Here is a 56,893-nt window from a genome sequence, read left to right on the forward strand (position 1 = left end):
CGCCCGCGCCTGCATGTCCCGCGCCAGTCCCGTCAATGCTACATTGCTCGCCATGCTGAAATCGCTCCTCAAAAGGCTTCCGGTGCGATGCCGGAAACCATTCTCATCCTGCCAATCGAATATTGAACATTTGTATTTTAGTCAACACCTATGTGCATTATAAGGATGATCCCGTAACAACGGCGTCGACCCATGGAACACAGACCCGGAAGAGAGATGGAAATGCCGCAAAACAGGTTTGATCTGATCGTTTTTGATTGTGACGGCGTGCTGGTGGACAGCGAGCCGCTGGCGGAACTGGCCTATCACAATGTTTACGCCAGCCATGGAATGGACCTGCCCGCAGGCACCATCGCCCAGTGCGTCGGCATGAAGCAGGCCGATATCATCCGGCGAATCGGCGAGCTGACCGGCTTTCACCTGTCCGATGCGGGTGAAGCCGGGCTGTGGCCGGAGACGAAACAGGTCTTCAGCCAGTTCCTGCAGCCGACGGCCGGAATAGCCGCCCTGCTCGCGGGATTGGAAACGCCCCGCTGCGTTGCCTCGTCATCGTCGCTGGAGCGCATTCACTTCAGCCTGAAAACCACGGACCTTGCCGGATATTTCGGCGAAGCGATCTACAGCTCGTCCATGGTCAAGCGCGGCAAGCCCGCGCCGGACCTGTTCCTGCACGCGGCCAAGGAGATGGGCCACGAACCATCGGCCTGCGTTGTCATCGAGGATTCGCCCTATGGTGTCGAAGGCGCCGTGGCGGCTGGTATGACGGCCATCGGCTATACCGGGGGCGGCCACACCTACACGGCCCACGCCCAGACCCTGCTTGACAAGGGCGCGAGCGCCGTCTTCGCCGACTGGAAGGATATTTCCTACTGGATGCGCGCCGCCAACGATTGACCGGCCGCTTGTACGCGCAAACAAAAAGGGTGCCTTGCGGCACCCTTTTCATTTTTTTGGCTCGTCGCCGGATTTAGTTCTTCAGTTCGAACGTCACATTGACCGTGACATTGTAGCTGTTCTCGCCCGCCGCCACCGGAACCGAATCGGATGCTTCGGCCGCCATCATCTTGGCACGCGGTGCACCGCCATAGGGGCGCGGCTGGAACGTCTGTTCGCTGATCTCGATGACCTTGCCGACTTCCACGCCGGCCGCAGCTGTCAGGGTCTTCGCCTTGGCAATGGCATTGGCCACGGCCTTCTTGCGCGCTTCCTCGACGATTGTCTCCGGCTTGTCATTGGTGAATGTCAGGTTGCCGCCCTGGTTGACGCCCAATGTGACGGACTGGTCGAGAATCTCACCGACCTTCTTCAGGTCACGCACCCGCACGGACAGCGAATTGGAGACGGCATAGCCGACGATCTTCGGTGCCTGCGGCGGCTGGCCCTGCTTGTTTTCCGGATAGACATAGCGCGGATCGATATTGAAACCCGATGTCTGCAGGTCGCGCTCGGCGATTCCAGCCTTCTTCATCGCGTCGAGAACCTTGGCCATGGTCTCGTTGTTGGCGGTCAAAGCTTCCCGAGCGGTCGGCTTTTCCTGCAGCACGACGAGTGAAACGATAGCCATGTCAGGCGCAGCAGTGGCTTCGCCTTCCCCGCTTACCGTAATGCGCGGGCGCGGTGCTTCCTCTGCCATGGCAGCGAACGGAACGGCCATCATTGCGGTTGCGGCAAAAGCCACGGCTAGAAATTTTGGTGTCATGGATGATCTCCCCAAGATGAAGTGACACAGCTGCGTCGCAGCCGATTATGGGCGCAATAGGGCGAAAGGTACAACTTTCGCCCTGCGCATACATTACATGTGCAGATGAAATCAGCGGATGACCGGGCAACCCGGTGCACGGGCGAAGACAACGGCCGAGCGATGACCATAGCGCCAGCCGGTGACACGGACCACGTTGCGGTTGACGACGGCGCGCGGGTTGCGGATACCCATGCGGCTTGCCTTGTTCAGGGCCTGGTTGACGCTGCAGGCGCGGACGGGACGATAGCCGCCATGATAGCGGTGGCCATAGCGGTGATCGGCCTTGACGATATTGGACACCGGACCGGCGGCATCAGCCATGGACGATGCGACAGGCGCTGCCGAGGCGGCACTCACGCCAAACACGGAACCGAGCCCGAGAGCAGCGGTCACGGCGAGCATCTTGATGGACATGCGGGACATGGGCGTTTCTCCTTTGTTGGTTGTTATTCCGGACCGGGACGTCCGGAAGGTGACCGTTTGTTCCACTATTCACCTGAACAAAGCTTCAACGCGCCGTTCATCTCCCGTTCAGTAGAATTAATTTTCCAAAGAAGGCGATTCCGCCATCATCATATGGTCGAAATAATCTTCGTCCGTCTTCAGATCGTGATCATAGGCGGTAACCTTGCCGCGCACCGAAATGCCGGCCTCGTGCACGGTTTCCATGCTGCCCGAAACCAGCGGATGCCACCAGTACAGATCTTTTCCCTCGTCGATCAGCCGGTAGCCGCAGGTATCGGGCAGCCAGTCGACCTCGCGCACGATTTCCGGGGTCAGGAAGACGCAATCGGGAACTTTCTTCTTGCGGTGCACATAATCCGAGCACTGGCAGGTCCCCGCGTCGAGCAGGGTGCAGGCCACGGTGGTGAAATAGATTTCTTCGGTATCTTCATCCTCGAGCTTGTGCAGGCAGCAGCGGCCGCAGCCGTCACACAGGCTCTCCCATTCCGAGCGGTTCAGCTCGTCGAGCGTCTTGGTTTTCCAGAATGGTTCCTTGGGCATGCGCTGCAATACATCGGCCGCGGCGCCGCGTCCAGAGTTTTGCATGAACGCAAGATGAACAGTGCCTTCACACGGGATACAGGCGCGCCCGTGCAATCTTGCTGTAATCGGATTCGGGCAGGATCACATATGTACCGGTGAAAGGCCCAAGGAATCTGGTGAGAAGGCCGCGATGGACAATCGGCTGCCACAAAGCTGGCACAACCTGCGGTCACAAACATTTGACATGGTTCCTTGAGAGGGAACGCAAGACAGGGATGACAATGAAACGTACAGCGCTCTTTTTTGCTTCGACAGCAATCCTGTTCTCCTCGCCCTCGGCGATGGCCGAACAGTCGCCTCTCCCTCGCCCCTACATCTCCTCCAACACCAATGAAGCACCGCTGCTGATGGCCCAGGCCGAAGCGGATCCGGCTGCCGAACAAGCGAAGAAGCAGCAGGAAGAAGCACAAAAGGCAGCCGAGCACGAAGCCGCCGCCCGTGCCGAAGAAGCAAAGCAGCGCGCGGAAAAGGACGCTGCCGCTGCGGCCCATGCCCAGCAGCAGGCGGAAGAACTGGCCAAGAAACGGGCCGAGGAAGCCGCCCATGCCGCCGAAGCGCAGGCAGCCGAACGCGCCCAGGAGGCCAAGCGCGCCGCCCAGGAAGAAGCGCAGAAGGCGGCCGAGCAGCAGAAGGCGATAGAAGCGCAGGCCAAGCAGAAAGCGGCTGAAGAGGCGCAGGCCGCCAAGGCTGCCGAAAAAGCCGCCGCCCAGGAAGCCGAACAGGCCAAGCGCGCCGCTCAGGCCGAAGCACAGAAAGCAGCCGAGCAGCAGAAGGCCCAGGAAGCAGAGGCCAAGCAGAAGGCCGCTGAAGAGGCGCAGGCTGCCAAGGCCGCCGCTGCGCAAGAGGCTGAACAGGCCAAGAAGGCAGCCGACAAGGCGGCCAAGGAAGCCCCGGCCGCCGAACAGCCCGCCGAAAAACCGGCACAGCCCAAGCCGCAGAAGCCTGCACCGGAACAACCCGCCGTTGAAAAACCTGCGCCGGTCACCGAACCTGCAGCGGGTGAAAAGCCGGCCAAGCCGGTCGAAGGCCAGAAGCCTGCGGCCGAACAGCCCGCGCCCGCAAAACCAACTGCTGAAAAGCCTGCGCCGGTCACCGAACCCGCAGCGGGCGAAAAACCGGCCAAGCCGGTCGAAGGCCAGAAGCCTGCGGCCGAACAGCCCGCGTCCGCAAAACCAACTGCTGAAAAGCCTGCGCCGGTCACCGAACCCGCAGCGGGCGAAAAGCCGGCCAAGCCGGTCGAAGGCCAGAAGCCTGCGGCCGAACAGCCTGCGCCCGCAAAACCAACTGCTGAAAAGCCTGCGCCGGTCACCGAACCCGCAGCGGGCGAAAAACCAGCCGTTGAAAAACCCGCAACCCCTGTCGAAGCCGGAAAGCCCGCACCGAAGGAACCCTCGCCCTTGCCGGAAAATGCCGCGCCGGTGCTCGACAGCCAGAAACCGGCACCGCCGGTCAAGGGCACGGGCGGCCAGACCGCCGACAAGCCGGCTGGAGAAAAGCCGGTTGTCCAGCAGCCCGCTGTTCAGGTTCCGGCCACCCCGCCCGCACCGCCGCCCAAGAACGACGCGGACGTGCAGAAGGCACTTGTCCCGGTCAAGATCGAGCCCATCCGCACCGAGGAAGGCACCCGTATCAAGCAGGCGCCGCGCGAGGAGCGCCCGGCCGACGTGCAGGTGATCAAGCAGATCGACAACCGCACCATCGTTGAAGTCAACAACAACATCTTCGTGGAAAGCTCCGACCGTCCGCGCATGTCGCGCGATGCGCAGGACGTCTATTATGAGAACCTGCCGCGCAACCGCACCCGCGAAACCATCGTGCGCGACAATGGCGTTCAGGTCGTCACGATCCGCAACCGCTATGGCGATGTGATCCAGCGCTCGCGCGTCATGCCCGACGGGCGTGAGGTTCTGCTGAGCTACACGCCGGACTACGACCGTGAAGAGCGCTATGAATGGCGCGATCCCGGCCTTGATCTGCCGCCGCTCGTGCTTGATATCCCGATCGCCGACTATATCCTCGATGCCGACCAGGTGCCGGAAACGGAAGTCTATGACTTCTTCTCCCGCCCGCCGGTGGAGCGCGTCGAACGCATCTACTCGGTCGACGAGGTCAAGCGCTCGGCCCGTATCCGCGACAAGGTCCGCCGCATCGATCTGGACACCATCACCTTCAAGTTCGGTTCGGCCGATATCACCGAAGACCAGATCCCGCATCTCGACAGCGTTGCCAAGGCCATGGCCGAGATCCTGAAGAAGAACCCGGCGGAAACCTTCCTGATCGAAGGCCACACGGATGCCGTCGGGTCCGATCAGGCCAATCTCGTGCTGTCGGACAAGCGGGCTGAATCGGTCGCCCAGGCGCTGACCAATGTCTTCGGCATCCCGCCGGAAAACATGGCGACGCAGGGCTATGGCGAACGCTATCTGAAGATCAAGACCGACGGTCCCGAGCAGCAGAACCGCCGCGTTGCCATCCGCCGCATCACCCCGCTGGTGCAGCCGCTGGCCAGCAAATAGCCTGATCCGCAGGCTGTCATGCAAAAACCCGGACTTCGGTCCGGGTTTTTTGTGATTGCCGGCGGTTTTGTCTTGAGTTCGTCACCGGCATCGCTATCTCATGCACAACATCAACCGGACCCTGCCTATGAAACGTATCGAAATATTCATCGAAAACATCATCCTTGCGTCGCGCTGGCTGCTTGTCGTCTTCTATCTCGGCCTTGCGGTGGCTCTGGCCATCTATGCCTTCTCCTTTGCCGGAAAGCTCTTGGACTTCGTCATGAAGGTGACGAGCCTCGACGAAACCGACACAATCCTCAAAATGCTGGGGCTGATCGATGCCGCGCTGGTCGCCAGCCTCGTGGTGATGGTCATCATCTCCGGCTACGAAAATTTTGTCAGCCGCTTTGACCAGGCCGATGACGTGCATTGGCTGGGAACCATCGACGCCGGTTCGCTCAAGATCAAGGTGGCATCGACCATCGTCGCCATCTCGTCGATCCATCTCCTGCAGGTGTTCCTCAACCTGACCAAATACACGACGGAACAGCTGACGTGGTTCACGGTGATCCACCTCGCTTTCGTCTTCTCCGCGCTGTTCCTCGCCTATATCGACAAGATCATGGCCAAGGACAAGGGCGGGAAAAAATCCAACGAGCCTTCGCTCTGACCATCAAAAGCCCGGATTTTTCCGGGCTTTTTCTTGTCTGCCCTCGCCTTTCCGCCGGCGGCTGGTCCCGCAAAGCAAAACGGGATGGGTTTTCACCCATCCCGTTTTCATTTCCAGCGATTGCCCGTAGCTTAGCTGTCGAGGAAGCTGCGCAGCTTGCGCGAGCGGCTCGGATGCTTGAGCTTGCGCAGCGCCTTGGCTTCGATCTGGCGGATACGCTCGCGCGTCACCGAGAACTGCTGGCCGACTTCCTCAAGCGTATGGTCGGTGTTCATGCCGATGCCGAAGCGCATGCGCAGGACACGTTCCTCGCGCGGCGTCAGCGAAGCGAGAACACGGGTTGTCGTGTCGCGCAGATTGGCCTGGATGGCCGCATCGATCGGCAGGAGCGCATTCTTGTCCTCGATGAAATCGCCGAGGTGTGAATCTTCTTCGTCACCCACCGGTGTTTCCAGCGAAATCGGTTCCTTGGCGATCTTCAGCACCTTGCGCACTTTTTCCAGCGGCATGGCCAGCTTTTCCGCCAGTTCTTCCGGCGTCGGTTCGCGGCCGATTTCATGCAGCATCTGGCGCGATGTCCGGACGATCTTGTTGATCGTCTCGATCATGTGCACCGGAATACGGATGGTGCGGGCCTGATCGGCGATCGAACGGGTGATCGCCTGACGAATCCACCAGGTCGCATAGGTCGAGAACTTGTAGCCGCGGCGGTACTCGAACTTGTCGACCGCCTTCATCAGGCCGATATTGCCTTCCTGAATGAGATCGAGGAACTGCAGGCCGCGATTGGTGTACTTCTTGGCGATGGAAATCACGAGACGCAGGTTTGCCTCGACCATTTCCTTCTTGGCGAGAGCCGCTTCGCGCTCGCCCTTCTGCACCTGGTTGACGATGCGGCGGAATTCCGAAATCGAGATCGCAGTTTCCTGCGCCATGTTCTGGATTTCCGTGCGCAGGTTCTTGATCGTGTCTTTTTCGTTCTTGGTGAACTCTTTCCAGCCACGGGTGGTCAGGTTGGAAACGGCCTTCAGCCAGTTCGGGTCAAGTTCGTTGCCCTGATATTCCTTCAGGAAGTCCTCGCGGCGCACGCCATAGGATTCGGCAAGACGCAGCAGACGGCCTTCGTTCTGCACCAGACGCTTGTTGATGTCGTAGAGCTGGGCAACCAGCGCTTCGATGCGGTTCTGGTTCAGCGACAGCGACTTCACCGCCTTGATCAGCTGATCCTTCAATTCCTTGTAGCGGCGCTCCTGGCTTGGCGACAGCGAACCGGAAGCAGCGAGGCGGTTTTCCACCTGCTGGTCCTGCAGCTTGCGCAGCTTCTTGTAGGTGTCGGCGATGACGTCGAGCGTTTCCATGACCTGCGGACGCAGCTCGGCTTCCATCGCGGCAAGCGACAGATTGGCTTCATCATCCTCGTCATCATCGTCTTCAACGGGCGTATCGCCGCCGACATTGGTGATGTCGTCATCGTCGCGGCGGCTGCGCGAGCGGTCATTGCCGGCAGCCGGCTTTTCTTCCTCGACGCGCTCGATCACCGGAGCCTGCTTGGCCTCGGGACCGGCATAGGTGGTTTCGAGATCGATGATTTCGCGCAGCAGAATCTGCGAGTCGTTCAAGGCATCGCGCCAGATGATGATGGCCTGGAAGGTCAGCGGGCTTTCGCACAGCCCGGATATCATCGTCTCGCGCCCGGCCTCGATGCGCTTGGCGATGGCGATTTCGCCTTCGCGCGACAGAAGCTCGACAGTGCCCATCTCGCGCAGATACATGCGCACGGGGTCATCGGTGCGGTCGGTCGGCTCTTTCTTGGTCGTGGTCGGTGCAACGGCGGTGCCGGTTGCGTCGGCAAGCTCGCGGGCATCGCTCTCGTCGTCGCTGTTGTCAGCTTCTTCGGCGTCCGCATCCTGCTCGTCGTCTTCGACAACGTTGATGCCCATGTCACTGAGCATGGCCATCGTGTCTTCGATCTGTTCGGAAGTGACCTCTTCGGACGGCAGAACGGCATTGAGCTCGTCCATCGTCACATAGCCGCGCTTCTTGGCGAGCTTGATCATCTTCTTGACAGCGTCATCGGAAAGGTCGAGAAGCGGTCCGTCCGGCGCGCCTTCGCGCTCGACTTCTACTTCTTCGTTTTCCTTTGCTTTCGTTGCCATATTCTATGTCTCCAAGCGACGTTTCGCTTTGTTCATGCATGGGAACCAACGAGTGCGGTGGCGCACCGGTTCCCCTACAGCGTCAAGGTAATAAATGATCGACTAGCCGAAATCCCGTTAATGCCGGATTAACCTTGTTATTCCGATGGCGAGCACATTGTATATTTGCCGTATTTGCCGGTTTTTCAGCCAAACCTACAAACATCAACCCAATATTTTCAATTCCGCGCAATCTGATTCCGTCATTATTGACCCACGTCAACCCCGACTCAACTGATTCGCGGCAAAAAAGCGAATCAATTTCGTCAAAAACCCTTTCCGGACCGTCCGGACGGGATTCCAAAGCCCTCGATCAGTGCTTCCGTCGCCTGGGCGTTGCGGATGTCGTTCTGAATATCGAGCAGCCGGTTGAGGTTTTCGTCGGTCGTTTCCGTCGCCAACGCGGTTTCAGCTACTTTCAGCTCTTTATGTAGTGTGCTTGCGCGCTGATGCAAGTGAACGGCCTGCCGCAATGCTTCCAGCGCATCCTCTTCCGCCGCTTCCGCCGTGGCGGTCCACATGCGGGCGCGCCGCACGAGCGCCTCGAGCGCCTCGATCAGCGTGCCATGTCCGGCATCCGCCATGGCCTTGCGCATTTCCAGCCCGTCCACCACGTGGTGCTCGGCCAGGGCATTGAGCATGGCGGAATGGAAGCGCTTGAGGTCCGGGTGGCTGAATTCCAGCCGCACCACCGTTTCGAAATCCTCTTCGATCAGCCGGGGATGGTTGAACAGGGTCATCAATATGGCGGTCTCGCGCAGCGGCGGCGCCGCCGACGTGGTCTTTACCAGTACCGAGCGGGCAAGACTGTCGGAAACGGCGAGCCGCCCCGAAGCCGCGCCCCTGCCCCTCTGGCCATAGCCATTCTGGCCGCCATAACCATTCTGGCCATTGCCGCGCTGGTCGCCATCGCGCCGGTTGTTGCCGCCGCGCTGGTTCGAGCCGAAGAACTGCTGGATGCGGTCGCGCACATCCTGGGCATAGTGGCGGCGCACATTCTCGTCGGCAATCAGCGCCGTCATCTGCTTGAGCCGGGATTCCAGTTCGGCGCGCCGCTCCGGCGTGTCGAAAACGCCGCCGCTGGTCTCGCGCGCCCACAGCATGTCGGCGAGCGGCCGGGCATCGTCCAATACGGCCTGGAAGGCCTGCGGGCCCGATGCCTTGACGAGGTCATCGGGATCCTTGCCTTCCGGCAGCACGGCAAAGCGCAGCGACCGGCCCGGCTTCAGCGCCGGCATGGCCAGATCGATGGCGCGGTAGGCCGCCTTGATCCCGGCCTGATCGCCGTCGAAACACAGCACCGGCTCCGGCGACATGCGCCAGAGCAGATCGAGCTGGTCTTCCGTCAGCGCCGTGCCGAGCGGCGCAACCGCCTGACCGAAACCCGCCTGCGCCAGCGCAATGACGTCCATATAGCCTTCGACCGCAATCACGGCCTTGGCGGCCTGCCCCGCCTGCGGCTGCGCGGCCCGCCGGGCGCGCAGGGCGTTGAACAGCACCTTGCCCTTGTGAAACAGCTCGGTCTCGTTGGAATTGAGATATTTGGCCGGGGCATTGGGCGTCAGCGCCCGGCCGCCGAAAGCGATGACCCGCCCGCGCAGATCCTCGATCGGGAACATGATGCGGTCGCGGAAGCGGTCATAGGAGACCGGCTTGTCGTCGCCATAGACCACGAGGCCGCAGGCCTCGATCTGTTCGCGCGTTGCGCCCTTCAGCGCCAGATGCTCCTTCAGCGCATTGCGGCTTTCCGGCGAATAACCCAGCCGGTAGGCATGCTGCGTCGCCGCCGACAGGCCGCGGTCGCGCAGGTAGGCCCGCGCCTTGGCGCCCGCAGCCGACTGCAGCTGCTCCTCGAAGAATTTCGTCGCCATGTCCATGACGTCATAGAGCGTGGCGCGCTTGGCCTCGCGCATTTCCATTTCGGCATCGCGCGCCGGCATGGGAATACCCGCCATGTCAGCCACGCGCTGCACCGCTTCGGGAAAGCTCAGCCCCTCAAGCTCCGTGAGAAACTTGAAGTGGTCGCCCGTCACCCCGCAGCCGAAGCAGTGGTAGCGGCCCTTGCGGTCCTCGCAGTGGAAGCTTGGCGATTTCTCGCCATGAAACGGGCAGCACGCCCAGAAATCGCCCTTCGGCGCATTGGTTTTTTTCCGGTCGAAGGACACCCGCGTGCCGATCACACTGGAAATCGGTACACGCTCCCTGATCTCATCGAGAAAGGACGGCGGAAATCGCATGCTGTTCTTCGTTCACTCAATCCGGCGATTCCCGGGCCTGAGCCCCGAATGCCTCCATTTTTCACGGTTTCCACAGCTGTCTGCAGAACCGGTCCCATATTGCATCATATCGTGGGGCGGTGAAAGGTCTGCAAGCCGGTCATCCCCTGCTCATCCTATCTTTTTGATTTAATTACCGGATCGGATATTGAAAAGCCGGCTTATCATATAGGATGCAGGTAAAAGCTGTCATAAAACTGTTACACTTTGTCAAATGCGACATATTTTTTCTTAGCCGGAACATATTTTTTCCCCTTTTGGATTGATATGTTATCTTAATAATTGGCAACTAGAATTGGTCTGGTTGTATACCGCATTTTTCCACCTCGTTAGGATTGGCTCAAGTGAACGGTTCGACAGTTTTATTGCATCTTGCAGGTGCGGTGGCCCTTCTGCTGTGGGCGACACGCATGGTGCGCACCGGCGTCGAGCGCGCCTATGGCGAACGCATGCGCCAGAGCCTGCGCGGTGTGCTGCACAATCCCGTCCTTGCCGTCCTCTGGGGCACGATGCTGTCGATTGCGCTGCAAAGCTCGACCGCCGTCAGCCTGCTCGTCGGCTCCTTCGTCGGGTCCGGCATTGTCAGCGGCATTTCCGGGCTGATGGCGGTGCGCGGCGCCGAGGTCGGCTCGGCGCTCGTCGTCCTGATCCTGAGCTTTGATCTCACGCTGCTGGTGCCTTTGTGCCTGCTTGCCGGTACCGTCATCTTCATGTCGACCGAGCGCGGCGACTGGCGCCAGATCGGCCGCATTCTCGTCGGCATCGGCCTGCTCGTCCTGTCGCTCGAGATGACCGGCCAGGCCACCGAGCCGCTGCGCAACAGCGACCTTCTGCCTGTCATCGTCAGCTATCTGAGCACCGACCCGGTCACCGCCTTCATGCTGGCGGCGCTGATGACGTGGCTGTTCCATTCCAGCATCGCCGCCATTTTGCTGCTCGTCACGTTCGCATCGCGCGGCCTCATCGATCCGGAACTCGGCGTCGTCATGGTGTTCGGCGTCAATCTCGGCTCGTCCTTCATCGCGCCGCTGCTGACCCGCAACGCCGCGCCACAGGCGCGGATCGTGCCGATGGGCAACCTGTTGATGCGCGGCGCCGGTTCCCTCATCATCCTCATTGCCTATCTCACCTTCAAGCCGTCGGTGGCCTTCCTCGGTGCGGCGCCGGCTGACCAGATCATCCATGCGCATATCCTCTTCAACATCATCATCCTGCTCGCCGGCGTGCCGCTGTCCGGTCTTGTCCTGAAGGCCACCAAGGCCATTGTTGCGCTCAATGCCCCCGTCCCGCAGGCCCCGTCGCTGGAGCAGGCGGAACTCAGCGCGCTTGATGAAAGCGTGCTCGATGCGCCGAGCCTTGCCCTTGCCAATGCCACGCGCGAGACCGTGCGTGTCTGCGAAACCGTGGAAATCATGCTGCAGCGGATCATCGGGCTCTACGAGAATCCCGAGCAGGCGCGCATCGACGAATTGTCGGGCCTTGATGACAAGGTCGACCGCAAGCATGCCGCGATCAAGCTTTATCTCGCCAAGCTGACGACGCGCGCCCTGTCGCCGCAGGAGGTCAGCCGGGCCCAGGAACTGCTCGGCGCCTGCGTCAAGCTCGAACAGGTCGGCGATATCATCGTGCGCAACATGCTCGCGCTGGTGCAGAAGAAGATGGACCGCAAGCTGAAATTCACCGATGAGGGCTGGCTGGAACTCAGCAACTTCCACGCAAAGGTCCTGACCAATGCACGCATGGCGTTCAACGTGCTGGTGTCGCGCGACAGTGAGATGGCGCACCAGCTGGTGCTGGAAAAGGATCACCTGCGCGATCTGGAAAAGCAGAGCAGCCAGCGCCATTTCAGCCGCCTGCGCGAGGGAACACTGCGCAGCCTGGAGACCAGCTCGATCCACCTCGATACCATCCGCGACCTGAAGCAGATCAACTCGCTGCTCGCCGCCATGGCCTATCCGGTGCTGGAGGAACAGGGCCTGCTCAACACCACACGGCTGCGCGCGCTGAACAACTGAATTGTCGCTCCTTACCCCCCTCTGGGCTGCCGCCCTCCGGGGCGAGCCACGGGTCTCGCCCGTCCTTCGGACCCCCCACAAGGGGGGAGATCACATTGGCATGAACGGCTTTCCGTTGTCTTCAATGTTGAAGATTGGCTGAAACAGCAATGAAAGCTGATCTCCCCCCTTGTGGGGGAGATGTCCGGCAGGACAGAGGGGGGTGGGAACAGCCAAGCTGTTGTTTTATAAGAAATTCAACACCAACTTATCCACGTTCTCCCATCCTCGCTTATCCTTCTCCTCGTCCTTTCCGGCGGGAATGCTTCCGGAAACCTTCGAAAGTCGGGAAAGGATCGGCGCTTCGGCCATGCAGGGAGGAAAACCTGTTAGGCCGGGGAGGTTTGGCCCGGTGGTGATACACCGGGCAAAACTTGAAAAAGCGCCGGGGCGGGTGGTCCTTGGATCGCAAGCATCGCATACAGACTACCCCAAGACCCGCGTTCCAAGGACCGCCCGTCATTCTCCTCGTTCAATGGCCAGACGCAATTGCGGGCGTGGCAACGGGAAAACGCAGCAGGCCGTTCAGCAGATCCTTGATGCCTTCCACTGCCCGGCGCGATGTGGCTTCCGGTTCGGGTGAATTGGCGATCCACGACGCCGCATGCAGCAGGGCGCCATTGAGCAGGCGCGCCAGCGCCTCTGGATCGCCCGGCCGTATGATGCCGTCCTCGCTCAGGCGCTTCAGATTGGCCGACATGGAAAGGATGCACTTGTTCTGGTTGGGCCAAGTGGCGGGATCGCCGAGCACGGAGGGGCCATCGCGCAGCACGATGCGCTGGATTTCCGGCTCGAGCGCCATTTCCAGATAGGCGGTGCATTCGTCGACAAACCCCTGCCACTGGCTCTGCGACCGGCTGGAGACGGCAAGCAGGCGCGCATCCATTTCCGCGTCGATCTCGGCAATAACCGCTTCAAGCAGACCCTTCTTGTCGCCGAAATGGTGATACAGCGCACCGCGCGTCAGGCCGACAGCCGATGTGAAGTCATCCATGGACGCATCGGCATAGCCCGCCGTGCCAAAAGCCTGTCGCGCCGCCGCAACCAGCTTGGCTCGCGTTTGCGCAATCATTTCAGCCCGGGGTCTGTGCATTTTATGAATTCCCTTTACATACGCTGCGTATATTAATTGACATACGTCTCGTATGCAACTAATACATCGACATACGCTGCGTATGTTATTATACGCCCGCTGCACAAGGGAATGTTCACCATGACCAATCCATACCGGGATATCTTCAAGGCGCCGGGCAGTTTCGCCTTCTCCGCCTCCGGCCTGATCGCCCGCCTGCCCGTGTCGATGATCACGCTCGGCATCGTCACCATGCTGTCGCAGACCCATGGCACCTATTGGCTGGCCGGTGCCGTATCGGCCGCCTTTGCCCTGTCCAACGCCTTGATCGCCCCGCAAATCTCGCGCCTGATCGACCGCTACGGACAGCGCCGCGTCCTTCCGCCCGTCACGGTCATCACCGTGCTGGCACTGACGGCGCTGATGCTGTCGGCGCGCTATGGCGCATCGAGCTGGATGCTGTTTCTGTTCGCCATATCGGCTGGCTTCATGCCCAGCATATCCGCGATGGTGCGGGCGCGCTGGACGGCGATCTATCGCGACACACCAAAACTCCACACCGCCTTCGCGCTGGAATCGGTTGTCGATGAAATTGTCTACATGGTTGGGCCCATCGTTTCGATCGGGCTGAGCGTTGCACTCTTTCCGGAAGCCGGCCCGCTGGCGGCAACGCTGTTCCTGACCGTCGGCACGCTGCTGTTCATTGCCCAGCGTTCGACGGAACCGCCTGTTCATGCGCAGGACAAGAGCAAGGGAACATCGGTTATCCGCCTGCGCCCGCTGCAATGGATCGTGTTGACGCTGGTGGCCATCGGCGCCATTTTCGGCACCGCCGAGGTGACGGCCATCGCCTTTGCCGGGGAACAGGGCCAGAAGGCAGCCGCCAGCATCGTTCTGGCCAGCTACGCCGCCGGATCGCTGATCATCGGCCTTGTCTTCGGCACGCTCAAATTCAGGCGGCCGCTGGCAACGCAGTTCCTCTATGCCATCGCGCTGGCCATGCTGACGACTTTGCCGCTGCTGTTCGTGACCAGCATCCCGATGCTTGCGGTGATCCTGTTCCTGGCCGGTGCCGCCGTGTCGCCCACCATCATCATCTCCATGGGGCTGATCGAGCGTCTCGTGCCGGCGTCCAAACTCACCGAAGGCATCACATGGGCAATGACGGGCATCGGCATCGGAATGGCGCTGGGCTCGTCCCTGTCCGGACTGGTGATCGACGCCTATGGCGCCCGGTCCGGGTTCTGCGTCTCCATCGGCGCTGGCGTGGCCGCCCTGATGATCGCCGTGATGGTGTACCGCAACGCCCGCTCGCCGGCACCCGTACCAATGGAAACCGCCGTTTCAGCCCATTGCTGAAACGGCGGCTGCACGTCCCGCACCTGCTTGCGTAACCGGCAGCTTACTGCAGGATTTCCTTGACGATACCGCTGGCCTTGGTGAAATCCATCTGGCCGGCGTATTTTTCCTTCAGCGCATTCATGCACTTGCCCATGTCGCGCAGGCCGCCCGCGCCGATTTCCTCGATAACCTGCGAGCAGGCCTGGCGGATATCCTCGTCGCCCAGCTGCTTGGGCAGGAAGCCCCGGATGATCTCGATCTCGCTGCGCTCCTGCTCGGCAAGCTCAAGACGGTTGCCGTCCTCGTACAGCTTCGCGGATTCCTCGCGCTGCTTGATCATCTTGGCCAGAATCGCGCTGATCTCATCGCTCGTGACCGGGTCCTTGCCCGATCCGCGATTGAGAATATCCCGATCCTGAATGGCGGCCATGATCAGGCGTAGCGTCGAGACGCGGCGCTTGTCCTGTGCCTTGATGGCGGTTGTCAGTGCCCCGGCGATGGTATCGCGCATGGCTTTACTCTCCTGTTGTGTCAGCACCCTACCGGCGGGTCCGAACGAAATCAATCATCGCGGCGGGCCGGTTCGGCACCGATTTCCACGAAGAGTTGTCGTGTCGCAATTGACCGGAAGCGCGGTTTTCTCTAAGGTCCGTGACCTAGCCAGACATTTTGGGTTGTTGCAGCGGTGGTAAGGTCAATCGACCACCGCGTTCAGCCATGTCATATGGAATACCGAACGGCATTTTTCAATGCCCAATGAAGAACGACGACGCAAGCCCACGCAGGAGTGCCGCATGACCGCCCCGATAACGACAGACGCAGGTGCAAAGACCGCAGCCTGGACAGAATTCAAGCCAACAGCGGTGCTGGTTCTGGCCGATGGAACGGTGATCGAGGGCAAGGGACTGGGTGCAACCGGCGCCTGCGAAGCGGAAGTGTGCTTCAACACCGCGCTCACCGGTTACGAGGAAATCCTCACCGATCCCTCCTATGCCGGTCAGATCGTCACCTTCACCTTCCCCCATATCGGCAATGTCGGCACCAACAGGGAAGACATTGAAGACCTGACCCCGGCCAACCGCGCCGGTGCCGTCGGCGCCATCTTCAAGGCCGACATCACGGCACCCTCGAGCTACCGCGCCGCCGAACATCTCGACGATTGGCTGAAGGCGCGCGGCGTGATCGCCCTTGCCGGTGTCGATACCCGTGCGCTCACCGCCCTCATCCGCGAAAAGGGCATGCCCAACGGCGTCATCGCCCACGATCCGGAAGGCAAGTTCGACATCCCTGCCCTGACCAAACGCGCCGCCGCCTGGCACGGCCTGCTCGATCTCGATCTGGCCAAGGACGTCACGTCAGGCCAGAGCGCGGTCTGGACCGAGAAGCCATGGGTGTGGAACGAGGGTTTTGATCAGCAGACCGCACCGGAATTCCACGTGGTTGCCATCGACTACGGCATCAAGCGTAACATCCTGCGCCTTATCGCCGGTCTCGGCGCCAAGGTCACCATCGTTCCGGCCACGGCAACGGCGGACGATGTGCTCGCCCACAAGCCCGATGGGATTTTCCTGTCGAACGGCCCGGGCGATCCCGCTGCGACAGGCAAATACGCGGTTCCGGCCATCCAGGACCTGATCAAGACCGACATTCCCGTCTTCGGCATCTGCCTTGGCCACCAGATGCTGGCGCTGGCGCTCGGCGGCGACACCAAGAAAATGCATCAGGGCCACCATGGCGCCAATCATCCGGTGCGTGATGACACAACCGGCAAGGTCGAGATCGTTTCGATGAATCACGGCTTTGCCGTCGATGCGGATTCCCTGCCCGATGGCGTTGAAGAAACCCACGTCTCGCTGTTCGACGGCAGCAATTGCGGCCTGCGTGTCACCGGCAAGGCCATTTTCTCGGTGCAGCACCATCCGGAAGCATCGCCCGGCCCGCAGGACTCGCATTACCTGTTCCGCCGCTTCGCCAATCTGATCCGCGCCCGCCGCGGTCTAGCGCCCCTGCCCGAGCGCGATCAGGCCGCCTGATCAGGCAACATCCCGGCCGGTACTGGCTTTCAGGATGGCAAACCACTGCTGGCGCTCGAGCGTGATATCGAGCGCCGCCACCATTTTCGCCAGGCGCTCCGGCTTCAGGCTGCCAAGCACCGGAACAAGCCGCGCCGGATGGCGCAACAGCCAGGCAATGGCAATCGCCGCGATATCATCGACACCGAGTTCAGCGCCAACGGCCTGCAACGCAGCGCGCACGCGCTGTTCCTGCTCGCCCGTGCCGGTAAACAGGCTGCCGCCGCCAAGCGGTGACCAGATCATCGGCGCATAGCGCAGCCGCTGGGCATGATCGAGGCTGCCATCGGTGAGCGGCGCCGTTGCGGTGACCGACATCTCGATCTGGTTGGTCACCACGGCAAACGGCAGGCGCGAAGCCAGCAGATCGATCTGCGGCGGCGTGAAATTCGACACGCCCACGGCGCGCACCTTTCCGGCCTCCACAACCGCCTGCAATCCCGCCGCCGTGTCATCCGCATCCATCAGCGGATCGGGGCGGTGCAGCAAAAGCACGTCGATATAATCGGTCTTCAAATTCTGCAGCGAGCGGTCGACGGACGCCTTGATATGCGCCGCGCTGGTATCGTAGTGCTTCACCCGGTTTTCCGGGCGCTGGTCGGAGGTGAGCATAATATCGCATTTGGTGATCAGTTCGATCGACTGGCGCTTGCCGCTCCAGCCGGCAAGACCCGCGCCGAAAGCCGCCTCGACACCGTAATTGCCATAGATATCGGCGTGGTCGAAACTGGTCAGGCCGAGCGCGATTGCCTCGTCGATCAGGCGCGCCACCCCGGCGGCGGACGGCTTGGCGCCTTGATCGAGCAGCCGCCAGGCGCCCAGCACCAGCCGGGACAGCGACAGACCATCGGAATTGAGCGGAATACGTTTTTCAATGGACATGGAAACCTCGTTTCGGCAGGCGGGACCCTTTGCATAGCGCAAAGACGCAGCCAGTCAAAGGCGGCGCATGTGAATCTGCGATCGTCGTTGACAACAATGGATGGCAATTGTACCTATCGATACAGACTTTACCGATCAGTACAAACCACGGAGATGACCATGCCGGAACAACGCCCGCCACTCCCACCCTTCACCCGCGAAACTGCGATCCTGAAGGTCAGGGCCGCAGAGGATGGCTGGAACAGCCGCAATCCCGAACGGGTGGCACTCGCCTATAGCGTGGACAGCGACTGGCGCAACCGGGCCGAGTTCATAAAGGGCCGCGATGCCATCGCCGCGTTTCTTGCGCGCAAATGGAACCGCGAGCTCGATTATCGCCTGATCAAGGAGCTATGGGCCTTCACCGGCAACCGCATCGCCGTGCGGTTTGCCTATGAATACCATGATGATTCCGGCAACTGGTTCCGGGCCTATGGCAACGAAAACTGGGAGTTTGACGAGAATGGCCTGATGCGCACGCGCTTTGCCTGTATCAACGATCTGCCAATCGGGGAATCCGAGCGGAAGTTTTTCTGGGACCGCGCCGCCTCCCGCCCGGCTGACCATCCGGGCCTGTCGGAACTCGGCCTCTGAACATGGCCAAAACCATCACCGAGCGCGCCGATATCATACCTGTTCTCGCCGAGATCTTTCGCGAATATGGTTTTGAGGGAGCAAGCCTCGCCGTCATCGGCGACAAGACCGGCCTTGGCCGCGGCAGCCTTTACCACTTCTTTCCCGGCGGCAAGGAAGAGATGGCAACAGCGGTCCTGCACCATATCGATACGTGGTTTGAAGACCGGATTTATCGCCCTCTGCGCGAGTCGGACGATCCCGCCGCAGCCATCGGTGCCATGTGCCGGGCCGTGTCGGATTATTTTCATTCCGGATGCCGCATCTGTGTCGTGGGCGCATTTGCCCTCGACAATGTTCGGGATCGCTTTGCCGGCGCCATCCTCGACTACTTCGCAGAATGGAGGAATGCGCTTGCGATAGGCTTGCAGAAGACCGGCCACGCCCCTGATCGGGCAATCGACCTCGCGGAAGAAGCGGTGGCCAACATTCAGGGCGCATTGGTTCTTGCCCGCGCGCTGGATGATCCTGCCGTGTTCGAACGGGCCATGCAGCGGATCGAAAAGCGCTTGTTATGAGGCTTCGCTCGAGACCAGCGCCTCCGGTTCCAGCAGTTCGTGCGCGGGATTAGCCGGTTTCTCCACCTTGAGGACAAAGACGGCGACGGCGATCACCACGAAGAGCCCGCCCAGCACATAGGGCGCGCCGCCAAAGGCGATCGCTGCTGCCGGTGCGGTGAACATGGCAAAGATCTGGGTAAACATCAGCGGCCCGATCACATTGGTGATGCTGAACAGACTGGTCATGGCGCCCTGCAACTCGCCCTGCTCCGACGGCGGAACCTTGGCGGCGGCAATGCTGCGCATGGCCGGATCCGCCAGGCTTTCCAGGCAGGTCGCGACAATGACCGCATAGACCATCCAGCCCTGCCACGCCGCGGCATAGCCAAAAAAGGCGAGCGCGGTGAAAACCAGCCCGATCACCGCCGTGCGCCACTCGCCGAAGCGTGCGACGACGCGCGGCAGGATGAAACCCATGACCAGCGCGCCGCCCATGCCGAACACGCCGAGCGACAGGCCGATGTCGCGCTGGTTCCAGTCATAGCGATAGGCGCCGACGAACGACCACACGGAGGGATAGGCCATGTGGCCAAGGGTCAGCATGAAGAAGACAAGGCCGATCCACAGAATCCCCCGGTGGCCGCGCATCTGTTTGAGAGCGCCGAGCGGATTGGCGCGCTTCCAGTCAAACGTCCGGCGGTTCTTCGTTTCAAGGGTTTCCGGCAGGAAGAAATAGGCCACGAGAAAATTGAGGAAGGCGATCAGCGCCGCGCCGAAGAACGGCACGCGCGGCCCGAACTCACCGAGCAGCCCGCCAATGATCGGACCAAGGATAAAGCCCACGCCGAAGGCAATGCCGAGAAGGCCGAAATTCTTGGCGCGGTTCTCGTCCGTGCTGACATCGGCGATATAGGCGGAGGCGGTGGAAAAGCTCGCGCCGCTGATGCCCGCCAGCACGCGGCCGATGAACAGCATGGCGAAACTGGTGGCGAGCGCGCAGATCAGATTGTCGATGGCAAAGGTGAACACCGAGGCAAGCAGCACCGGACGGCGGCCGAAACGGTCGCTCAGATTGCCGATCAGCGGGGCAAAAACGAACTGCATGGCAGCATAGACGAAGAGCAGCCAGCCGCCGTCAATCGCCGCATGGCTGACATCCGATCCCGTCAGCTGTTCGAGATAGGCCGGCATGACCGGCACGATGATCGCAATGCCGATGACATCCATAAGGAGCATGACAAAGACAAGAGTCAGCCCGCGCTTGGCAAGGACAGGATCAATCATCGAAACTCACTTTTGACGTTCCGGAGCGAAATTGATCCGGAAAATGCTCATAATCGATTTCTACGAGCGAAACAATACGTGAACATGATCGGAAAACCGCTACGGACGGAGATATCCTGACACGTACTGCCAAAGAGGAAGAGGAGCGGCAGCCCAGAGGGGGTGGTTTGATGTAACGGCAAACGCGGGGATTGCAGGATATAACACCCTGCAATCCGCTCCATCCTCATGGTGAGCGTGTCGAACCACGCACCACGCGCTTTGCCGCTCAGATCGCGCCGCTGAACGTGTCGCAGCTTTCGAGCTTGCCGCTGTCAAAGCCGCGCTTGAACCACGAGCTGCGCTGGGCAGACGTGCCGTGGTTGAAGCTTTCGGGAACCACATAGCCCTGCATCTTGCGTTGCAGGGTGTCGTCGCCGATCTGCTTGGCGGCATTCAGCGCTTCTTCCAGGTCGCCTGCCTCAAGGATACCCTTCTGCTGGGTGAAATGCCCCCAGATACCGGCAAAGCAATCCGCCTGCAGTTCGACCCGCACGGACATGGCATTGGCGTCGGCCTCGCTCATGTTCTGGCGCATCTGGTTGAACTTCGGCAGGACACCGATCAGGTTCTGCACGTGGTGACCGACTTCATGGGCAAGCACATAGGCCTGGGCAAAGTCGCCTGATGCGCCGAACTTCTTGTCCAGCTCGTTGTAGAAGTTCAGATCGATATAGACCTTGCGGTCGCCCGGACAATAGAACGGTCCGCTCGCCGCACTGGCGGAACCGCAGGCCGAACGGGTCTGTCCATTAAACAGCACCAGTGTGGGCGGCGGATACTGCTTGCCTTCCGCCTGGAAGATGCCGCTCCAGACATCCTCGGTCTCGGCCAGGACGGTCTTGACGAACTGGGTCATCTGGTCATTGGCCTGCGCCGCCGGGCGCGAGGCCGGTGACTGCGATTGGCTTTGGCCCGGCGATGATTGATCCATCATGCCGCCATCCACCAGAATCTGCATCGGATCGATATTGGTGCAGAATTTCAGGAACAGGAAAATGGCCGCAAGCACAAGGATACCGGATATGCCGCCGCCGCGCACGGACTGTATGCCGCCGCCACTGGGAAAGCGGAAGCCGCCGCCATTGCCCATGCCGCCGGGAATGCCGCCATCATCACCATCGGTGCGGCGGTCCTCAACATTGTCACTTTGCCTACCGCCTTGCCAGCGCATTACCCACCTCCAGATGAACCCTCGGCCATGCCGCTGATATGTTGCACATCAACAGTATAGCCCCTTATTTGTTCCATGCACGATGCTATTTTCAACTGTTGGCTGCAATCAGTTCACGATCAATTTTCATGACTGAATAATGCAGAGTCCGCCCGTTGTTTCAGACCCGGATGCGCGCAAAGCGCCGCCGCATACCTGATCCATGCGAAACTGCGGCGAAAAAGCATGGATTTGCGCGTTTTTGGGGTTACGTAATCCAATCGCTTTGCCTATAAGGCAGCCTTAGCCTCGCATTAGGAATTTTGTGTCTGCCCGTACGGTCAAGTCCGTGCGGTTTTTTGTGCAGCACGCTGTTGATAGGAAGAAGCCATGCCAAAACGCACCGACATCAAATCTATTCTGATCATCGGCGCAGGACCGATCATCATCGGTCAGGCATGTGAGTTCGATTATTCCGGCACGCAGGCCTGCAAGGCGCTCAAAGAGGAAGGCTACCGCGTCATCCTCGTCAATTCCAATCCGGCCACCATCATGACCGATCCGGAACTGGCCGATGCCACCTACATCGAGCCGATCACCCCGGAAGTCGTCGCCAAGATCATCGCCAAGGAGCGTCCGGACGCCCTGCTGCCGACCATGGGCGGCCAGACTGCGCTCAACACTGCCCTGTCGCTGCGCCGCATGGGCGTGCTCGAACGCTACAATGTCGAAATGATCGGCGCCAATGCCGAAGCCATCGACAAGGCCGAGGACCGCGCGCTGTTCCGCGAGGCCATGGCCAAGATCGGTCTTGAAACACCCAAGTCCATGCTGGCCAATGCCACCGAGGTGAAGGACCTTGACCGCCGCCTGCACAAGGAACAGCGCGAAGTCGTCAAGGCCAAATATTCCGGCGCCGAACTCGATGCGGCGCTCGACAAGCTGGAAACCGAATGGCAGCTGGGCGAAGGCGACCGCAAGCAGCGTTATGTCTCGCACGCGCTCGGCATGGCCGGTGCGGCGCTCGACCATGTCGGCCTGCCCGCCATCATCCGCCCCTCCTTCACCATGGGCGGCACCGGCGGCGGCATCGCCTACAACCGCACCGAATTCTACGAGATCATCGGCAGCGGTCTCGATGCCTCGCCGACCACCGAAGTGCTGATCGAGGAATCGGTTCTCGGCTGGAAGGAATATGAAATGGAAGTCGTCCGCGACAAGGCGGACAACTGCATCATCATCTGCTCCATCGAGAACATCGATCCGATGGGCGTCCATACCGGCGACTCGATCACCGTTGCCCCCGCCTTGACCCTGACGGACAAGGAATACCAGATCATGCGCAACGCCTCGATTGCGGTGCTGCGCGAGATCGGCGTCGAGACCGGCGGATCGAACGTGCAGTTCGCCGTCAATCCGGAAAACGGCCGTCTGATCGTCATTGAAATGAACCCGCGCGTGTCGCGCTCCTCGGCGCTGGCCTCCAAGGCCACCGGTTTTCCCATCGCCAAGATCGCAGCCAAGCTTGCGGTCGGCTACACGCTGGACGAGCTGGAGAACGACATTACAGGCGGCGCCACCCCGGCCTCGTTCGAACCGTCCATCGACTATGTCGTCACCAAGATCCCGCGCTTTGCCTTCGAGAAATTCCCCGGTGCCGAACCGACCCTGACAACGGCGATGAAATCCGTCGGCGAGGTCATGGCCATCGGCCGCACCTTCAAGGAATCGCTGCAGAAAGCCCTGCGCGGCCTTGAAACCGGTCTGACCGGCCTCGATGAAATCGCCATTCCCGGCCTTGGTGAAGGCAGCGACAACAATGCCATCCGCGCCGCCATCGGCACGCCGACGCCGGACCGCCTGCGCATGGTGGCGCAGGCGCTGCGCATGGGCATGTCGGTCGAAGACGTGCACGAGGGCTGCAAGATCGACCCGTGGTTCCTGCAGCAGATGGCGGAAATCATTGCCACAGAAGAGCGCGTGCGCGAGCACGGCCTGCCGCAGGACGCGCAGAACCTGCGCATGCTGAAGGGCATGGGCTTCTCCGATGCCCGCCTTGCCAGCCTGGCCAAGGTCGACCCCAATGAGGTGGTCAAGCTGCGCAAGAAGCTCGACGTGCATCCGGTGTTCAAGCGCATCGACACCTGCGCCGCCGAGTTCGCCTCGCCAACCGCCTATATGTACTCGACCTATGAAGTGCCTTTCGCCGGCACGCTCGCCTCGGAAGCCCAGGTTTCCGACCGGAAGAAGGTCGTCATCCTCGGCGGCGGCCCCAACCGTATCGGCCAGGGCATCGAGTTCGATTATTGCTGCTGCCATGCCGCCTTCGCCCTGCGCGATGCCGGCTATGAAGCCATCATGATCAACTGCAATCCCGAGACGGTATCAACGGACTATGACACATCGGACCGGTTGTATTTCGAGCCGCTGACCGCCGAAGACGTGCTGGAAATCCTGCGCGCCGAACAGACCGCCGGAACGCTGCACGGCGTCATCGTCCAGTTCGGCGGCCAGACGCCGCTCAAGCTTGCCGATGCGCTGGAGAAGGCGGGCATTCCGATCCTCGGCACCTCGCCGGATGCCATTGACCTGGCGGAGGACCGCGACCGCTTCCAGAAGCTGTTGATCAAGCTCGACCTGACGCAGCCCAAGAACGGCATCGCCTATTCCGTCGAACAGGCGCGCACCATTGCCGGTGAACTTGGCTTCCCGCTGGTTGTGCGTCCGTCCTATGTCCTGGGCGGCCGCGCCATGCAGATCATCCATGACGAACGCGCGCTGCAGAGCTATCTGCTCGACACGGTTCCCGAACTCGTGCCGGAAGACATCAAGCAGAAATATCCGAACGACAAGACCGGCCAGATCAACACCCTGCTCGGCAAGAACCCGCTTTTGTTCGACCGTTATCTCAGCGAAGCCATCGAAGTCGACGTGGATTGCCTGTGCGACGGCAAGAACACCTGGGTTTCCGGCATCATGGAGCACATCGAGGAAGCCGGCATTCACTCCGGCGACAGCGCCTGCTCGCTGCCGGTGCATTCGCTCTCTCCCGAGATCGTCGCCGAACTCGAGACGGAAACCGCCGCGCTGGCAAAGTCGCTCAACGTCGTCGGCCTGATGAACGTGCAATACGCCATCAAGGACGGCACCATCTACGTGCTTGAAGTCAATCCGCGCGCCTCGCGCACGGTGCCCTTCGTTGCCAAGACCATCGGCAAGCCGATCGCCAAGATCGCCGCGCGCATCATGGCGGGCGAAACGCTGGACGAGGCGCTGGCCAATTATGGCGGCAAGCCATCCGGCACCGCCCGCACGCACATCGCTGTCAAGGAAGCCGTCTTCCCCTTCGCCCGGTTCCCCGGCGTCGACATCCTGCTCGGACCGGAAATGCGTTCGACCGGCGAAGTGATGGGCCTCGATTACGATTATGCGCTGGCCTTCGCCAAGGCGCAGCTCGGCGCCGGTGTCGACCTGCCGCGTGACGGCACCCTGTTCGTCTCGGTGCGCGACGAGGACAAGCAGCGCATTCTTGCGCCGGTCAAGCGGCTGGCGGATCTTGGCTTCAAGGTGCTGGCGACCGGTGGCACGGCGCGTTTCCTCGCGGAAAACGGCGTTGCCGCGCAGAAGATCAACAAGGTTCAGGAAGGCCGTCCGCATGTCGAAGACGCCATCCGCAACCGGCAGGTGCAGCTGGTGTTCAACACCACCGACAGCGCCAAGGCGATCTCGGACTCAAAGTCGCTGCGCCGCGCCACGCTGATGCAGAAGGTGCCCTATTACACCACCCTGTCGGGTGCCGATGCGGTGGCCGAAGCCATTGCCGCGCTCAAGGCTGGCTCGCTCGAAGTGCGCCCGCTGCAGGATTATTTCTGACCATGGCTCCGGTCGCGGCGCATGCCGTGACCGGATTTTCCCTCACTCAGTTGGGCGCGCCGTCGGGATCGCCCTTCTGCAGCGCCTGTAGATAATCCTCGAGCCGGTCAAGGCTCTCGTCCCAGAAACGCCGGTAGTGGTCGAGCCAGTCCGATACTTCGCGCAGCGGCCCCGCTTCCAGCCGGCAGGGGCGCCACTGCGCCGCGCGGCTGCGCGCGATCAGCCCGGCCTGCTCCAGCATCTTCAGATGCTTTGAAACCGCCGGCATGCTCATATCGAACGGTTCTGCCAGTTCGGTGACGGATGTCTCGCCTTCGGCAAGACGCGCCAGAATGGCACGCCGCGTTGGATCGGCGAGTGCAGCCAGAATGCCGCTGAGACGGTCAGGCGTCATATTTTTTACATTACCCCTAGGTTAAATAACCAAATAGTTTAGTATTGCAAATCCGGCGGAATGTCAAGATTCGGCACCCCGATGGCAGCGGCGGCAGGAACCCGAAACCGGACCCGCCGGGCCTTGGACAAAATGCCCCTTTCGCAGGATTGACCTCAACTTAAGTTGAGGTTTTATAACCTTGGCTTCGACCGGAATCCATCCACCCAGGAGCATGTATGTTGACCGATATTGAAAGACTTACCGACGCACAGTTTCTCCGGCTGTTCCAGGCAAAACGGTTTCTCGTCACGGGCGCGACAGGCAATGTCGGGCGGCACGTCGTCAATGAACTGCTGGAGAACGGCTATCTCGTGCGGGCGCTCACCCGCGATGCGCGGCGCGCCAATCTGCCGGCCGGCGTCGAGGTGGTCGAGGGTGACCTGACGCGGACGGAAACATTCGAACGGGCGCTGGCCGGCGTGACCGGTATGCATCTGATCACCATCGGCGGCGATGACTACACCCCGCTCGACAACGGCGCCGAGATTGTCCAGCTGGCGCGCTGGGAGGGTGTGCAGCGCATCTGCGTGCTCAGCGACGGGCGGACCGGAAGCGTCGAGGCGGCGGTGGAGGCGAGCGATCTGGAATGGACGATCCTGCAGCCGGTCGATCTCATGTCCAACACGCTGGGCTGGATCAAGAGCATCAGGTCGTCCAATGTCGTGCGCGAGCCCTATGGCAGCATGGCGCGAACCCTCATCCACGAGGCGGATGTGGCGGCGGTCGCCGCCCGGATTCTCAGCCATGGCGGCCACGCCCGCAAAACCCTCAAGCTGACGGGCTGCGAAGTCCTGACCATACCGGACAAGATCAAGGCGATCAGTGCCGCCACTGGCAAGCCGATCCGTTATGTCGAGGTGAGCGAGGAGCACACCCGGCAATCCATGCGTGAACTCGGCATCGGTGAAGATGTCATCGACTATGTGGTGGCGTGGAACAGCAATCCGCCGCCGGAAGGGCGTGCCGTCACCGGAAATGTCCAGCAGGTCATCGGCCGCCCGCCCCGCCGCTTCAGCCATTGGGTCAAGGAACACGCCCCGCTGTTCATGTGAGGGCATGTGGGCTGCCGGTTATTGGCGCAGCGGCAAAGCCTCTAAACGCCGCTCAGCCCTTCGGCTTCCATGCCATGCCCGGTGGGATCGCTGACAAAGTGCAGCACCTTGGAGAACACGTGATCGCTCGTGTCCTCCCGCCCGATATGCACCACGGTCGACGCGGCAAGCTTGTCGCGCAGCACGGCCATCACCCGCTCATGCGCGTCGGCCTCCATGGCATCGAGGGATTCGTCGATGACCACCCAGCTCGGCTTGTGCAGCATCAGCCGGGCAAAGGCCAGCGACTGCTGTTCGTCATCGCTCAGCTCCCGGTCCCAGCGCGCGCGAAAGTCGAGCATGGTCTTGAGGCGGTCCAGCCCCAATTCATGCAGGGCTGAAACAAGCTCGCCGTCGGGAAAGGCATCCTTCCCGAGCGGATAGGACATCACTTCGCGCAGGCTGCCGGGCGGAAAATACGGCGAGCGCGGCATATAGAGAATGGAGGTGTCCTTGGGCAGGGCGATATTGCCCGATCCCCAGGGCCACAGACCGGCAATCGCGCGGAACAGCAGCGTCCTGTCGATGCCGGGCTCGCTGGTGATCAGCACCCGTTCGCCCTCCTTGACCACGGCTTTCCGCTCCTTCAGGCGCACGGTCGCCAGCGGTGCCGTGATCTTCAACGTGTCGAAAACCAGCTGGTTGGTCTCGGATTGCGAAAACTTGATCCGCTGCTCGACACTGTTCAGCGTGTCCATCGACTGCACGGCCTGCCGGAACGAGGTGACACGCAGAAGCGTGGCGCGCCAGTCGGCGATCGCCCCGAAATTATCGACGAACCATTTGAGCGAGGCCTGCAGCTGATTGAACGAGCCAACGGCGATGATCATACCGCCAAAGGACAGGTTGCCGGTGAAATAGACGGGAGCAGCGACGAGATAAGGCGCGACATTGGTGAACCAGCCATAGCCCGAGGTTACCCAGACCAGTTGTGTCCAGGCGGACACCAGCTTGCGGATGGCAGCGAGCAGCGCATCGACATCCAGCCCCAGCCTGACCTTTTCGTCCTGCTCGCCGCGATAAAGCGCAATGGCGTCGATATGCTCGTTCACGCGCATCAGTGAAAACCGCAGGTCGGACTCGCGCTGGTAGCGGTCGGCATTGAGCTTGATCAGCTTGCGCCCGACAAACCAGCTGATTGCCGATGCCGAACCGGCATAGAGGAATGCCGCCCACACCATGTAACCCGGAATGGAAAAACTGTAGCCGTAGACGTTGAAGACAAAGCCGCTGGAAAGCCCCCAGAGCACGCCGATGAAACTGGCCACCAGAATGGAGGCCTGCAGCAGGCCAAGACCGAGATCCGTCGACATTTCAGCCAGATGGCGCGCATCCTCATGCAGACGCTGATCGGGATTGACGCCGATCGGCCCGGAATTGGACAATTTGAAAGCCCGCCGGGGGACCAGCCATTCGCCGATGAGGTCACGGGTCAGGCCTTCGCGCAGTTTCATGCGCGTCATCTGGTTGAACCAGGCCTGCGCGACGGCCAGAACCAGCAGAACGCTGGCAATCCCCAGGAACACCAGCAGCTCACTGAGAAATGCCGGGAAATCGCGATGGGACAGCGCATCAAGGAAGCGCCCGTTCCATTGCACCAGACGGACCTGGCCGGCCGACGTGATGATGATGATGGCGAACAGCGTGAGCAGCAGGAGCACGAGCCGGTTGCGGACGGGTGAGATCCAGTAGACATCGAGGATAACGCGGAGCTGAGAAAGAAATCCGACCTGAACTTCGCCGGCAACGGCGATGGCGGACGTCTTGCTCTGTTTGTCTTCCGCCATGAGCTAGCCTCTCTGGACGGCCGTGATTCGGCTCATCCACTCTATCATTGTTGGTTCAGTTGCACCGGATAAAGCTTCGGATTTACCCAAGGGAAGTAAGGCTGAATTTTGCCCGGTCAAGGGCGGGCGCGTGACGGCGGCACGGGGCCGATTTGAATCCCGCTTGTTTCGGCTCCGATTCTGTCTTATGTATCCCGCATCGATTTATCGGTCGAGTGACTTTGCGACCTGCGTAACCCGTTGCGCTTCCTGATGAACTCCATTGCATAGGTTCGATTCCCTGGGCAGCATAGCTGTATGTTGCCTGTCTTATATCTCTGAAAGGAATTTCCCATGGCTACGGGAACAGTGAAATGGTTCAACAGCACTAAGGGCTATGGTTTCATCCAGCCTGACACCGGCGGTGCAGACGTATTCGTACACATCTCCGCTGTTGAGCGCGCAGGACTGCGCGGCCTCAATGACGGCCAGAAGGTCAACTACGAAATCGTACAGGACCGTCGTTCGGGCAAGTCGTCCGCTGACAACCTCAGCGTTGCCGGTTAATCGCCGCACGCGAAAATCGACAGGTTTTCGAATTTACAAATTTGGAAAGGCGGGATTTTAATCCCGCCTTTTTGCATTTCACCGATCGCTTGCGCTGTCTCAGCCGATCTCGACAACCACCTTGCCGAACGGTCCGCGCTCCAGATGATCGAGCGCATCGGGAAAATCCGCCATGGTGTAAACAGCATCGATGACCGGAGTGACACCCGACAGTTCGACCGCGGCAACCAGATCCTCCAATGCCCGCCGGTGTCCGACCTGAATGCCCTCGACGGCCACGCGCTTACGGGCAAACGGGCCAAAGCCGCCGGATATCTCAAAACCCTCGATGACCCCGATCAGCGAAATGCGCCCGCCGACCGCCGCCGCGCGCAGGGACTTGTCGAGATGGGCGCCACCGATCGTCTCGAGGATATGGTCGGCACCGTGATCGCCGGTCAGCCGGTAGACGGCTTCGACCCAGTCCTCGTTCTGGCGGTTGATCCCATGGTGGGCACCGAGTTCCCTGGCCCAGGCGAGCTTCCTGTCGTCGCCGGAGACAACGATGACTTCAGCGCCGTGCATCAGCGCAATCTGCATGCCGAAGATCGACACGCCGCCCGTTCCGATGACGACCACGGTCTGCCCCGCCCTGAGCTTGCCGCGCTCGACCAGAGCGGTCCATGCGGTAAGGCCGGCGCAGGGCAGCGTGCTCGACTGCAGACCGTTCAGCGTGCGCGGCGCCCGGACCGCCCAGTCCTGGTGTAGCACGACATATTCGGCCAGAACGCCCTGCATCGGCCCGCCAAGGCTGCGGCCGTTGGGATCGCGCGCCGTGCCGGGACCGCTGCCGTCGATCCAGTCCGGCAGGAAGGTCGAGATGACGGCGTCACCCGCGGCGAAGCGCGTCACACCGGGGCCGACCGCCGCGACCGTGCCGGACAGATCCGACAGCGGCGTGAGCGGTTCCGTCTGCGGCACCGGCAATCCAAAGCCGAGATCGACCAGCAGCTTGTCACGGTAATTGAGCGACGCCGCCGTGGCCTTGACCAGAATTTCACCCGGCCCCGGTGTTGGCACCGCGACCTCGACCAGTGTGAGATTGTCGCGTCCGGCCCCATTCAGCGTCCAGCGTTTCATCGTCTTCGTCATCATCTCTGTCCTTGCATGCCCCGCCAGCCGGGGTGAGGACAGTGTTTTATATGATCGTTGTACGATGCAGTTGCGCCCATTCCACCCATTATTGTATCGTCCCATTCTACAATGGAGCGTGGAATGGACCGGCTTGCAGGTATTCAGGAATTTGTCACGGTGGTGGATGCCGGCGGTTTTTCTGCCGCCGCGCAAAAACTGCACCTGTCACGCTCGGCCGTCGGCAAGGCGATCGCCCGGCTGGAGGAGCGGCTTGGCGTGCGTCTCTGCCATCGCACCACGCGGGCATTCACGCTGACGAGCGACGGCAACGCCTTCTACGCGCATTGCGTGCGCATCCTGGCCGAACTCGACATGGCGGAAGGTGCCCTGGCCTCCGACAGGGAACAACCGGCTGGCCGCCTGCGTATCAGCGTACCCGTGATATTCGGCCGTTACTGCGTCGCGCCCGTCATCGCCGACCTCTCCCGCCAGCACGCGGCGTTGCGCTTCGACGTGTCTTTCACCGACCGGCCGGTGGACCTGATCGAGGAAGGCTATGACCTTGTTGTCCGCAACGCAGTCCTGCCCGACAGCGCCGTCCTCACCGCCCGCCGCATTGCGCGCCAGCGCATGACCATCTGTGCAGCGCCGTCCTATCTCGCCGCACGTGGAACCCCGCGCGCCATCGAGGATATCGCCGGGCACGACTCCATCGTCTATGGCCGCGACGGCAATACCCGGCCCTGGCTTTTCCCTGACGGCAAGGGCGGTACCTATGCGGCCCCGGCCCGCACCCGGCTGATCCTCGATGATCTGGATAGCGCTGCCGATATGGCGGTCGCGGGCATGGGGCTCGCCTGGCTGCCCTGCTGGCTTATTCGCGCGCGGGTGCACAGCGGTAGCCTTGTCCGGGTCCTGCCCGACGTCGAACCGCTGGTTTTCGACACCTATGCGGTCTGGCCGCGGGCGCCCTTCATGCCGGCGCGCATGCGCGTGCTGATCGATGCCCTCGCCTCCCGCCTGCCGGGCATGACCGGAACGGGCGATGAGATCAAATCAGCCGCCTGACGCCTCCGGCAGCCAGGTGATCGGCACGTGCCCCTCGTCGCCCGCAACCCGGCTCAGCCATTTCGCCACGGACGGATAGGCCGAAAGGTCATAGCCGCCCTGGTTCGCCTCGTGGGTATAGGCATAGAGCGCGATATCGGCGACGCTGATCGCGTCACCGGCGAAATAGGGCGTCTTCTGCAACTGCTGTTCCATGACGAGCAGCGCCTTGTTGCCGCCTTCCAGCGTTGCCGCCAGCCGCTCCGGCGTCGCATCCTTCGCCCGCTCCGGATAGACCAGCAGGGCGCGGCGCACCGCAATATTGGGTTCATGCGTGTACTGTTCGAAGAACAGCCATTGATACATCAGTGCGCGCGCATAGGAATCATCAGGGATGAACCGGGTTCCCTCGGCCAGATAGAGCAGGATGGCATTGGACTCCGCCAGGAACCGGCCGTCGTCAAGCTCCAGCAGCGGCACCTTGCCGTTGGGATTCTTGGCGGTGAATTCCGGTTTTCGCGTCGATCCGTCCGCCGATGAAATGGCCACATGCTCGAACGGCAGGCCAAGCTTGGCCATCAGCAGGCGCGGCTTGTAGCAGTTTCCGGAACTGAGCTGCGAATAGAGTATCGGCATGGCTGGTCTCCTGTGGCGGGCAAATATCACCGCTGGTGTCCGGTCTCATCGGTTTGCGTGAAACATCCCATGAACGGGGCTGATGCTTTGAATGTTTCATGTCACACCCTGCATAGAAACAGCGCGATGTGAAGCCTTTTGCGCACGCTTTTGCTTGCGATTCCCCGCCTGTTGCGACATAGCAGACCCGCACACCGGCTACCCCTTGTCAAACACCCGCTTCAGGAGAACGATACCATGGCATTCCTCGCCGACGCCCTTTCCCGCGTGAAGGTTTCCGCAACGATTGCGATCACCCAGAAAGCACGCGATCTGAAAGCCGAAGGCCGGGACGTGATCTCGCTCTCCGTTGGCGAGCCGGATTTTGACACGCCCGAGAACATCAAGGAAGCCGCCATTGCCGCCATCCGCCGCGGTGAAACCAAGTACACTCCGGTTTCCGGCATCGTGCCGCTGCGCGAGGCGATTACCCGCAAGTTCAAGCGCGAGAACGAACTGGAATACAAGCCGAGCCAGACCATTGTCTCCACGGGCGGCAAGCATGTCATCTACAACGCGCTGCTCGCCACGCTCAACCCCGGCGACGAAGTCATCTGCGTTGCGCCGTACTGGGTGAGCTACCCGGAAATGGTGGCGCTGTGCGGCGGCACGCCGGTCATCGTATCGGCCACGCAGCAGCATGAGTTCAAGCTGCAGCCGGAGGACCTCGAACGCGCCATCACGCCGAAGACCAAATGGGTCATTCTCAATTCGCCATCCAATCCGTCGGGTGCCGCCTACAGCTGGGATGAGCTGAAGAAACTCACCGATGTTCTCGTGCGTCATCCGCATGTCTGGGTTCTCACCGACGACATGTATGAGCACCTGACCTATGGCGACTTCAAATTCGTCACCCCGGCGCAGGTCGAGCCAAGCCTCTATGACCGCACCCTGACCATGAACGGCGTGTCGAAAGCCTATGCCATGACCGGCTGGCGCATCGGTTATGCCGCCGGACCGCAGGCGCTGATCAACGCCATGGACATGGTGCAGGGCCAGCAGACATCCGGCACCAGCGCGATTTCGCAATGGGCCGCCGTCGAGGCGCTGGATGGCACGCAGGAACACCTGCCGGTGTTCAAGAAGGCATTCGAAGGCCGCCGCGATCTCATCGTTTCCATGCTGAACCAGGCGCCGCTGCTGCAGTGCCCGAAGCCGGAAGGCGCATTCTACGTCTATCCGTCCTGCGCCGCGGCCATCGGTAAGACAGCGCCGTCGGGCAAGGTGATCGAAACCGACGAGGATTTTGTCAGCGAACTGCTGTCGAGCGAAGCCGTTGCCGCCGTGCACGGCTCGGCCTTCGGCCTTGGACCGAACCTGCGCATTTCCTACGCGACATCGGATGCCAAGCTCGAGGAAGCCGGCAAGCGCATCCAGCGCTTCTGCGCCAGCCTGCGCTGATCGTACAACCGGATTGAAAATACCAGGGGGCCGTATCGGCCCCTTTTTCTTTGCCGCAAAAGCTTCACGGCTTTGTGTTGATCGTTCTTGCGTGGAAATGGCATATTTCCACCGCAACGCCGCAGAGATGAAAGACAGTCATGGCCGCCATTCACCGCAAGCCCGCCTGGGCGATAGCCGAAACCCTGGCAACCCCGGAGGCGGCATTCCTCAACCGGCGGTCGATCCTGCAGGCCTGGGGCCTTGGTGCGCTGGCAACCGCTGCACTCACAGCATTACCGAAAGTGGCGCGCGCCGAGGGAGATCGCAAACCTGCGGGCAATCCGGCGCTTTATCCCGCCAAGCGCAATGACGCCTATAAGCTCGATCGCAGCCTGACACCGGAAGCGATCAACGCGACATACAACAATTTCTACGAGTTCGGATCGGACAAGGGCATTTATGCCGAGGCGCGGAGCCTCATCACCAACCCATGGGCGATCGACATCGGTGGCATGGTGGAAAAACCTTTCACCATCGAATTTGCCGACCTTGAAGCGAAAATTCCGCTGGAGGAGCGTCTCTACCGCCACCGCTGCGTCGAGGCCTGGTCGATGACCATTCCCTGGACCGGCTTTTCCCTGTCCAGACTGGTCGAACTGGCGAAACCGCTCGCCTCGGCCAAATATATCCGCTTCGAGACCTTCAACGATCCGTCCATGGCCAGCGGCCAGAACGGCTTTCTCTATAGCTGGCCCTATGTGGAGGGCGTCACCATGGCGGAGGCCGCCAACGAGCTCGCCTTCCTGGTGACAGGCGCCTATGGCAAGCCCCTGCTCAACCAGTTCGGCGCGCCGATCCGCCTCGCTTTGCCGTGGAAATACGGGTTCAAGTCAATCAAATCGATCCGCAAGATCAGCTTCACCGACAAGCGGCCGGTGAGTTTCTGGGAAGAGCTGGCATCGAACGAGTACGGTTTCTGGGCCAACGTCAATCCGACGGTGGCGCATCCCCGCTGGAGCCAGGCGCAGGAGCGCGTGCTGCACACGGGTGAAACCGTGCCAACCCTGCTGTTCAACGGCTATGGCGATCAGGTCGCGTCCCTCTACACGGGGCTTGAAAACGAAACGCTTTATCGCTGATTTTGTGGAAACATACCCCAGAAAAGAAAAGAGGCCGGACAATTGCCCGGCCTTAAGTTTTGAAGGATGCCATTTCTGGCAAAACCTCCAGAGGGGAACACTAGCGGATGCGCAATGGGAGGAGGAGACGCATCGGCTAGTGATGTGGATATGGGCCCTTTAACCGCTTCTTGCAATCCCCCAATTGTGCAATGCACCCATGCACCAAATGCATACCGACAATTTATCGGCATTTTTGAAATGAGAGCGCACCTTTGCGATGCAATCCGGCAAGATCATGCTCCGAATCTGCCTGCTTTCGAAAGAAAAATTTTTCGCAAAAATGCAGAAACAGCCGGTCAATAGGACCAGGTGCGCGCCTTCGAGAAAAGGAAATCCCGAAACACGTGCAATTTCGCTGCGTTCTTGATTCCCTCGGGATAACAGAAGAACGTATCGAAGGATGGCAGCTCCATCTCCGGCAACAGGCGCACCAGGGTCGAATCTTTCTCGACCATGTAATCGGGAAGCACGCCGAGGCCGACGCCCTTCTGGATGGCGCGCTTGATCGACAGGAGATTGTTGATCTGCAGAACGGCGGGGCGCAGATTGCCGTCGGACCGGCCGATCCCTTCCAGCCAGTTGAGATTGGTCAGGTACGACGGCGCCGGTTCGCCGAAGCTGACGATGCGGTGGGAATCGATCTCGTCGATGTTTTCGATCTTGCCGTATTTGGCGATGTAGCCCGGCGAGGCGTAGACGTGCATATGCACGGTGAACAACCGCCGCTGGATCAGATCGGGCTGCTGCGGCTGGCGCAGGCGGATGGCGCAATCCGCATGGCGCATCGTCAGATCCAGCTCTTCATTGTCGAGCAGCAGCTGCAGCTGCACTTCCGGATAAAGTTCGATGAATTCCTGCACCCGCTCGATCAGCCAGCCGGAGCCAAGACCAACAGTGGTGGTAACGCGCAGCTTGCCCGACGGGCGGTCCTTGCTTTCGGTCAGGCGCGAGCGGACGTTTTCCAGCTTCATCAGCACTTCGTGCGCCGTGCGGTACAGCACCTCGCCCTGCTCGGTCAGGATAAGGCCGCGCGCATGCCGGTGAAACAGGGGAACGCCGACATCCTGCTCCAATGCGCTCACCTGGCGGGAGATGGCCGATTGCGACAGATGCAGCGTCTCGGCGGCATGGGTGAACGACCCAGCCTCCGCCGCAGCATGGAATATTCGCAATTTGTCCCAGTCAAGCGACATGGCGCAGTCTCTCCCCCATTCCGGTTCCGCATATCGCAACCGGCCTTATCTCAAACGCCCTTATTCGGCAGCCTGGCGCACCGGTTCCTGTGCCGCCAGCCAGCGCTCGGCCTCAAGGGCCGCCATGCAGCCCATTCCGGCCGCAGTCACCGCCTGACGATAGATATCGTCGGTGACATCGCCAGCTGCGAAAACACCGGGAACATCGGTCGCCGTCGAATCCGCTGCGGTCCACAGATAGCCATTCGGCTTATGCTTGAGTTTCCCCTTGAACAGTTCAACTGCCGGTGCATGGCCGATCGCCACAAAGACACCGTCCGTCGCAACATCCGTCGTCTCGCCCGTCTTGACATTCTTCAGGCGCACGCCGGAAACCGATGCGGCCATAGGCGGCTTTGCCTCTGTACCCGTGATTTCGTCGATGACGTTGTCCCAGACGACTTTGACATTTTCGCGGGCAAACAGGCGGTCCTGCAGAATTTTTTCGGCACGGAAATGATCGCGGCGGTGCACGACCGTGACGGACTTGGCCAGGTTGGCAAGATAAAGCGCTTCCTCGACGGCCGTATTGCCGCCGCCGACAACGACGACATCCTTGTTGCGGTAGAAGAAACCGTCGCAGGTGGCACAGGCGGAAACGCCGAAGCCCATGAAGGCCTGTTCGGTCGGAATTCCAAGCCATTTCGCCTGTGCGCCAGTCGCAATGATCAGCGCATCGCAGGTGTACTGCGTGCCGCCGTCGCCGACGAGACGGAACGGCCGGCTGGAAATGTCCACTTCCGTGATGATGTCGTGGATGATCTCGGCGCCGACATGTTCGGCCTGGATACGCATCTGGTCCATCATCCAGGGCCCCTGCACCGGATCGGCATAGCCCGGATAGTTCTCCACATCCGTGGTGATCATCAGCTGGCCGCCCTGCTGCAATCCGGCGACAATCACTGGTTTCAGGTTGGCGCGGGCCGCATAGATGGCTGCGGTATAACCGGCAGGACCGGAACCGATAATGAGGACGGGCACGTGGCGCTGTGACATATCAAGACCTATAAGAACAGATGTTCAGCCAGAACGGGTTGGGAGCAGACTTGTGATCATTTCCAATGCCATAAGGTAGTGGGTCAGCCCCCTCCGTTGCAAGGTCTGCGCGTGATATAGCCCGGTTAGCCACAGCTTGTACGCGGTGTTTTGCCGTTTGGCGTGCATTGTGGCGCGGGGTGGAACCGGTTATGAAACATTCTCATGTCCCTGCTGCCAGTCTGAGGTCCGCTCATTTTTCGCACCATCATCAATATTTGCGCGCGATTTGGTCTGATCATGGCGGCGGCCATGCTGATTCCCGCCGCTGTTGATCTGCACATCGGCAACCGGGACTGGATCACTTTCGTGGAATCGGCGATTTTCACCGGTGTTCTCTGCGGGCTTGTTGCCCTGGCCACCCACAATCCCGACATCCGGTTTACCCCGCGCCTCGGCTTTCTCCTGATCGTTTCCGTCTGGCTCACGGCGGCGCTGCTCGGTTCCCTTCCCCTCTATTTCTCGACGCTGCCGATCAGTTTCGCCAAGGCGCTGTTCGAATCCATGTCCGGCATCACGTCGACGGGCGCCACCGTGCTGACCGGGCTCGATGCCATGCCGCGCGGCATCCTGCTCTGGCGCTCGCTCCTGTGCTGGTTCGGCGGTTTCGGTTTCGTCGGCCTCGGCCTGTTGCTGCTGCCGTCGCTGCGGGTGGGCGGCATCCAGCTCCTGCACATGGAATCCTCCGACAAGTCGGAAAAGATCCTGCCGCGCATCCACCAGATCGCCACCGGCATCATCATCGCCTATGTCAGCCTGACGGTGCTGTGTACCCTGTCTTATTTCGCCGCCGGCATGGGCATGTTCGATGCGGTCAATCACGGCATGACGACCGTCGCCACCGCCGGCTTTTCCACCCACGATTCATCCCTGGGCTTTTATGCCCACAACCGGGCCATTCTCGTCATCGCCACCATCTTCATGATGCTCGGCGCCCTGCCCTTCGTGCTCTACATCAAGGCGGTCATGCCGCAGCGCCTGACCTCGCTCGCCGACCCGCAGGTGACATTGTTCTTCGTCATCGTCATCGGCCTCAGCTTTTTCCTGGCGGTGGGGCTCACGCTGGAAACCGGAATCGGGTTCGGCGATGCCCTGATTGCCGCCGCATTCAACCTTGTATCGATTATCTCAACCACAGGTTTTGCAACCGAAGATTATACGCGCTGGGGGCCGGAAGCCCTTGGCATTTTCTTCATCGTGACATTCATCGGCGGCTGTGCCGGGTCGACCTCCGGCGGTATCAAGCTCAATCGCCTGATCATCCTCTGGCAATTGGCATCCGCCAGCCTGACCCGGCTGATCATGCCGAATGCCGTTATCAAAATGCGCTATGGCCGCGCCGAAATCAGCCCGCAGGTCGCGCAATCCGCCCTGCTCTTCATCTTTCTCTACATGTCGTCCCTGGTCGTCGGCGCTACGGCGCTGACGATCCTCGGCAACGATCTCGGCACGTCCATCACCGGCGCCCTCACGGCGCTTTCCAATGTCGGGCCGGGCTTTGGCGATACGATCGGGCCGGTCGGCAACTTTTCAACGCTCAGCGACCCATCGCTTCTGCTCCTGAGCTATCTCATGCTGGCGGGCCGGCTGGAAATCATCACGGTCGTCATTCTGTTTACACGCAGCTTCTGGAGCCGGTAGGTCCATGCTATGAACCTGTTTGCAACCGGATGCGAATGCATTACACAGCGGCAGGAATCGCCTATGGTACTCGCCGTAAGCGCCTTTTTGACAGGGATATAATCAGACCATGCCTTTGAAGGCGGACTTGGACGAGATCGACTGGAAAATCCTGAAACAGCTTCAGGATAATGGCCGCATCACCAATGTGGAGCTTGCCGAGCGCGTCGGCATATCGGCGCCGCCCTGCCTGCGCCGGGTGCGCAAGCTGGAGGAAAGCGGCATCATCCAGGGCTACAGGGCCATCCTGAACGGCTCGATCCTCGGTCAGGATATCGTTGCCTTCTGCATGATCAGGCTGCACCGGCAATCGGACGCCGACCTGAAGAGCTTTGCCGAAAAGACCAACAGCTGGACCATCGTGCGCCGGGCATGGATGGTGTCGGGCGAATCCGACTTCCTCCTGCATTGCGTGGCCAGCGACATCAGCATTTTCCAGAATTTCGTCATTGAAGACCTGACATCGACGCCGAATGTCGATTCCGTCCGCACCTCGCTGACCATCCGTTCGGTCAAGAACGAACCGCTGATGGTGCTCTAACAGCGTATTTTCGAATAGAAAAACAGGAGAAACCGGTAAGCTGGCCGCAGCACTTCGCGCTTCAGCTTGTCCGAAAGCGTTTTCTTGCCCTGAACCACCGTGCCGCCCAGGTTGAAATCGATCTCGCGGATGGTGATCGGCCGGGCGGACAGCATGCGCACGGGATGCAGCCAGCGCATCTGCAGCGTGGTGTCCACCGGCCGGTCGAACCGCGTCGTTGCTGCAAGCAGCGCAATGGCGGCATCACGGCCGATGAGCTGCATCTGCATGCCGAGACCGGGCAATGCGGGCTGCATGATGGCGTTGCCATCCTGGCGGGCGACATCGCCGCCTTTTTCGCCCCGCGTCCAGCGCGGGAAGCGGATGTAATCGCCGGGCTGCACCGTCTCCATCGCCAGCTTCAGCTGCGCGGCAAAGCCCGGATCGATATCGACATCGTCCTCAATGACCAGCCCCGCATCGAGATTGCCATCGACAATCGCCTGCCATGCTTTTCGATGCGAGAGAAAGCAGGCGATTTCCGTGGTGCGTAACAGGAAGGGATAGGGCGGGAAATGCCGGGATGTCCGGCTATAGACCGCTGCGATTTCGCTCTCAACGAGCTGCTGCGCGTCGATGGCATCGATAATCTGCGCTGCAACAGGCAGCCGCTGCATCAAAGCCCTGACATGCGCGCCGCGTTTTTCAGCGCGTTTGAGGTGAATGATGAACGCGGAAACCTTCATGATCCGGCCCGGATGCTGCCCGCGAACAGGCGCTCATAGACGGTCAGGATTTTCGCTGCTTCATTCTGCAGCGGGAAATGTTCCCGCACATGCTCGAGCCCGGCCTTTCCGGCTTCCTCGCATTTTGCCGGATCGGCGAGATAGCGTTCGATGGCCTCTTCCAGCGCCGGCCGGTCACCCGCCGGAACGACGGTGCCCGTGGCGCGTTCGACCATCTCCGCATAGGCGCCGGCATCGCTGGTCACAACGGCAGTCTGCGACGCCATGGCTTCCAGCGGCGTCAGGCCGAAACCTTCATTGCGCGACGGCGCGACATAAAGGGTCATGCGGCGGTACCAGAGTTTTACGTCGGGCACTTCGCCCAGGAAGACCAGGCGGTCCTGCAATCCGGCCCTGGCAATCCTGTCGCGCAGTGCCTGCTCGAAGCCCTTGTGCTCGGCAGTTGTCCGGCCGGTCATGACGGCCGTCCATTCGGGATAGCGCGGCAGGAGATTGATCATGGCATCGACGAAAAGATCCGTGCCCTTCGAATGGCGAATACGCCCGGAACAGCCGACGAGATATTTTCCCGGCAGGCCGGAGGCGGCAAAGGCATCCTCGGGTGTTGCCGGCGGATGGAACGTGTCCGTGTCCACGCCGTGCATGATGACGGTGTGCGGCACCTGCAGATAGCTGCCGGATTTGGCGCTGGTGGCAATCACGGCGTTCATCCGCCGGATCAGCCATTTGGTGAAGGGCTTGTGGTCGCGCTGCGCTGCCGAGGTGAAAAGCAGCGACAGCTTCATGCGCAGGACATGGCGCATCAGAATGCCCGCAAGCATTTCATTGTTGCGGCGGGCATGCCAGATGCGGAAGGGCCTGGTCTTGGGCCTGAACCAGAAACCGGGCAGCGAACGCCACCCGATTTTCGGCAGGTTGCCGGGAAGACCCGGCCCCATGGCCACGATTTTGAGGCCGTTGGCCCGCTGCAGCGGAATAAGCTGCACGATAGTCGAGGTGACCCCGGAAAGCTTGCGCTTGAAATTCGGAGCGATCACCTCGACGTTGCTTACCGGTTCCGGCACGGTATCAGGCGAACTTGAACCCGACGATTTCATACGAACGGGCGCCGCCCGGTGCATTGACCTCGATCGTGTCGCCTTCGCTCTTGCCGATGAGGGCACGCGCGATGGGTGAGGAAATGGAAATGCGGCCAGCCTTCGGATCAGCCTCCTGATCGCCGACGATCTGGTAGATCTTCTTGTCTTCCGTATCTTCGTCGATCAGCTGGACGGTGGCGCCAAACTTGATCTTGTCGCCGGACAATTTCGAGATATCGATGATCTCGGCATGCCCGATATAGCCTTCCAGCTCGCTGACGCGGCCTTCATTGTGGCTCTGGGCTTCCTTGGCGGCATGATACTCGGCATTTTCCGAGAGGTCGCCATGGGCGCGCGCTTCCGAAATTGCCTGGATGATGCGGGGCCGCTCTTCCTGCTGGCGCCAGCGCAATTCTTCCTTGAGCTTGTCAAATCCGCCTTGAGTCATCGGGACCTTTTCCATGCCCTCTCCTTTCGCAGTCAAGTGTCAAATGCGCCCCGCCAGGGCCGCGCGACACAAAAAGAAAACGGTCACCGAAGCTCAAGACTTCGGAACCGTTCAGTCATTCGTCGTTTAATATAGCACTCTTTCCGGCGATTTCACGAAGAAAGTAGAAAATGTCGCGGATCAGCCGGTTTTGCCTGTGCGGCCGGGGAGCAATGCCCGGTTCGAGGGCCTTGCAGTCCATCGCGGCAACCGATAGAGCGGGTTGCGGCCAAGGGACGACCGCGGATATTCTGTGGATCCACCATGACGCAAGGCCGTGCCAATCTGTTGCTGCTTGTCGCAGGCGCCATCTGGGGCCTCGGTTTTGTTGCGCAGGCGAGCGCCGTCGGCAATGTCGGCGCCTTTCTGTTCATCGGACTGCGCTTCGCCTTGGCAAGCCTCACCGTTGCGCCGCTGGCATGGCGCGAAGCACGGCTGGCCAGGCATAGGCTCACCCGCCGGGACTACGGCAGCTTTATCTTCATCGGCCTGTTCCTGTCGGTCGGCTCGGTTCTCCAGCAGATGGGCCTTGCCACGACAACGGTCACCAATTCCGGCTTTCTCACCGGCCTCTATGTGGTCATGGTGCCGATCCTCGGTGTCCTCATGTTCTGGAGCTGGCCGAGCCCCATTGTCTGGCCCTGTGCCCTGACGGCGCTGGGCGGCATCTATCTCCTGTCGGGCGGGCAGCTCAACAATCTGACGACCGGCGACTGGCTGACCATCCTGTGCGCCGTCTTCTGGGCGCTGCAGATCATCTTCATCAACCGTCTCGCGCATGAAAACGGCCGGCCCTTCATGCTTTCCTTCGTGCAGTTCCTGACCTGCGCCATCTTCGGCTTTACCCTCGCCGCCTTCATGGAACCGTTCAACTGGCCGTCGGTCATGCTGTCCTGGCCAGCCATTCTCTTCGGCGGGGTGTTCTCCTGCGGCATTGCTTTTACCCTGCAGGCAGTCGGCCAGCGCTATACCAGCGCGCCGCAGGCGGCGATCATGCTGTCCTCCGAAGCCCTGTTCGCGGCGCTCTTCGGCGCCATCCTTCTCGGCGAGCGCATGACGGTCCACGGTATGATCGGCTGTGCGCTGATCTTCACCGCCATGATCACCGTTGAAATCGTCCCGGCCCTGCGCAACCGGGCGGACGCATAGGGCGCCGCCGCTGCCTTGTTGCCGACATAGGCATTACCGCCGCCGCTGACCTTTCATTTACACTTTAGTCTTATTTTATCGCCTGTCTGCGCTTGGTTTCAGGCGAAAAGGATGTGGTGACATGAGTTTTGCGTTGTCGTCCGCCGTGCCCTTGAGGCGCCTTACGACCGTCTTTATCCTATGCACGGCGACCGCGCTCAGCGCTTGCGGCATGGGCGATGTGCGCCGCCCGCAGGCCAATGTCGGCCACGGCTCGAGCCCCACGGAGTCCGGCGACTATATCGCGGTTGCACCCGCCGCTCCGCCTCCTGAAACTTCCCTCGCTGACAATTCCCTGGCAGGCGAAGAAAACCGCATTGCCAACAATGAAGCGGATCAGCCGGTGGCGCAGGCGCAGAACCTAGCCGCCGCGCAGCCCGTCATGACCGAAGAAAACCACGCGCTGGCGAGCCGCGAACAGAATTACGGCTATGCCGGCGGCGGTCTGCGCGATCCCATGGCGCGTAGCGAAAGCCGCTACACCATGCCCGCCGGTGAAATCGCCTGCCGGACCCAGCTCAAGCAGCTTGGCGTCGTCTTTCAGGAGCGCGCGCCCATCAATGATGGCGGCGTGTGCCGTATCGACAATCCGCTGACGGTCAGCGGCTTCGCCAGCGGCCAGATCCGCCTGAAACCAAGTGCGACGTTGAACTGCCAGATGACGCTGGCCTTTGCCCGCTGGGTCAAGGGCGACCTGCAGCCATCGACGCGGCTGCGCTATCTCTCCGGCGTCAACACCATTCATCAGGCCTCGAGCTATTCCTGCCGCACCATGAGCAACCGGCCGGGCGCCAATATGTCCGAACATTCCAAGGGCAATGCGCTGGATATCGCCAAGATCACCCTGAACAACGGCACCGACATCAAGGTGCAGAAGCCGGGATTCTTCGCCTTCCGGCAGCGCGGCCTGCTCAACAATGTCCGCTCCGATGCCTGCGATTACTTCACCACGGTGCTCGGCCCCGGCTACGATATTTTCCACCGCGACCATTTCCACTTCGATCTGATGCAGCGGCGCAACGGCCATCGCGCCTGCCGTTAGGGTCAGAACCCCAGCGCTTTCAGTGGTGGCTGGGTTCCCTGATCCGTCCGGCATATTCCCAGACCGTCACCACGATCAGGATCAGGCTGGTTGCCGCCCCGAGCACCAGCGGCGACAGCGCGCCGCCCACGAAGGCCAGAACGGCGCACAGGACCAGTCCCACCATGTGCGACAGCGGCGGCCTGCCCTCCACATAGCCCTTGAACAGCAGGTTGCCGATGAGATAGAGCGCCGTTCCGCCGATCGAGGTCCAGAGAACCGAGGGCGCGGAATGACCGAGCGGATGCGCCAGCACCAGCTCATCGGAAACGGCCACCACGATGATGCCGGCCACCAGCAGCACATGGATATAGGTGTAGGCGACGCGGGCGATGCGGCCGGGATCGTCGGTCGAGGCGATCTTGTGATGCGCGCGCAGCTGCCCGACGTTGAAATAGATCAGCCACATGGCGACCGAAGCCACGAAGGTCGTCAGGAAGGCCGAGAATGAAATGAAGGTCCATTCCTGCTCGGCGAATGTCGCCCCCGATACGAGGATGGATTCTCCGAGCGCGATGATGATGAACAGCGCGGCACGCTCGGCCATATGGTCGCCGTCCACATCCCAGTCCGCCGTGCTGGACGCGCCGAGGCCGGGGGTGCGAAAACCCAGCGCCGGACCCGCCAGTTCGATCAGCAGCGCAACCAGCCAGAAAAACACGCGGTTTTCCGGATCGGCCAGCCCGCCGCTGATCCAGAACACGGCGGAGACGCCAAGCCAGCTCGAGATTCGCACGAAGTTGAGATAGTTGGAGCGGTTGTGGTGGCGCATCGCCCACACCACGAAGAGCGAGCGGCCCAGCTGCATGGTGGAGAATGCCAGGGCAAAAACCAGCCCGCGGCCGGCAAAGGCCGTGGGTATGGAGGTCGACAGCACCAGCCCCGCCAGCATAAGCACGAACAGCATCATCCGGACCGGCGGCGTCGTCGGATCGAGCCAGTTGGTCGCCCACGCGGTATAGACCCATACCCACCAGATCGCCGCGAGCAGCAGCGCGCTTTCGCCAAGCCCCTTGAGGCTGAGGTCATGCAGCAGGAAATGCGAAATCTGGGTGACGGCAAAGACGAAGACGAGATCGAAGAACAGCTCGACGAAATCGACTTTCGCGCTGTCGCTCCCGCCCCGTATGCGTGCGTAGTTCCGGATTGCCCCCGACAGTGCCATGCATCCCCCTCCAACATCTTGCCCTTGAAAAAGGCTGCCCGATTAATGCTGCCAATCCAAGCCTTTTACGATGTTAATCACAGGATGGTGCGCAAATCCCCCGCTTATGACGGATATGCCTCCAAGCGGGCGCCAAAAGACTACTGACAAAACCCCCTTGTCATCGCCGTGCCAGCTGCCTCTAATGCCGCAAATCACCATAGAGAAAGGCTCACCATGCGCTTTACGGATCGCTATCCGATCATTATCACCGAGAAAAAAGAGGCTTGCCGCGATTTCTGGATACGGCATCTCGGTTTCACCAGTGGTTTTGACAGCACATGGTTCTGCTGGCTTTCGGGCGAGGATCACACGGCCTCCATCGCCTTCATGACGCCGGATCATCCGTCGGCGCCGCCCGGCCCGGACAGTTTCGGCGGCAAGGGCATGTGCTTTGAGCTGCAGGTCGAGGACGCGGCGGCGGCTTTCGAGAAGGTCACCGCAAGCGGACTTCAGGTGGAATATCCGCTGACGGACGAGCCTTTCGGCCAGCGCCGTTTCGGTTTCCACGATCCGTCGGGCCTGTGGATCGACATTGTCGAGCAGAGCGAACCGCAGGCCGGTTTCTGGGACAAATATATGATCGGTGGTTAGGCTTTCGTTTCCGGTGGCACCGGCGTCGGCTTGCCTGACGTGTCGAGTGCCACCATGACGAAATCCGCATGGGTGACCCGCTCCATCAGGTCCGAGAGATAGCGCTGCGCCCAGGCTTCCACCTTCAGCGTGATGGAGGTGCGCCCGACATGCTCGATATGGGTGTAGACGCACAGCGTATCGCCGATCTTGACCGGCTTGGCGAAGGCCATTTCCTTCACCGCCGCCGTCACCACCCGGCCGCGCGCCCGTTCCGCCGCGCGGATACCGCAGGACAAGTCCATCTGTGCCATGACCCAGCCGCCAAAAATATCGCCGGCGGCATTGGCATCCGCAGGCATGGCCAGCGTGCGCAGGGTCAATTCGCCGATCGGCTTGGTTTCTTCAGTCACGTCCGGTCTCCATGGGTATTTGCGTGTGGGCTTATGATGCAGTGCAATAGAGGCAATGGAAAGACCTTCGCCGCAAGAACTGTCAGAAAGCCGACATGGCGGGTCGTTGCACGGTTTTTGACATATGCGCCCTCTCCCTTAGGGTCTGCCTGAGACTGAACCAGCGGAGCAGGCCATGAAAATCACCGATGTAAAAACCTTTGTCGTCGGCAACCCGCCGCCCTCGTTCGGCGGCACGTGGTTCATCTTCGTCAAGCTCACCACCGATTCGGGCGTTGTCGGCTATGGCGAGGCCTATAATTCGACGGTCAGCCCGCAGGTGATGCGCCGGGTGATCGAGGATGTCGCCGAGCGCTGGCTTGTCGGCGAAGATCCGCACCACATCGAGCGGTTCTTCCGCCGCGCCTATTCCGGCGGCTTTACCCAGCGCCCCGATGTGACCATCATGGGCGCGGTGTCTGCGCTGGAGATGGCCTGCTGGGATATTATCGGCAAGGAAGCGGACAAGCCCGTCTATGAACTTCTCGGCGGCCGGGTGCATGAGCGGCTGCGCAGCTACACCTATCTCTATCCCAAACCCGAACTGGGCGAGACCTCGGCGATTTACTGGAATGCCGAGGCCTCGGCGGAGCGAGCCGCCGAATATGTCGCGCAGGGCTATACCGCCGTGAAATTCGATCCGGTTGCGCCCTACACCGCCTTCGACCCGCGCCAGCTCTCGCTCGAACAGCTCGATCTCGGCGAAAAATTCGTCCGCCTCGTGCGCGAAGCGGTTGGCTCGAAGGCCGACCTGCTCTTCGGCACCCATGGCCAGATGACGCCGACCGGCGCCGTGCGGCTGGCCAGACGGCTCGAACCCTACGACCCCCTGTGGTTCGAAGAGCCGGTTCCGCCGGACATGCCCGAGAATATGGCCTATGTGCAGCAGCACACGACGATCCCGGTGGCGACGGGCGAGCGTCTTGCCACGAAATACGAGTTTCAGCGGGTGCTGGTGAACCGCGCCGCCAATATCCTGCAAATGAATCTGGGGCGTGTCGGCGGCATTCTGGAAGCCAAGAAGATCGCCGGCATGGCTGAAACGTTTCACGCGCAGATCGCCCCGCATCTCTATTGCGGTCCGATCGTCGGCGCAGCCAATATCCAGCTTTCCACCTGCAGCCCGAATTTTCTCATCCTTGAATGCATCCAGGCTTTTGGCGGGTTCCATGCCGAACTGCTCAAGACACCGCTACAATGGGAGAACGGCTACATCATCCCGCCGATGGCGCCGGGCCTCGGCGTCGAACTCGACGAAGCAGTGGCCGAAGCGCATGCCTATGACGGCCACGACCTGCATCTGAACATGGGCCGTGCCCCGCTCATCGTCTGACCGGCTACGGCATCCGGTTGTTGGAAAATTGTCACGCTGGCGGCTGTTCAGCGTGCCTGCCTTCAGCCGATTCGTGGTTTTAAGTTGCAGTGCGGCCGAAATACTGGTTCTAACTTCCGCAGTGCTGTCCGGAGTGTGTTCATGACCGTTTCCCGTCTGTCGGCCTTTCTGCTTGTCATATTTATGCTGACAGGGTGCGGCGGCCGTGCCGTCCTGGGGCTCACGTCCCAGCACGTCGTCAAGGCCAATGCAGCGGTGCCGGCCCCGGTGCTGAACGACAAGACCGGACCCAAAGCCGTCATTCCGATTTTCGTCGCCACCAGCCGCGAGCGGTCGGACAATCTCTCCCTGCCCTATTCGGCCAAGCGCTCCCCGACCCTCAATTTTGCCCGCGTCGACGTCGGCATTCCGCCCAGCCACAAGCGCGGCGAAGTGGAAAAGAGCAGCAACAAACCCAACCCTGCCCGGGATTTTGCCGCAACGGCGTTCCAGCCCTATGGCAACAAGCAGGTGTTCATCGACAAGATCAACGCGGAACTGGCGAAACGTCCCGCCAACCAGCGCGAGCTGTTTGTCTTCGTCCACGGCTATAACAACAATTTTGCCGACAGCGTCTTCCGGCAGGCGCAGTTCGCCTATGATTACGGCCTGCCTGCCGTCTCCGTCCACTATTCCTGGCCCTCGGCGGGTTCGCTCGGCCTTTACGTCTATGACCGCGACAGCGCCACCTATGGCCGCGACGGTCTTGCCGAACTTCTGCAACTGGCCGCAGCGACCAAGGCGACGAAAATCCTGCTGGTCGGCCATTCCATGGGCTCGTTCGTGGTCATGGAGGCCCTGAGCCAATTGGCGCAGACCGGCCACCGCGATGTTTTCCGCCGCCTGTCGGGCATCATGCTGGCGGCGCCTGATATCGATATCGACGTGTTCCAGGGACAGGTCAGGGATATCGGCGAACTGCCAAAACCCTTTACGGTGCTGGTTTCCCGCGCCGACAGTGCCCTGAGCGTGTCGGGACGCATTACCGGCGGCCACCCGCGCGTCGGTGATGGCACCAGCATCGCCGTGCTGCAGAAACTCGGCATCGTCGTTCTCGATGCGTCCGACCTCGACGGCGGGTCGCACGGGGTGTTCGCAAGCTCGCCGACCCTGATGAACATGGTGCGCAGCGGGCAATTGTCACAGAAAGTGCTGTCCGGTGACGAAACGCCCGCCGGGCAGTCCGTTCTCGCCGATGGCACCTCCGTCATCACCGGCGCGGCGTCGCTTGTGATCTATCTTCCTGCCCGGCTTCTCGGCGCCGTTCAGTAGGGTCTTTTCGCAACACACGGCACCGTCAGTCCGCGACATAAATTTTTATCGCGGATTGACGGTTAAGTCATGATTCCGCTGTATTTTTTTGAAAAATTCGCTCATATATCAATTCTCTCGTTTTTTCTGAAAGATCAGTCCGTGCCTCTCCATATCGAGCTCGTTGGCAGTCTTGCTGCCTTGATCACCACCCTGTGCTGGGTTCCGCAGATCATCAAGATCGTCCGGCACCGCGAGACCGCCAGCATTTCGCTGGTCACCAACGTCTCGCTGGCACTGGGTGTCCTGCTCTGGCTGTTCTATGGCATCATGATCAGCTCCTGGCCGGTCATCGCCGCCAACGGCATGACGCTTCTGCTGATCCTGACCATTCTCGGCCTCAAGCTGCGCTACGGCTGAGAGCCACCCTGACATTCCTCCTGACAACCTTATGTCAGGAGCCTGCTGCTTCCGGCGACTTTTGCAGACTTGGCTCTTTCCATTTTGCCGGACTCCCACCATATTCAACCCATGGTTAAATCTCCTGACAAATATAACGCGGATGGTTTCGGCGAGGCGCCGCAATCGGAACTGGAAGGCACACCGCTCTCCGGCTCGATCAGCGATTGGGCCAAGCAGATTTCCGAGGAAACCGCCAAAGCCAAGCCCAAGGCAGCCAAGCCGGGGAAGGCTGCGGCCAGGCAAACCAGCAGTTCGAGGACCTCGCGCGGCACATCCATCGGCGGATCGAGCGATCCGAAGACGCGGGCCGCTGCCGGGTTGAACCCGGTCGCCGGCCTGGATATCGCGCTGGAGGACACCGCCAATCTGCCGGCAGGCGGCGCCACCGCCACCGTTGCCGCGCTCTCCGCCCTGATCGAAAGCGGCAATCCGCTGTTCAAGAACGGCACGGCCTGGCAGCCGCACCGCCCTGCCCGTCCGTCGAAATCCGAAGGCGGCATCGCCATCCGGATGGAAACGGATTTCCAGCCCTCCGGCGATCAGCCGACGGCCATTCGCGATCTGGTCTCGGGCATTGCCGATGACGACAAGACGCAGGTGCTTCTGGGTGTCACGGGCTCGGGCAAGACCTTCACCATGGCCAAGGTCATCGAAGAGACCCAGCGCCCGGCCCTGATCCTCGCCCCCAACAAGACGCTGGCCGCGCAGCTCTACGGCGAGTTCAAATCCTTCTTCCCCAACAATGCGGTCGAATATTTCGTTTCCTATTACGATTACTACCAGCCGGAAGCCTATGTGCCGCGCTCGGACACCTTTATCGAGAAGGAATCGTCGATCAATGAGCAGATCGACCGGATGCGCCATTCCGCCACCCGTTCGCTGCTTGAGCGCGATGATGTGATCATCGTCGCTTCCGTCTCCTGCATCTACGGTATCGGGTCGGTCGAAACCTACACGGCCATGACGTTCGAGATGAAGATCGGCGACCGGCTCGACCAGCGGGCGCTGCTCGCCGATCTGGTGGCGCAGCAGTATAAGCGGCGCGAAATGGATTTCACCCGCGGCTCGTTCCGGGTGCGCGGCGACACGATCGAACTGTTCCCCGCCCACCTTGAAGACCGGGCCTGGCGCATTTCCATGTTCGGCGACGAGATCGAGTCGATCACCGAATTCGACCCGCTGACGGGCCAGAAAACCGGCGACCTCAGCCAGGTGAAGATTTACGCGAACTCGCACTATGTGACGCCGCGTCCGACGCTCAACCAGGCGATCAAGTCGATCAAGGAAGAGCTAAAACACCGGCTGGTGGAACTCAACCAGGCGGGCCGCCTGCTGGAAGCGCAGCGGCTGGAGCAGCGCTGCACCTTCGATCTCGAAATGCTCGAGGCGACTGGCTCCTGCGCCGGTATCGAGAATTATTCGCGTTATCTCACCGGCCGCAAACCGGGCGAGCCGCCGCCCACGCTGTTCGAATATATCCCCGACAACGCGCTCGTCTTCATCGATGAAAGCCATGTGACCGTTCCGCAGATCGGCGCCATGTACAAGGGCGACTTCAGGCGCAAGGCAACGCTGGCCGAATACGGTTTCCGCCTGCCCTCGTGCATGGACAACCGTCCGCTGCGCTTCGAGGAATGGGACGCGATGCGCCCGCAGACCGTCGCGGTTTCGGCAACCCCGAGCAATTGGGAAATGGAAGAAGCCGGCGGCGTGTTCGCCGAACAGGTCATCCGGCCGACCGGCCTGATCGATCCGCCGGTCGAGGTGCGTCCGGCCAAATCGCAGGTTGACGATGTCCTCGGCGAAATCCGCGAGACATCGGCAAAGGGCTATCGCACGCTGGTCACGGTGCTGACCAAGCGCATGGCCGAAGACCTGACGGAATATCTGCACGAGCAGGGCATCCGCGTGCGCTACATGCACTCGGACATCGATACGCTGGAGCGCATCGAAATCCTGCGTGATCTGCGGCTCGGCGCTTTCGACGTGCTCGTCGGCATCAACCTGCTGCGCGAGGGCCTCGACATTCCCGAATGCGGTTTCGTTGCCATTCTCGATGCCGACAAGGAAGGATTCCTGCGCTCGGAAACATCGCTGATCCAGACCATCGGCCGCGCCGCGCGCAACGTCGACGGCAAGGTCATCCTCTATGCGGATCATGTGACCGGATCGATGGAACGGGCCATGGCGGAAACCAGCCGCCGCCGCGAAAAACAGGAAGCCTACAACACGGCCAACGGCATTACGCCCGCCAGCATCAAGAAGAACATCGGCGATATTCTCAACAGCGTTTACGAACGCGATCACGTTCGTGCCGATATTTCCGGCTTTGCCGAGTCCGGCGCGATGATGGGCAACAACCTCAAATCGCATCTCGAACATCTGGAAAAGCAGATGCGCGAAGCCGCCGACGATCTCGACTTCGAAGTCGCGGCACGGCTGCGCGACGAAATCAAGCGGCTGCGCGAGACGGAGCTGGCCATATCGGACGATCCGATGGCACGCGAAGTGGAACTGGAAAGCCCGGTCAGCGGCCGGACCAAGGGCCGGCACAATGCCGGACGCGCCATGCACCGCGTGGTGACCGACGAGAACAGCGATCCGAATTCGCCGCTGTTCCGCAAGCCGCATCTCGATGAGATGGGCGGTGATACCACCCGGCCGCTTGGCGGCGGCCAATTCCGCAAGAACACGCTGGACGAGATGACCGTCGGCCGGACGGAGAAGCCTGTGCGTGGCGCAGTGCCGGAAAAACCCGCGCTTCCCGGCGGCACCAACCGGAACGACGACACCATCATCCGCCGCGAGCGCAGCGGCATCGGTTCCTATGAAGATGCCAATGATGCGCGCAAGAAACGCCGGCCGGGAAAGACGGGACGTCCGGGGCGGTAGAGCGGAATGCTCACCCCCCTCTGGGCTGCCGCCCATCTCCCCCACAAGGGGGGAGATCACATTGGCATCAACGCTTTTGCGTTGTTTTCAATGTTGAAGATTAGTTGAAACAGCAATGACAGCTGATCTCCCCCCTTGTGGGGGAGATGCCCGGCAGGGCAGAGGGGGGTGTGAATCCCCTCCCTACTCCGCGTCCCGCCCGAATGCGGCCTCGCCCACCCGCTTGATCTCCCTGGCAAAATCGGGATCGTCAACCGCGCGCGCCAGCACCACGGTGCCCACCAGCCCCGCCATGATGGCGATGGCCTTTTCGCGTTGCCGGGCTTTGCTGCGGCCGGTCACGGCATTGATGAGGATATCGAGAAGCGCCTTGGTGCCCTCGGTGAAGCGCGAGCGGACAGGACCGCCGCGCCGGGCGATATCCGGCGCCAGCGCCGCCATCATGCAGCCGCTCATCTGCCCCTCGCCATGGGCATCGCCCGCCAGATAGGACTGGGTGATCGCACCGAGCGCATCGCCGGGTGACGCCTCGGACAGGCTGGTCCACCGCCGCACCGACAGGGCCATGGCTGCAGCGCAGGCCTCGGCGATCAGATCGTCCTTCGAATTGAAATGCCCATAGAAGCCGCCATGGGTCAGACCCGCGCTTTTCATCACATCGGCAACGCCGATGCCGTCAAAACCCTTTTCGCGGAACTGCTGTCCGGCGATCTCGATGATGCGGGCGCGGTTCTGTGCTGCCTGGTCCCTGCTGACGCGCATGAAACATTCCTTCAAAAAAACTGCATTGACAATTTATATGATGATCGTCATCAATAGTCAAATATGATGATCGTCATTTAAAAGCCGATGACCTTCCAGGGAACACGAACATGATTTCATCGCCTCTCGCAGCCGCGCTCGCCCGGCGCAATGTCCACTATGGCTGGGTCGTCGTCTCCGTCACCTTCCTCACCATGCTTGTGACGGCAGCGGCCGTCGGCGCTCCCGGCGTGCTCATCGTGCCGCTGGAAAAGGAATTCGGCTGGACGACGGAACAGATCGCCACCGCCTTCTCCATCCGGCTGCTGCTGTTCGGGCTGATGGGCCCGTTCGCCGCGGCCTTCATGAACTATTTCGGCGTGCGGAAAGTCGTGTGCGTGGCGCTGGCGCTCATTGCCGGCGGTTCCTTCCTCTCCCTCGGCATGACGCAGATCTGGCAGCTCATTCTGCTGTGGGGCGTGGTGATCGGTTTCGGCACCGGCCTGACCGCCATAGTGCTCGGTGCGACAGTTGCCACCCGCTGGTTCACCGACCGGCGCGGGCTGGTGCTGGGCATGCTCACGGCAAGCTCGGCCACCGGACAGCTGGCCTTCATGCCGCTCATGGCTTCGATCAGCGAGAATTACGGATGGCGCGCGGCGACCATGATGGTCTGCGCCCTGCTCGCCGTCGCAGCGGCCGCCGTCTTCCTTCTGATGCGGGACCGCCCGTCCGATGTCGGCTTGCCCGCCTATGGCGAAAAGGAAGTGGCAAAGACCGCAGCGGTAACCGGCGGGCTTTTGTCCCTCATCATCCTGCCGCTGGCCACCCTCAAGGAAATATCGCGCAGCAGCACGTTCTGGGTGCTGTTTGCCACCTTCTACATCTGCGGCGCCAGCACCAACGGCCTCATCCAGACTCACTTCGTTGCCCTCTGCGGTGATTACGGGCTTGCGGCCGTCACCGCCGCCAGCGTGCTGGCCATGATGGGCTTTTTCGATTTCTTCGGCACGATCGGCTCCGGCTGGCTGTCCGACCGGGTCGACAACCGCTGGCTGCTGTTCTGGTATTACGGCCTGCGCGGCGCCTCGCTGCTGTTCCTGCCCTACAGCAATTTCTCGATTTACGGCCTGTCGCTGTTTGCCATGTTCTACGGTCTTGACTGGATCGCCACCGTACCGCCGACGGTCAAGCTGGCAACGGACCGGTTTGGCCGGGAAAAGGCCGGCATGGTGTTCGGCTGGGTCTTCGCCGGTCACCAGCTCGGCGCCGCATCGGCCGCCTATGGCGGCGGTTTTGCCCGCACGGAATATGCAAGCTACCTCCCGGCCTTCTTCACCGCCGGTGTCCTGTGCCTGATCGCCGCGCTGCTGGCGCTGACTATCCGCAAGAGCAGCAAGGACGACCGCGTCGGCGAACCTGCCATCGCACACTGACCCGAAGATGTAACCATATAAATATGTCTTTATGTGTTGTTGACAGTCTTCGGCGACGCGCCTACCATACCCCGCATCGTGGTTCTCTGCGCCTCCGGGCGCAGAGCTAAGAGGGAATACGGTGCGATCGCTGCCAGCGGTTCAATCCGGAGCTGCCCCCGCAACTGTAAGCGGCGAGCTGTTGTCAATTTCGTGTCACTGATCCCAGGACGGATCGGGAAGGCCTGACGAGAGCACCGACCCGCAAGCCAGGAGACCTGCCGCGATAGATAACGTCCACGGGCGGGGTGTCCGGTGTGTCGCTTGCAAGCGGGCGTCATGAGCGCCCGTATGTCCTGCACGCGTGCGCCTGGCCTTTGCCCTCAACCATCGGGGTAAGGAACTATGACTATCACCACAAGCAATCTGGGTTTTCCGCGGATCGGCAAGCGGCGCGAGCTGAAATTCGCGCTGGAAAAATTCTGGTCGGGCCAATCGCATATCGTCACCCTGCAGGATATCGCGGCAGAACTGCGCCGGGAGAACTGGACCCTGCAGCAGGCGCATGGGCTTAGCCACATGCCGAGCAATGATTTTTCGCTCTATGACCACGTGCTGGACACCAGCGTCATGCTTGGCGCGGTGCCGCAGAGCTATGCATGGAAGGGCGGGCCGGTTTCGCCCGAGACCTATTTCGCCATGGCGCGCGGCAGCCAGGGCGGCCATGATCACGGCGCCTGCACCCACCACGGGGTGGCCGCTCAGGAAATGACGAAGTGGTTCGATACCAACTATCATTTCATGGTGCCGGAACTGACAAAGGGGCAGGAATTCACCCTCGGTTCCAACAAGCCGGTCGACGAATACCGCGAAGCGAAGGAGCAGGGCTTTGACACGCGTCCCGTGCTTCTCGGGCCGGTTACATTCCTCACGCTGGCCAAGAGCAAGGATGCGCAGACCGATCCGCTGTCGCTGCTGCCGGGCCTTCTGCCGGTCTATACGGAAATCCTCCGCCGCCTCTCCGCCAACGGCGCCGAATGGGTGCAGATCGACGAGCCCGCACTGGTGCTCGATCTCGACGAAACCACAAAAACTGCATTCAAGATGGCCTATGCGTTTTTCGCCCGTGCCCTTCCCCGCCTGAAACTGTTGCTGACACCCTATTTCGGCGCGCTTGGCGACAATCTCGACCTGGCGCTCGGGCTGCCCGTTGCCGGCCTGCATCTCGATCTTTGCCGTGCACCCGAACAACTCGATACTGTCGTGGCCGAGGCACCCGCCGGCCTCGTCCTGTCGCTCGGCGTCATCGACGGCCGCAATGTCTGGCGCGCCGATCTCGAGGCGATCCTGCGGCGTATCGAACCGGTGATCAGCCAGCGGGGGACCGATCACCTCATTCTCGCGCCGTCCTGCTCGCTGCTGCACACGCCTGTCGATCTCGAACTTGAAACGGACATCGACCCTGACTTCAAGAGCTGGCTGGCCTTTGCCACGCAGAAGCTGGAGGAACTGTCGATCCTTGGCAGGGCGATCAACACCGGCCGCGATAGCGTCCGCAACGAACTGGCAGCCGCCAGTGCGGCCGTGGAAACCCGCAGGACATCGGCCAAGATTCACGATGCGGCGGTCAGGCAGCGCCTGCAGGCGGTGACCGCGGAGCAGTCGCGGCGGCAAAGCCCCTATCCCGTTCGCCGGGAAAAGCAGAAATCCTTGGGGCTGCCGGATTTTCCGACCACCACCATCGGTTCCTTTCCGCAGACGGAAGGGGTGCGCAAGGCGCGGGCGGAGCATGGCAAGGGGGCGCTGACCGCCAATGCCTATGCGGCGCTGCTGCGCAAGGAAACGGAAAACTCCATCCGCTGGCAGGAGGAAATCGGCATCGACGTGCTGGTGCACGGCGAATTCGAGCGCAATGACATGGTGCAGTATTTCGGCGAGCAACTGTCCGGCTTTGCCTTCACCCGGCATGGCTGGGTGCAGAGCTACGGTTCGCGCTGCGTCCGCCCGCCGGTCATTTTCGGCGATGTCAGCCGCCCGCAGGCCATGACGGTCGACTGGGCTGCCTATGCGCAGTCGCTGACCGACAAGCCGATGAAGGGCATGCTGACGGGGCCGGTGACCATGATGCAATGGTCGTTCGTGCGCGACGACCTTCCGCGCGATCAGGTCTGCCGCCAGATCGGACTGGCACTGCGCGACGAGGTGAGCGACCTTGAAAAGGCTGGAATCCGCATCATCCAGATCGACGAACCGGCCATCCGCGAGGGCCTGCCGGTCCGCCGGGCCGATTGGGCCGCCTATCTCGGCTGGGCCACCGAATGTTTCCGCCTGTCAGCCTCAGGCGTTCAGGACGAAACGCAGATCCATACGCATATGTGCTATTCGGAGTTCAACGACATCATCGACTCCATCGCGGCCATGGATGCGGATGTGATCTCCATCGAGACATCGCGGTCGAAAATGGAACTGCTCGACGCGTTCGTGACCTACCACTACCCCAACGAGATCGGACCTGGTGTCTATGACATCCACTCCCCGCGCATCCCGCCGGTGGATGAAATGGCCGGCCTCTTGCGCAAGGCGAAAACCCATCTCGCCCCGGACCAGATCTGGGTCAATCCCGATTGCGGCCTGAAAACCCGCAAATGGGAAGAGGTCAAGCCAGCCCTCGTCAACATGGTCGAGGCGGCAAAACGCCTGCGGCTGGAACAGCGGGCCTAGCGGGCAATGCGCGCGCGGCGGCCGGCCGCTTTGGCCCGGTTGCCGCACGTCTCCATGCTGCACCAGCGCCGCGTGTGATTCTTGCTGGTATCGTAGAAGACGATGCAGCAGCGCTCATTGCTGCAGTGGCGGAC

General features: G+C 61.2%; 48 protein-coding genes and 1 riboswitch (1 of these 49 cut by a window edge). Of the genes, 25 read left to right on the forward strand and 23 right to left on the reverse strand.

Annotation, left to right across the window (positions count from 1 at the left end):
- The first annotated feature begins 222 nt into the window (after window positions 1-222).
- Entirely contained in the window at window positions 223-894 is a 672-nt protein-coding gene (locus ACTJJ7_RS25265) for an HAD family hydrolase (protein ID WP_105733058.1), read from the forward strand.
- 73 nt (window positions 895-967) lie between these two features.
- On the opposite strand, the gene ACTJJ7_RS25270 is transcribed toward ACTJJ7_RS25265, so the two are convergent.
- The 3 genes from ACTJJ7_RS25270 to ACTJJ7_RS25280 form a co-directional block, all read right to left on the reverse strand.
- On the reverse strand, window positions 968-1,699 hold the full coding sequence (locus ACTJJ7_RS25270) for an SIMPL domain-containing protein (RefSeq protein ID WP_130269872.1): 732 nt from the start codon (window positions 1,697-1,699) through the stop codon (window positions 968-970).
- A gap of 111 nt (window positions 1,700-1,810) precedes the next feature.
- A complete protein-coding gene (locus tag ACTJJ7_RS25275) occupies window positions 1,811-2,164 on the reverse strand; it encodes an antifreeze protein (RefSeq protein ID WP_440969203.1) in 354 nt (117 codons plus the stop codon).
- A gap of 117 nt (window positions 2,165-2,281) precedes the next feature.
- Entirely contained in the window at window positions 2,282-2,746 is a 465-nt protein-coding gene (locus ACTJJ7_RS25280; RefSeq protein WP_130270701.1) for a YcgN family cysteine cluster protein, read from the reverse strand.
- A 263-nt stretch (window positions 2,747-3,009) separates the two neighbouring features.
- Between ACTJJ7_RS25280 and ACTJJ7_RS25285 the strand changes: the two genes are divergently transcribed.
- Both ACTJJ7_RS25285 and ACTJJ7_RS25290 read left to right on the forward strand, forming a co-directional pair.
- Window positions 3,010-5,304 carry an OmpA family protein gene (locus tag ACTJJ7_RS25285; protein WP_440969204.1) on the forward strand — a complete coding sequence of 765 codons (2,295 nt, stop codon included), beginning with the start codon at window positions 3,010-3,012 and terminating at the stop codon, window positions 5,302-5,304.
- 127 nt (window positions 5,305-5,431) lie between these two features.
- Window positions 5,432-5,956 carry a TIGR00645 family protein gene (locus tag ACTJJ7_RS25290; protein WP_105733055.1) on the forward strand — a complete coding sequence of 175 codons (525 nt, stop codon included), beginning with the start codon at window positions 5,432-5,434 and terminating at the stop codon, window positions 5,954-5,956.
- Between the two features lie 131 nt (window positions 5,957-6,087).
- Here ACTJJ7_RS25290 and rpoD read toward each other — a convergent pair whose 3' ends face one another.
- Together rpoD and dnaG are read right to left on the reverse strand one after the other, a co-directional pair.
- Window positions 6,088-8,112: an RNA polymerase sigma factor RpoD gene (rpoD, locus tag ACTJJ7_RS25295; RefSeq protein WP_105732097.1), complete on the reverse strand. Its 2,025-nt coding sequence runs from the start codon at window positions 8,110-8,112 to the stop codon at window positions 6,088-6,090.
- A 305-nt stretch (window positions 8,113-8,417) separates the two neighbouring features.
- Complete coding sequence (gene dnaG, locus ACTJJ7_RS25300; protein WP_130269868.1) at window positions 8,418-10,388, reverse strand: DNA primase; 1,971 nt, start codon at window positions 10,386-10,388, stop codon at window positions 8,418-8,420.
- 383 nt (window positions 10,389-10,771) lie between these two features.
- Between dnaG and ACTJJ7_RS25305 the strand changes: the two genes are divergently transcribed.
- Window positions 10,772-12,442, forward strand: a complete 1,671-nt coding sequence (locus ACTJJ7_RS25305) for a Na/Pi cotransporter family protein (protein WP_105732095.1) — start codon at window positions 10,772-10,774, stop codon at window positions 12,440-12,442.
- Between the two features lie 511 nt (window positions 12,443-12,953).
- Here ACTJJ7_RS25305 and ACTJJ7_RS25310 read toward each other — a convergent pair.
- Window positions 12,954-13,574, reverse strand: coding sequence for a TetR/AcrR family transcriptional regulator (locus ACTJJ7_RS25310; protein ID WP_130269865.1), 621 nt, complete (start codon window positions 13,572-13,574; stop codon window positions 12,954-12,956).
- Between the two features lie 120 nt (window positions 13,575-13,694).
- Here ACTJJ7_RS25310 and ACTJJ7_RS25315 point away from each other — a divergent pair, with 120 nt between their 5' ends.
- Window positions 13,695-14,912: an MFS transporter gene (locus ACTJJ7_RS25315; protein WP_105733054.1), complete on the forward strand. Its 1,218-nt coding sequence runs from the start codon at window positions 13,695-13,697 to the stop codon at window positions 14,910-14,912.
- A gap of 43 nt (window positions 14,913-14,955) precedes the next feature.
- On the opposite strand, the gene ACTJJ7_RS25320 is transcribed toward ACTJJ7_RS25315, so the two are convergent.
- A complete protein-coding gene (locus ACTJJ7_RS25320; protein WP_105732092.1) occupies window positions 14,956-15,405 on the reverse strand; it encodes a GatB/YqeY domain-containing protein in 450 nt (149 codons plus the stop codon).
- Window positions 15,406-15,688: 283 nt separating this feature from the next.
- Here ACTJJ7_RS25320 and carA point away from each other — a divergent pair, with 283 nt between their 5' ends.
- A complete protein-coding gene (gene carA, locus ACTJJ7_RS25325) occupies window positions 15,689-16,927 on the forward strand; it encodes a glutamine-hydrolyzing carbamoyl-phosphate synthase small subunit (protein WP_105732091.1) in 1,239 nt (412 codons plus the stop codon).
- Here carA and ACTJJ7_RS25330 read toward each other — a convergent pair whose 3' ends face one another.
- Window positions 16,928-17,848, reverse strand: a complete 921-nt coding sequence (locus ACTJJ7_RS25330; protein ID WP_440969205.1) for an aldo/keto reductase — start codon at window positions 17,846-17,848, stop codon at window positions 16,928-16,930. It lies immediately after the preceding gene.
- 159 nt (window positions 17,849-18,007) lie between these two features.
- On the opposite strand from ACTJJ7_RS25330, the gene ACTJJ7_RS25335 reads away from it, so the two are divergent.
- Window positions 18,008-18,481: a nuclear transport factor 2 family protein gene (locus tag ACTJJ7_RS25335; protein ID WP_440969206.1), complete on the forward strand. Its 474-nt coding sequence runs from the start codon at window positions 18,008-18,010 to the stop codon at window positions 18,479-18,481.
- 2 nt (window positions 18,482-18,483) lie between these two features.
- Window positions 18,484-19,038 (forward strand): TetR/AcrR family transcriptional regulator, encoded by a 555-nt coding sequence (locus ACTJJ7_RS25340; RefSeq protein ID WP_440969207.1) that lies wholly within the window; start codon window positions 18,484-18,486, stop codon window positions 19,036-19,038.
- On the opposite strand, the gene ACTJJ7_RS25345 is transcribed toward ACTJJ7_RS25340, so the two are convergent.
- Window positions 19,033-20,304, reverse strand: coding sequence for a TCR/Tet family MFS transporter (locus tag ACTJJ7_RS25345; protein ID WP_440969208.1), 1,272 nt, complete (start codon window positions 20,302-20,304; stop codon window positions 19,033-19,035). The two genes, ACTJJ7_RS25340 and ACTJJ7_RS25345, sit on opposite strands and share 6 nt — an antisense overlap.
- 268 nt (window positions 20,305-20,572) lie before the next feature.
- Window positions 20,573-21,517 carry a KPN_02809 family neutral zinc metallopeptidase gene (ypfJ, locus tag ACTJJ7_RS25350; RefSeq protein ID WP_440969209.1) on the reverse strand — a complete coding sequence of 315 codons (945 nt, stop codon included), beginning with the start codon at window positions 21,515-21,517 and terminating at the stop codon, window positions 20,573-20,575.
- Between the two features lie 369 nt (window positions 21,518-21,886).
- On the opposite strand from ypfJ, the gene carB reads away from it, so the two are divergent.
- Window positions 21,887-25,369 (forward strand): carbamoyl-phosphate synthase large subunit, encoded by a 3,483-nt coding sequence (gene carB, locus ACTJJ7_RS25355; protein ID WP_440969210.1) that lies wholly within the window; start codon window positions 21,887-21,889, stop codon window positions 25,367-25,369.
- Between the two features lie 46 nt (window positions 25,370-25,415).
- Here carB and ACTJJ7_RS25360 read toward each other — a convergent pair whose 3' ends face one another.
- Window positions 25,416-25,763, reverse strand: coding sequence for an ArsR/SmtB family transcription factor (locus ACTJJ7_RS25360; protein ID WP_440969211.1), 348 nt, complete (start codon window positions 25,761-25,763; stop codon window positions 25,416-25,418).
- A gap of 218 nt (window positions 25,764-25,981) precedes the next feature.
- Between ACTJJ7_RS25360 and ACTJJ7_RS25365 the strand changes: the two genes are divergently transcribed.
- Window positions 25,982-26,857 carry an NAD(P)H-binding protein gene (locus tag ACTJJ7_RS25365; protein ID WP_440969212.1) on the forward strand — a complete coding sequence of 292 codons (876 nt, stop codon included), beginning with the start codon at window positions 25,982-25,984 and terminating at the stop codon, window positions 26,855-26,857.
- A gap of 41 nt (window positions 26,858-26,898) precedes the next feature.
- On the opposite strand, the gene ACTJJ7_RS25370 is transcribed toward ACTJJ7_RS25365, so the two are convergent.
- A complete protein-coding gene (locus ACTJJ7_RS25370; RefSeq protein WP_105732083.1) occupies window positions 26,899-28,683 on the reverse strand; it encodes an ABC transporter ATP-binding protein/permease in 1,785 nt (594 codons plus the stop codon).
- Window positions 28,684-29,016: 333 nt separating this feature from the next.
- Between ACTJJ7_RS25370 and ACTJJ7_RS25375 the strand changes: the two genes are divergently transcribed.
- Complete coding sequence (locus ACTJJ7_RS25375) at window positions 29,017-29,229, forward strand: cold-shock protein (protein WP_027233379.1); 213 nt, start codon at window positions 29,017-29,019, stop codon at window positions 29,227-29,229.
- Between the two features lie 99 nt (window positions 29,230-29,328).
- Here ACTJJ7_RS25375 and ACTJJ7_RS25380 read toward each other — a convergent pair whose 3' ends face one another.
- Window positions 29,329-30,360, reverse strand: a complete 1,032-nt coding sequence (locus ACTJJ7_RS25380) for a zinc-dependent alcohol dehydrogenase family protein (protein WP_440969213.1) — start codon at window positions 30,358-30,360, stop codon at window positions 29,329-29,331.
- Between the two features lie 123 nt (window positions 30,361-30,483).
- Between ACTJJ7_RS25380 and ACTJJ7_RS25385 the strand changes: the two genes are divergently transcribed.
- Window positions 30,484-31,410, forward strand: a complete 927-nt coding sequence (locus ACTJJ7_RS25385; protein WP_440969214.1) for a LysR family transcriptional regulator — start codon at window positions 30,484-30,486, stop codon at window positions 31,408-31,410.
- Here ACTJJ7_RS25385 and ACTJJ7_RS25390 read toward each other — a convergent pair.
- Window positions 31,399-32,025 carry a glutathione S-transferase family protein gene (locus ACTJJ7_RS25390; protein ID WP_105732081.1) on the reverse strand — a complete coding sequence of 209 codons (627 nt, stop codon included), beginning with the start codon at window positions 32,023-32,025 and terminating at the stop codon, window positions 31,399-31,401. The genes ACTJJ7_RS25385 and ACTJJ7_RS25390 overlap by 12 nt on opposite strands.
- Window positions 32,026-32,262: 237 nt before the next feature.
- Between ACTJJ7_RS25390 and ACTJJ7_RS25395 the strand changes: the two genes are divergently transcribed.
- Both ACTJJ7_RS25395 and msrP read left to right on the forward strand, forming a co-directional pair.
- On the forward strand, window positions 32,263-33,465 hold the full coding sequence (locus ACTJJ7_RS25395) for a pyridoxal phosphate-dependent aminotransferase (protein WP_105732080.1): 1,203 nt from the start codon (window positions 32,263-32,265) through the stop codon (window positions 33,463-33,465).
- 140 nt (window positions 33,466-33,605) lie between these two features.
- On the forward strand, window positions 33,606-34,586 hold the full coding sequence (msrP, locus tag ACTJJ7_RS25400) for a protein-methionine-sulfoxide reductase catalytic subunit MsrP (RefSeq protein WP_440969215.1): 981 nt from the start codon (window positions 33,606-33,608) through the stop codon (window positions 34,584-34,586).
- A 338-nt stretch (window positions 34,587-34,924) separates the two neighbouring features.
- On the opposite strand, the gene ACTJJ7_RS25405 is transcribed toward msrP, so the two are convergent.
- A complete protein-coding gene (locus tag ACTJJ7_RS25405; protein WP_105732078.1) occupies window positions 34,925-35,821 on the reverse strand; it encodes a LysR family transcriptional regulator in 897 nt (298 codons plus the stop codon).
- Between the two features lie 60 nt (window positions 35,822-35,881).
- Window positions 35,882-36,856 carry a thioredoxin-disulfide reductase gene (gene trxB / locus ACTJJ7_RS25410; RefSeq protein ID WP_130269843.1) on the reverse strand — a complete coding sequence of 325 codons (975 nt, stop codon included), beginning with the start codon at window positions 36,854-36,856 and terminating at the stop codon, window positions 35,882-35,884.
- A gap of 279 nt (window positions 36,857-37,135) precedes the next feature.
- Between trxB and ACTJJ7_RS25415 the strand changes: the two genes are divergently transcribed.
- Window positions 37,136-38,536, forward strand: a complete 1,401-nt coding sequence (locus ACTJJ7_RS25415) for a TrkH family potassium uptake protein (protein ID WP_105732076.1) — start codon at window positions 37,136-37,138, stop codon at window positions 38,534-38,536.
- A gap of 109 nt (window positions 38,537-38,645) precedes the next feature.
- The gene (locus ACTJJ7_RS25420; RefSeq protein WP_105732075.1) at window positions 38,646-39,116 is read left to right on the forward strand and encodes an Lrp/AsnC family transcriptional regulator; all 471 of its coding nucleotides are present in this window, start codon (window positions 38,646-38,648) and stop codon (window positions 39,114-39,116) included.
- Here ACTJJ7_RS25420 and ACTJJ7_RS25425 read toward each other — a convergent pair.
- The 3 genes from ACTJJ7_RS25425 to greA are packed head-to-tail and all read right to left on the reverse strand — an operon-like array spanning window position 39,113 to window position 41,383.
- A complete protein-coding gene (locus ACTJJ7_RS25425) occupies window positions 39,113-39,841 on the reverse strand; it encodes a glycosyltransferase family 25 protein (RefSeq protein WP_440969216.1) in 729 nt (242 codons plus the stop codon). The two genes, ACTJJ7_RS25420 and ACTJJ7_RS25425, sit on opposite strands and share 4 nt — an antisense overlap.
- The gene (locus ACTJJ7_RS25430; RefSeq protein WP_130269839.1) at window positions 39,838-40,938 is read right to left on the reverse strand and encodes a glycosyltransferase family 4 protein; all 1,101 of its coding nucleotides are present in this window, start codon (window positions 40,936-40,938) and stop codon (window positions 39,838-39,840) included. Before ACTJJ7_RS25430 ends, ACTJJ7_RS25425 begins: the two co-directional genes overlap by 4 nt.
- Entirely contained in the window at window positions 40,910-41,383 is a 474-nt protein-coding gene (gene greA, locus ACTJJ7_RS25435) for a transcription elongation factor GreA (RefSeq protein WP_105732072.1), read from the reverse strand. The genes ACTJJ7_RS25430 and greA overlap by 29 nt, the downstream gene beginning before the upstream one ends.
- 288 nt (window positions 41,384-41,671) lie before the next feature.
- On the opposite strand from greA, the gene ACTJJ7_RS25440 reads away from it, so the two are divergent.
- Both ACTJJ7_RS25440 and ACTJJ7_RS25445 read left to right on the forward strand, forming a co-directional pair.
- Window positions 41,672-42,556, forward strand: coding sequence for a DMT family transporter (locus ACTJJ7_RS25440; protein WP_105732071.1), 885 nt, complete (start codon window positions 41,672-41,674; stop codon window positions 42,554-42,556).
- 121 nt (window positions 42,557-42,677) lie between these two features.
- Window positions 42,678-43,637 (forward strand): extensin-like domain-containing protein, encoded by a 960-nt coding sequence (locus tag ACTJJ7_RS25445; protein WP_440969217.1) that lies wholly within the window; start codon window positions 42,678-42,680, stop codon window positions 43,635-43,637.
- 19 nt (window positions 43,638-43,656) lie between these two features.
- On the opposite strand, the gene ACTJJ7_RS25450 is transcribed toward ACTJJ7_RS25445, so the two are convergent.
- Window positions 43,657-44,841 (reverse strand): low temperature requirement protein A, encoded by a 1,185-nt coding sequence (locus ACTJJ7_RS25450; RefSeq protein ID WP_440969218.1) that lies wholly within the window; start codon window positions 44,839-44,841, stop codon window positions 43,657-43,659.
- Window positions 44,842-45,057: 216 nt separating this feature from the next.
- On the opposite strand from ACTJJ7_RS25450, the gene ACTJJ7_RS25455 reads away from it, so the two are divergent.
- Window positions 45,058-45,474 carry a VOC family protein gene (locus ACTJJ7_RS25455; RefSeq protein WP_130269835.1) on the forward strand — a complete coding sequence of 139 codons (417 nt, stop codon included), beginning with the start codon at window positions 45,058-45,060 and terminating at the stop codon, window positions 45,472-45,474.
- Here ACTJJ7_RS25455 and ACTJJ7_RS25460 read toward each other — a convergent pair.
- Window positions 45,471-45,815, reverse strand: a complete 345-nt coding sequence (locus tag ACTJJ7_RS25460; protein ID WP_105733051.1) for an acyl-CoA thioesterase — start codon at window positions 45,813-45,815, stop codon at window positions 45,471-45,473. The two genes, ACTJJ7_RS25455 and ACTJJ7_RS25460, sit on opposite strands and share 4 nt — an antisense overlap.
- A gap of 226 nt (window positions 45,816-46,041) precedes the next feature.
- Between ACTJJ7_RS25460 and ACTJJ7_RS25465 the strand changes: the two genes are divergently transcribed.
- The 4 genes from ACTJJ7_RS25465 (at window position 46,042) to uvrB (ending at window position 51,882) form a co-directional block, all read left to right on the forward strand.
- Entirely contained in the window at window positions 46,042-47,238 is a 1,197-nt protein-coding gene (locus ACTJJ7_RS25465) for a mandelate racemase/muconate lactonizing enzyme family protein (protein ID WP_440969219.1), read from the forward strand.
- A gap of 141 nt (window positions 47,239-47,379) precedes the next feature.
- On the forward strand, window positions 47,380-48,549 hold the full coding sequence (locus ACTJJ7_RS25470) for an alpha/beta hydrolase (RefSeq protein WP_440969220.1): 1,170 nt from the start codon (window positions 47,380-47,382) through the stop codon (window positions 48,547-48,549).
- Window positions 48,550-48,690: 141 nt separating this feature from the next.
- Window positions 48,691-48,948: a SemiSWEET family sugar transporter gene (locus ACTJJ7_RS25475; protein ID WP_440969221.1), complete on the forward strand. Its 258-nt coding sequence runs from the start codon at window positions 48,691-48,693 to the stop codon at window positions 48,946-48,948.
- A 111-nt stretch (window positions 48,949-49,059) separates the two neighbouring features.
- Window positions 49,060-51,882 (forward strand): excinuclease ABC subunit UvrB, encoded by a 2,823-nt coding sequence (gene uvrB, locus ACTJJ7_RS25480; RefSeq protein ID WP_130269831.1) that lies wholly within the window; start codon window positions 49,060-49,062, stop codon window positions 51,880-51,882.
- A 183-nt stretch (window positions 51,883-52,065) separates the two neighbouring features.
- Here uvrB and ACTJJ7_RS25485 read toward each other — a convergent pair whose 3' ends face one another.
- Window positions 52,066-52,644 (reverse strand): TetR/AcrR family transcriptional regulator, encoded by a 579-nt coding sequence (locus ACTJJ7_RS25485; protein WP_105732063.1) that lies wholly within the window; start codon window positions 52,642-52,644, stop codon window positions 52,066-52,068.
- A gap of 110 nt (window positions 52,645-52,754) precedes the next feature.
- Between ACTJJ7_RS25485 and ACTJJ7_RS25490 the strand changes: the two genes are divergently transcribed.
- Together ACTJJ7_RS25490 and metE are read left to right on the forward strand one after the other, a co-directional pair.
- Window positions 52,755-54,059: an MFS transporter gene (locus ACTJJ7_RS25490; protein WP_440969222.1), complete on the forward strand. Its 1,305-nt coding sequence runs from the start codon at window positions 52,755-52,757 to the stop codon at window positions 54,057-54,059.
- A 62-nt stretch (window positions 54,060-54,121) separates the two neighbouring features.
- Window positions 54,122-54,338: riboswitch (cobalamin riboswitch) on the forward strand.
- Window positions 54,339-54,443: 105 nt separating this feature from the next.
- On the forward strand, window positions 54,444-56,759 hold the full coding sequence (metE, locus tag ACTJJ7_RS25495) for a 5-methyltetrahydropteroyltriglutamate--homocysteine S-methyltransferase (RefSeq protein WP_440969223.1): 2,316 nt from the start codon (window positions 54,444-54,446) through the stop codon (window positions 56,757-56,759).
- On the opposite strand, the gene ACTJJ7_RS25500 is transcribed toward metE, so the two are convergent.
- On the reverse strand, window positions 56,756-56,893 hold the 3' end of the coding sequence (locus ACTJJ7_RS25500) for a CGNR zinc finger domain-containing protein (protein WP_440969224.1). Its footprint extends 420 nt past the window's final position; the window shows 138 of its 558 coding nt (coding positions 421-558); the start codon falls outside the window, past its right edge; it ends in the stop codon at window positions 56,756-56,758. The two genes, metE and ACTJJ7_RS25500, sit on opposite strands and share 4 nt — an antisense overlap.

The sequence above is a fragment of the Phyllobacterium sp. 22229 genome (genome assembly GCF_052056495.1).
Lineage (GTDB): Bacteria > Pseudomonadota > Alphaproteobacteria > Rhizobiales > Rhizobiaceae > Phyllobacterium > Phyllobacterium myrsinacearum.

Bases quoted from the DNA above. Each gene is read 5' to 3' on its own strand.
- ACTJJ7_RS25425 (WP_440969216.1), bottom strand. From the start codon at position 39,841: ATGAAGGTTTCCGCGTTCATCATTCACCTCAAACGCGCTGAAAAACGC.
- ACTJJ7_RS25445 (WP_440969217.1), top strand. From the start codon at position 42,678: ATGAGTTTTGCGTTGTCGTCCGCCGTGCCCTTGAGGCGCCTTACGACC.
- metE (WP_440969223.1), top strand. From the start codon at position 54,444: ATGACTATCACCACAAGCAATCTGGGTTTTCCGCGGATCGGCAAGCGG.
- carB (WP_440969210.1), top strand. From the start codon at position 21,887: ATGCCAAAACGCACCGACATCAAATCTATTCTGATCATCGGCGCAGGA.
- rpoD (WP_105732097.1), bottom strand. From the start codon at position 8,112: ATGGCAACGAAAGCAAAGGAAAACGAAGAAGTAGAAGTCGAGCGCGAA.
- ACTJJ7_RS25380 (WP_440969213.1), bottom strand. From the start codon at position 30,360: ATGACGAAGACGATGAAACGCTGGACGCTGAATGGGGCCGGACGCGAC.
- uvrB (WP_130269831.1), top strand. From the start codon at position 49,060: ATGGTTAAATCTCCTGACAAATATAACGCGGATGGTTTCGGCGAGGCG.
- trxB (WP_130269843.1), bottom strand. From the start codon at position 36,856: ATGTCACAGCGCCACGTGCCCGTCCTCATTATCGGTTCCGGTCCTGCC.
- ACTJJ7_RS25395 (WP_105732080.1), top strand. From the start codon at position 32,263: ATGGCATTCCTCGCCGACGCCCTTTCCCGCGTGAAGGTTTCCGCAACG.
- ACTJJ7_RS25310 (WP_130269865.1), bottom strand. From the start codon at position 13,574: ATGCACAGACCCCGGGCTGAAATGATTGCGCAAACGCGAGCCAAGCTG.
- ACTJJ7_RS25360 (WP_440969211.1), bottom strand. From the start codon at position 25,763: ATGACGCCTGACCGTCTCAGCGGCATTCTGGCTGCACTCGCCGATCCA.
- ACTJJ7_RS25375 (WP_027233379.1), top strand. From the start codon at position 29,017: ATGGCTACGGGAACAGTGAAATGGTTCAACAGCACTAAGGGCTATGGT.
- ACTJJ7_RS25285 (WP_440969204.1), top strand. From the start codon at position 3,010: ATGAAACGTACAGCGCTCTTTTTTGCTTCGACAGCAATCCTGTTCTCC.
- ACTJJ7_RS25280 (WP_130270701.1), bottom strand. From the start codon at position 2,746: ATGCCCAAGGAACCATTCTGGAAAACCAAGACGCTCGACGAGCTGAAC.
- carA (WP_105732091.1), top strand. From the start codon at position 15,689: ATGACCGCCCCGATAACGACAGACGCAGGTGCAAAGACCGCAGCCTGG.
- ACTJJ7_RS25335 (WP_440969206.1), top strand. From the start codon at position 18,008: ATGCCGGAACAACGCCCGCCACTCCCACCCTTCACCCGCGAAACTGCG.
- ACTJJ7_RS25385 (WP_440969214.1), top strand. From the start codon at position 30,484: ATGGACCGGCTTGCAGGTATTCAGGAATTTGTCACGGTGGTGGATGCC.
- ACTJJ7_RS25450 (WP_440969218.1), bottom strand. From the start codon at position 44,841: ATGGCACTGTCGGGGGCAATCCGGAACTACGCACGCATACGGGGCGGG.
- ACTJJ7_RS25420 (WP_105732075.1), top strand. From the start codon at position 38,646: ATGCCTTTGAAGGCGGACTTGGACGAGATCGACTGGAAAATCCTGAAA.
- ACTJJ7_RS25455 (WP_130269835.1), top strand. From the start codon at position 45,058: ATGCGCTTTACGGATCGCTATCCGATCATTATCACCGAGAAAAAAGAG.
- ACTJJ7_RS25415 (WP_105732076.1), top strand. From the start codon at position 37,136: ATGGCGGCGGCCATGCTGATTCCCGCCGCTGTTGATCTGCACATCGGC.
- ACTJJ7_RS25390 (WP_105732081.1), bottom strand. From the start codon at position 32,025: ATGCCGATACTCTATTCGCAGCTCAGTTCCGGAAACTGCTACAAGCCG.
- ACTJJ7_RS25405 (WP_105732078.1), bottom strand. From the start codon at position 35,821: ATGTCGCTTGACTGGGACAAATTGCGAATATTCCATGCTGCGGCGGAG.
- ACTJJ7_RS25340 (WP_440969207.1), top strand. From the start codon at position 18,484: ATGGCCAAAACCATCACCGAGCGCGCCGATATCATACCTGTTCTCGCC.
- ACTJJ7_RS25290 (WP_105733055.1), top strand. From the start codon at position 5,432: ATGAAACGTATCGAAATATTCATCGAAAACATCATCCTTGCGTCGCGC.
- ACTJJ7_RS25460 (WP_105733051.1), bottom strand. From the start codon at position 45,815: ATGCCTGCGGATGCCAATGCCGCCGGCGATATTTTTGGCGGCTGGGTC.
- ACTJJ7_RS25370 (WP_105732083.1), bottom strand. From the start codon at position 28,683: ATGGCGGAAGACAAACAGAGCAAGACGTCCGCCATCGCCGTTGCCGGC.
- ACTJJ7_RS25265 (WP_105733058.1), top strand. From the start codon at position 223: ATGCCGCAAAACAGGTTTGATCTGATCGTTTTTGATTGTGACGGCGTG.
- ypfJ (WP_440969209.1), bottom strand. From the start codon at position 21,517: ATGCGCTGGCAAGGCGGTAGGCAAAGTGACAATGTTGAGGACCGCCGC.
- ACTJJ7_RS25365 (WP_440969212.1), top strand. From the start codon at position 25,982: ATGTTGACCGATATTGAAAGACTTACCGACGCACAGTTTCTCCGGCTG.
- ACTJJ7_RS25485 (WP_105732063.1), bottom strand. From the start codon at position 52,644: ATGCGCGTCAGCAGGGACCAGGCAGCACAGAACCGCGCCCGCATCATC.
- ACTJJ7_RS25320 (WP_105732092.1), bottom strand. From the start codon at position 15,405: ATGCGCGATACCATCGCCGGGGCACTGACAACCGCCATCAAGGCACAG.
- ACTJJ7_RS25330 (WP_440969205.1), bottom strand. From the start codon at position 17,848: ATGTCCATTGAAAAACGTATTCCGCTCAATTCCGATGGTCTGTCGCTG.
- dnaG (WP_130269868.1), bottom strand. From the start codon at position 10,388: ATGCGATTTCCGCCGTCCTTTCTCGATGAGATCAGGGAGCGTGTACCG.
- ACTJJ7_RS25270 (WP_130269872.1), bottom strand. From the start codon at position 1,699: ATGACACCAAAATTTCTAGCCGTGGCTTTTGCCGCAACCGCAATGATG.
- ACTJJ7_RS25465 (WP_440969219.1), top strand. From the start codon at position 46,042: ATGAAAATCACCGATGTAAAAACCTTTGTCGTCGGCAACCCGCCGCCC.
- ACTJJ7_RS25315 (WP_105733054.1), top strand. From the start codon at position 13,695: ATGACCAATCCATACCGGGATATCTTCAAGGCGCCGGGCAGTTTCGCC.
- ACTJJ7_RS25440 (WP_105732071.1), top strand. From the start codon at position 41,672: ATGACGCAAGGCCGTGCCAATCTGTTGCTGCTTGTCGCAGGCGCCATC.
- greA (WP_105732072.1), bottom strand. From the start codon at position 41,383: ATGGAAAAGGTCCCGATGACTCAAGGCGGATTTGACAAGCTCAAGGAA.
- ACTJJ7_RS25430 (WP_130269839.1), bottom strand. From the start codon at position 40,938: ATGAAATCGTCGGGTTCAAGTTCGCCTGATACCGTGCCGGAACCGGTA.
- ACTJJ7_RS25470 (WP_440969220.1), top strand. From the start codon at position 47,380: ATGACCGTTTCCCGTCTGTCGGCCTTTCTGCTTGTCATATTTATGCTG.
- ACTJJ7_RS25275 (WP_440969203.1), bottom strand. From the start codon at position 2,164: ATGTCCCGCATGTCCATCAAGATGCTCGCCGTGACCGCTGCTCTCGGG.
- ACTJJ7_RS25345 (WP_440969208.1), bottom strand. From the start codon at position 20,304: ATGATTGATCCTGTCCTTGCCAAGCGCGGGCTGACTCTTGTCTTTGTC.
- msrP (WP_440969215.1), top strand. From the start codon at position 33,606: ATGGCCGCCATTCACCGCAAGCCCGCCTGGGCGATAGCCGAAACCCTG.
- ACTJJ7_RS25490 (WP_440969222.1), top strand. From the start codon at position 52,755: ATGATTTCATCGCCTCTCGCAGCCGCGCTCGCCCGGCGCAATGTCCAC.